Below are 57,671 nucleotides of genomic sequence, written 5' to 3'. Positions count from 1 at the left end.
CGTGGCCTTGTCCGGGCGTGGTGTGCACCAGCGATCGGACCGCATGCCGATCAGCAGCTTGGCTTATATCGTGAAATGAAGTGGTCAATCTTCCCAAAGCTGTCGAATCGGCTCACCGGGTCTGCGCCGCGTGTGGGGCTGGAGCCGTGTGCGACCCGTCCCAAGGAGGACGCGATGACGGACGTGGCGAGCAGCCGGGACGTGGGTGAGCGGCCTGCGGCCCCGGAGCGGGTCGTGACACTCACAGTGAACGGACGGTCGTACGCCCTGCGCATGGACACGCGGGTGACCTTGCTGGACGCCCTGCGTGACCGGCTGGGCCTGGTGGGCACGAAGAAGGGTTGTGACCAGGGCGCCTGCGGCGCATGCACCGTCCATCTGGACGGCCGGAGGGTGCTGGCCTGCCTGACCCTGGCGGCGCAGGCGGAGGGCCGGGCGATCACCACCATCGAGGGCATCGCCGACGCCGACGGTCCGCACCCGGTGCAGCAGGCGTTCATGGAGCACGACGCCTTCCAGTGCGGCTTCTGTACGCCGGGGCAGATCATGTCCGCGGTGGCGCTCATGGCCGAAGGCCGGGCCGGCTCGGACGAGGAGATCCGGGAGTTCATGAGCGGAAATCTGTGCCGGTGCGGCGCCTATCCCAACATCGTGGCGGCGGTACGCGACGCGGCCTCCCGAGGAGGTCACGATGCGCGCCTTTGACTACGTCCGGGCCACCGACACCCGCGAGGCGGTGCGGTTGCTGGCGGAGGACCCGGAGGCGTCCTGCCTCGCGGGCGGCACGACACAGCTCGACCTGATGAAGGACGGGGTTCTGGAGCCGCCGCGGCTGATCGACATCACCCGGCTCCCGCTGCACGGCATCGAACGACGCGGCGAGGCCCTCCACGTGGGGGCCCTGGCCACCATGGAGGAACTGGCCGCCGACGCCACGGTGACCGAGCGCCTGCCCATGGTGCGCGAGGCCCTCCTGCTGGGCGCGTCGGTGCAGCTGCGCAACATGGCCACGATCGGCGGCAACCTGCTGCAGCGCACTCGCTGCCGCTACTTCCGGGACCCCACGGTCGGCGCGTGCAACAAACGCACGCCGGGTTCCGGCTGCGCCGCCGTGCAGGGCGCGGCACGTATGCACGCCGTGCTCGGCGCGAGCGAGCGGTGTATCGCGCTGCACGCCTCCGACCTGGCCGTCACCCTGGTGGCGCTCGACGCGGTGGTGCACATCCAGGGGCTGTCTCAGGCCCGTGCCGTGCCGCTGACCGAGTTCTACCTGACGGCCGACGACAGCCCCCAGCGCGAGAACGTCCTGGAGCACGCCGAACTGATCACCGAGGTCGAGATCCCGCTCCCGCCGCCGGCTGCCCGGTCGGGCTACCTCAAGGTCCGCGACCGGGCATCGTACGAGTTCGCCCTCGCCTCCGCCGCCGTGCTGCTCGTCGTGGAGGACGGCACGATCCACCAGGCCCGGGTCGGCCTGGGCGGCGTGGGGACGAAACCCTGGCGCGCCTACGAGGCCGAGCACGTGCTGACCGGCGCGTCCGCCACGACGGCCACGTTCCAGGACGCGGCCGAGGCGACCATGCGTGACTCCTGGACCGTCCCCGGAACGGCGTTCAAGGTGCCGCTCGCCCGGCGCACTCTGGTGCGCGCGCTGCAGACCGTCTCAGGAGTGACCGCATGAGCACCGTCGAAAGCAGGCCGCGGGTCGGTGCCGGCGTCAACCGGGTCGACGGCCCGCGCAAGGTCACCGGCACCGCCCCGTACCCGATGGACTTCAGCGTCCCCGGCCAGGCCTACGGTGCCCTGGTGCAGAGCACCGTCGCCGCGGGTCGGATCGTCCGTATGCACACCGACACGGCCGAAGGCGCTCCCGGTGTGATCACCGTCCTCACCCACGAGAACGCCCCGAAGGTCGGGAAGGGTCCCACGACGGTCCTCGGGGCGTCGCCTCCCGCACCGCTGCGCAACAACCGGATCCTCCACCACGGGCAGCACATCGCCTTCGTGGTGGCCGAGACCCCGGAGCAGGCCACGGCCGCGGCGCGGCTGGTGCGGGCCGACTACGAGACCGCGGAGCCGCTGCTGGACCTCCATGACCCGCGGGCCGAACAGCTCGTCGACCCCTGGGGAACGGACACCTCGCGCGGCGACACCGCGCGAGCGCTGGCAGCCGCCGAGGTGACCCTCCGGGCCACCTACACCACGGCGGACAACACCAACAACCCGCTCGGCCTGTTCGCCACCCTGGCCGCGTGGGAGGGCGACACCCTCACCGTCCACGACACCAGCCAGTGGCCTTCGATGGTGCGCACCACCCTCGCCATGGTCTTCGGTATCCCCGAGAGCTCGGTACGGGTCCTGGTGCCCTACGTCGGCGGAGGCTTCGGCGCCGGGCTGCGCGCGTGGCCGCACGTGGTGCTCACCGCCATGGCCGCCCGGATGATCAAGCGACCCGTCAAGCTGGTGCTGACCCGGCCGCAGATGTTCACCTCCATCGGGCACCGGCCCAGCGGGGTGCAGTGGCTGAGTGTCGGTGCCACCCGCGACGGCGAACTGGTCGCCCTGGACCACCGCAGCCTCAGCTCCCTGAGCATGGAGGAGTCGGACTACGAGCCGTTCGCGTCGGGAACCGCCTTCGCCTACCGGTGCCCCAACGTGATCACGCAGGACCGCCAGGCCCGTCTCAACATCGCCGTGCCGACATCGATGCGCGCCCCGGCCGAGGCGCAGGGCAACTTCGCGCTGGAGTCCGCGCTCGACGAGCTGGCCGGTGAACTGCGCATGGACCCGCTGGAGTTGCGGCTGCGCAACCACACCGACGTCGACCCCCGCAACGGGCTGCCCTGGTCCGGCAAGGCGCTCCTGGAGTGCTACGAGGTCGGCGCGCGACGCTTCGGCTGGTCCGACCGGAATCCCGAGCCGCGCTCCATGCGTGACGGCAACTGGCTCGTCGGCTACGGCATGGCGAGCGCGTGGTTCCCCTATTTCGCACAGCCCTGCGCGGCGCAGGCCACCGTCAACAGGGACGGCAGCGCGCTGGTGCGCAGCGCGGCGACCGACATCGGAACCGGAACCTACACCGTCATGGCCCAACTGGCCGCCGAGGAGCTCGGCCTGCCCCTGGACCGGGTCCGCTTCGACCTGGGCGACTCCGACATGCCCAACTCGATGATGGCGGGCGGCTCGGGCCTCACCGGCGCGCTGGGCAACGCGGTGCACGACGCCTGCCGGCGACTGGTGCGCACGTTCGCCGAACTCGCGCGCGGCGACAGCGACTCGCCCCTGCTGGGCATCTCCCCGGACGACGTGGAGTGCACCGACGGGAGGGTTCACCCCGCGGGCCGCCCGGGCCTCGGGGAGTCGTACGCCGACATTCTCGCCCGGCACGGGCTTTCCGAGCTCACGGCGAACGGCAACAGCACGCCGCCGGTCCCCACCGAGCTGGGCATGTCCCTCGCCGGCGCGTACGGCGCGAAGTTCGTGGAAGTCCGGGTCGACGCGGACCTCGGCCTCATCCGGGTCGTGCGGGTGGTGTCCGTGATCGACGGTGGCCGCATCCTCAATGAGAAGACGGCGAGGAGCCAGATCATCGGAGGCACGGTCGGCGGCATAGGCATGGCCTTGTTCGAGGACACGGTCACCGACCCGCGCACCGGGCGGATCGCCAACGGCACGTTCGCCGACTACCTGGTCGCGGTCAACGCCGATGTCCCGGAACTGGACGTGGTCTTCATCGGTGAGCCCGATCGCGGGACGGCCACCGGCACCAAGGGCGTCGGCGAGGTCGGCCTGGTCGGCATCGCGCCCGCGATCGCCAACGCCGTGTACCACGCCACCGGCAAGCGCATCCGCGAGCTGCCGATCACACTGGACGCTGTCCTCTGAGCGGCATCGTGACCGTGGTCGTGGCGTGTGCACTGATCGAACTCATGGTGCGCCGGTTCACAGACCACGATCCGCAGCGTCCGGCGGTGACATTCACCGAACAGATCGAAGCGCTGGGCGGATTACCGGAGTTGGGGCGCCCGGTCGATGGGTTGGCGCGCCGGGAGGCCGAACCGCTGGACACCTGGCTGAGCGGCCACCGCGAAGCGGTGGAGACGACACGTCGGCGCCCAACACGAGTGCATCCGTAAGGCGTTCACGACGGCCCCAATCGGCCGCCAGCCGGGGGGGACCACTCGACCGTACGGCGCGTCGCCCACCCATGACCCGTCGATGAACACGCCAAGACAACCACGCCTGACCGGCGGTCCGCGCCGTCGCGGCGGCGCGGACCCCCTACGGATGCGGACCGGCGCGATACCTCAGCGGGCTTCAGCGCCCTGCGGCCGCGGGTGCTGGTCGGCGGACGGCACAGTGAGTCGCTGCCCTGGGTAGATCACATCCGGGTCGGGGCCGATGACCTTCCGGTTGGCGTCGTACAGCCGCTGCCAGCCGCCGAAGACGGCGGCCTGCCGCGCGACGCTGGACAGGGTGTCGCCGACGTGCACCGTGTACGACGTGCCGGGGCGTCGGTCGGTGCCGCCGTGCGGGCGGGACTCGGGCACGGTGTGTCGTGGACCGGCGGGACGCGCCACTGGCTCGCTCTGCCCGCCGCCCCGCCCGAGGTGCGCCCGCACAGAGCAGACCGGCCATGCTCCCGGCCCCTGCCGGGCGAGGACCGCTTCGGCCACGGTGATCTGCTCGGCTCGGCTCGCCAGATCGGCTCGCGGAGCGTACGCGGTGCCGCCGTACGCCACCCACGTCGGCTGAGTGAACTGCAGCCCGCCGTAGTTGCCGTTGCCGGTGTTGCTGCTCCAGTTGGCACCGCTCTCGCAGTCGGCGACCCGGTCCCAGGTGGTGCCGGATGCCGCTTCGCCGGCGCCCGGGGCGAGTAGTGGCAGGACGACACCGAAGCTGCCGACGGCGAGAGCGGTGCGGAGCGACGACAGGAGCCGTGGGGACATGGTGCGGCGGTGCCGCGGCCGTGCGGTCATGGCCTTCCTCTCCACTGCGGATCCCGCCCACCGGTGGGCCCGGTGGGCTGAAGGCAGTACGGCAGTCCCGCCCGACCGCTCACAAGGCGTGAGGGGTTCACGGATGGTCATGCGCTGCTGTGCGCCACCTTGAGCGCCGATGACGATCCGTCAGTTCGCTGGGGGTGCCGGCACGCAAGTGGGCATGGGCGCACGGAAGTTCAACCGGTGTGGCTCGGGACGGCGTTGCACTTCGACGAGAAGCGGCAGGCGCAGCGCACATCCGTGGCCTGGATGGGAGCGCATCGTTCTCGTGCTGCGGTCGCGACAGCGCCGTGCCGTACCCGGCACCGCGCCAGTGGGCCAGGAGGCGCACACGACCGCCCGCCGCGCGATGATCCGCGTCTTGGGCAGGACCAGGGGTTGGGCTAGAGGGGGCCGATCCGCCGGAAAGGCGTCCGCCCCGCACCTCGGCCGGATGCCTTCCCCGGGCCGTGGCTACGGCCACCGCAGGCAACGGCGCGTGGCCCGGCGGGACGTGGGCACGCTGCGGAGGCGGCGGAGGTCTTCGTGGCGCACATGTCGGACGAGCGTCTATGCGTCCGATGTCTCTGTATCGCCGGGTCGGCTGCTGGGCGGCCTTCCGCACACCGCCGTACGACGGTCTCCGGCAGGCGCCCGCGGAAAAATCCCTGCCCGGCCCTGGCGCATGACGTACGCTGGGTACACCGACGCGGGGTGGAGCAGCTCGGTAGCTCGCTGGGCTCATAACCCAGAGGTCGCGTGGTTCAAATCCCGCCCCCGCTACGAACATCCGGCCCCCTCCCCTCTCAGTGGAGGGGGCCGGAGCGGTGTGCGGCGCCGGCCGGTGAACCGCTGGAGCGACCGCCACTGCTTGAGCTCGACGGTTGCGTGCTCGGCGCGGATCCGCGTCGAGGGCTGACGGCCCCGCTGCTCGCACCGTGCGTGGTGCTCGCCCACGCGGCGTCCGCCTTGGCTTCTTCGGCCGGGCGTTCACCCGCCCGGGGAACTCGTTGGCCAGGCCTCGGTAGCCCTCATCGGTCTCTGCCCTCACCTTGGGGTGCCGGCGGAACTGCTCGGCGATGCCCTGCGCGGGGTCGGCGGACCTGCACCTCGGTGCCGTCGAGCCGCAACCTGACGCCCCGGCGCCGAGCGTAGGCGCACCGGTCCTCCAGCGTGCGCAGCCTCAGTCCGGGGCGGGCGGGCACCGCGAAGCCGCGGAGCGGCCGGCAGCGGTCGGACTTCGCGGGTCGTCCCGCAGACGGTGGAGCACGGCCACCGCGTACAGCTGGGCCGGCGCCGCGTGCGGCAGGCAAAGCCGCAAGTGCACCAACGTGACCAGCAGCCGGTCGGTGAACACCACGCCGGTGCAGCCCCGGACCCGGGCGGACCGGACGGCCTACTTCCGCATGCCTGCCGGTCGCGAAGACACCAAAGTGGGACACAACAGGCCTGTTGGAAGGGAGCGTCCGCCCGTGGGGATCCCGAGCCCGTTTCGCTTCCTGAGGACAGGCGCAGACACGGGGCAGTGCCGGCCGAGGCGCCCCCGACTGCGTACCACCGCGGTCACGGTCGCGCTCGTGGCGGCAGCGGCCGGCTGTCCCGCCTCCCGCCCATCGGACCGCACCGGGAGTCCCCAGGTGACGGGGGACCGGCACCTGGCATCTGCTGTGACCAGGGTGAACCACGCCTACCAAATACCGGATCCGCTGCCGGCCGCGGAACCGGGCACACTGATTGCGGCTACCGACCATGGCCCTGATGCGCGGCTGGAGAACGCGCGGCGCTGGACGGTGCTGTACCACTCGACCAACGCACGCGGCGCGAACGTCGCCGTCAGCGGCACCGTACTGCTTCCGTCGGGCAGTGCTCCGCAGGGAGGCCGGCCGGTGGTGTCCTGGGCACATGGAACGACCGGCGTGGCCGACGCCTGTGCACCCTCGCAGTCTGCGAACCTGGGCTCGGAGGCCTTCGCTCAGGAGCTGCGCGCGTTCCTCCGCGCCGGGTACGCGGTCACTGCCTCGGACTACCCCGGACTGGGCACCCCGGGCCCGCACACCTATCTGGTCGGCGCGGACGAGGGCAACGCCGTGGCCGACATCGTCACCGCGGCTCGCCGGCTGGTGCCCAGCCTGGCGCCGGTGTGGTTCGCAGTCGGGCACTCACAAGGGGGCCAGGCCGCGCTGTTCGCCACCCACACCCAGCGCCGCACGGGCGGCCAGCGCCTCGGCGCGGCGGTGGCCGTCGCCCCAGCCAGCCACCTGGAGGCGATGCTCGCGGGGGTGAAAGCCTCCCATGTGCCCAGTGAGCTGTCCTTCGCCTTCTACTCGCTCGTCGGCCTGTCCGCCACCGAGCCCGGCGGCCCTGCGGCGGATCTGCGTTCGCTGCTGGGGCCTTCGGCAGCGGCTACGGCCTCCCGGGTCATCGCCGACTGCGTGACGCACAGCCATCCCGTGCTCAAGGGGGTGAACACCGAGCTGATGCTGCCGCTGAACGGGGATCAGCTGCGGCGCATGGGCGAGCGGATGGGCGCCTACGGCGATCCGGACCGCTCCGCCATCACCGTACCCACACTGGTCATCCAGGGTGGCGCCGACGAGGATGTGCCGCCTGCCTGGACCGACGAGGTCGTGGCGCGCCTGCGTCGCCTGGGCTCCCCCTCACTGGTCTACCGCGCCTACCCCGGCGCGGGCCACGATCAGGTCCTCGGCCAGTCCGTCTGCGATCTGCTGGCCTTCCTCCATGCCCACGGCGGAACCCGCCCCGGTGCCTGCACACCGCCCCCGAGCACCGACGGTTGAACCGGTCGGGCAGGCCCGCGGCCCCGTCTCGAGTGCGAGGACGCGCTCCGACCACGCTCGCGTCACCCTGCGCCGTGAAGGCGCGCTCATGGACCTCCAGCGGGGGTGGGCGGGCCGCCGCGATGTCGTTCACCGACGACGTCAGGGCTGGTCAGGGGGCTGCCACGGCAGTTCGCCGAGACGCGGCTCGGGTACGGCAGCCGCCGTCCCGGTCCGCGGTGATCAGCATTCGGGTGGCGTACAGGCCGCCGTGCGACCCGCCGCCTGCCACCGGCGGCGGAGCGATGCCATGGCGAAGGCTGTCGTGCCGTGCTCGCACGCCACGTCGACCGGCCGGTATGCGCGGCGAGGTCGCGGATCGCGAGGGTGGTCCTCCGGCGCGGCCCGGGTTGCGCCACCGGGGTCGGTCTGACGCCCCTCTGGCAGCAGCGGGGACATGTGTCAGAGTGGAGGCATCGGAACGACGCGGTCAGCGCGCGGACGAGACAGGAGAGAGGGCGCCTGTCATGTCCACATATTTCCGTCCTCGCAGCGCGGCGACGGCACACTCGATCTCCGTCGACCGGCGGAGCGAGGAGTACGCGGACCTGTTCGGGCAGGCCCCGGTGATCTTTGCTGCGCTCAATGGCCCGAAGCATCTCCTCGAAGCCGCGAACTCGGCATTCTTCGAGACCCTCGGGTGCGACCACGAGCGCCTCGGCGAGCCGGTCGGAGAGGTGATTCCGGAACTGGCTCCGCAGGGCGTCCTCGACCGGCTCGATGCGGTCTATCGCACCGGCGTGGCATACAGGGCCAGGGACGGGCGGCTTCTGCTGGGCAGGCCGGGCATACAGCGGGAAGGATTCTTCGACTTCACCTACGAGCCCCGCCGGGACGTCGCCGGCCGGATCGACGGGGTCGTGGTGATCGCGGTCGAGACCACCCCGTACCACCACGCGCATCTCCTGGCCGCCGAGCAGCGCGCGCTGCTGGAGCAGATCGCGCGTGACGCCCCGCTGGACAAGATCCTCCGTGGGATGGCCACGGCGATCGAGGAGCTCTCCCCGGACATGCTCGTCTCGGTACTGCTCGTCGATCCCGACGGACAGCGTCTGCGGCACGGCACCGGCCCGCGCCTGCCCGACTTCTACAACGAGGCGGTCGACGGGGCACCGATCGCGGAGGGCATCGGCTCGTGCGGCACGACCGCTTTCCGGCGGGAACCGGTGATCGTCACGGACATCGCCACCGATCCCCTGTGGAAGGACTACCGCGACCTGGCACTGCGGGCCGGGGTCGCGGCGTGCTGGTCCACACCCATCCAGGACGCGGACGGCCGACTGCTGGGCACGTTCGCGATGTACCACCGCGCGCCCAAGGCTCCGACGGACAAGGACGTGGCGCTCAGTGCCTCCTTCGCCCGCATAGCCGCGCTGGCCATCGAACGCCACACGGCGGTGGAGGCGAGCCGCGCCGCCAAGGAACGCGAGAAGGCCGCCCGGGAGGATCTGGCGTTCCTTCTGGAGGCCAGCACCGCCATCACCGGCGAGACACACTATTCGGACAGCCTCCAGCGCATGGCCCGGCTGACCGTTCCGGCCCTGGCGCCGCTGTGTGCCGTCCACGTATCCGAGTGCGGCCAGACCCAGCGCATCGCCATCGCCGCGTCGACCCGGGAGGGGGAGAAGCTCCTCTCCTCCCCCGCGCTGTGTGACGAGGTGAACGCCGCTGTCGCCCGCGTGCTTGCCTCCGGCGCCACCGAGTCCGCCCACGCGAGCGGCCTGCGCGCGCAGCTCGGCGTCAAGGACTACGTGTGCGTGCCGCTGGCCACGAGGGGCCGTACCTTCGGAGCGCTGACCCTCCTGGCCACCGGCCTGCCCCTGGACGAACACAAGGTCGCCCTGGCCCAGGAACTCGCCCGCCGGGCCGCTTCGAGTGCCGACAACGCCCATCAGTTCACTGACCGCGTCCGGCTCTCCCACGATCTTCAGGCAGGACTGTTGCCACCCGAGTTGCCCAGCATTCCCGGCGCCACCCTGGCGGCCTCGTACCATCCGGCGGGTGAGGGCCTTGAGGTCGGGGGCGACTTCTACGACGTCTTCCGGCTGCCCGCCGACCGCTGGGCACTCATGATCGGCGACGTCTCCGGACGCGGCGCGCTGGCAGCCACCACCACCGGCATGGTGCGCCACACCGCACGCGCCGCCGCCCGCCTCCTCGACGACCCTGCGGCCGTGGTCACCGCGATCAACGACGCGTTGACGGGCAACACCACCGATGACGACCAGTTCGTTTCGCTCGTCTACGGTGAGCTGCGGCACACCGCGTCACACCTCACGCTCGACCTGATCCGAGCGGGCCACGTACCGCCGCTCGTCCGCCGCGCCGACGGCACGGTCGTGGAGCACACGCAACCGGGCCTGCTGTTGGGTATCGGTCCTGATCCCGACTTCTGCCCGTGCCGCATCGACCTGCACCCCGGCGACAGCCTCGTCCTGGTCACCGACGGCATCACCGAGGCCCGTTCCCCCGACGGCGAGTTCTTCGGCGAGGAGCGCTTGTCCGACGCGCTCGTCGCCGTCCGGACCACGACGCCCACAGCCACGGCCGTCGTCGAGTCCATCACCACCGCGGTCACCGCGTTCGCGGGCCATGCCACCCTCGACGACCAGGCCGTACTGGTGATCACCGCCATCTGACGGTCCCGATGGCGCGGCATCCGTTCCGCCGCCCTCGCCCACCGCCGACAGTGGCCGCCCCAGCGGCACGGCACCATCCTCCCGCGCACGATCAGTGCGGCGATCTTGACCGCGCTGTTCACCAGCGGACCCGACAGGGCGAGTCACCCGGAAGGACCAACAAGCGTCACAACACTCGTACGGCGGACCTGGCGTGCCGTCGGTTGACGCTTCCGGAAGCCTAGGATCCGGCACCGGACGAAGGGGTGTCGTCCGCCCTGCCAGGCACGGGCGGGCTCACTTCACAACCGGAGGAGACGGGATCTTGCACCACGCCGGCAGAACCTGCTGGAGGCGCTTCGCCGCCGTCCTGATCCCCGGCATCGTGGCCTCCGCAGCCCTCGCCATCGCCATGGCACAGGGAGCCCTGGCCGCGTCCTTCTTCATCTCCGGCCAGCGATTCCAGGTGACCGTGGACACGCTCACCATGCGCGGCTTCAGCCTCTACAGCATGGTGGACGTGCCCAAGAAAGGCACCCCCGTGCCGGTCATGGTCATCGGCGCGCGACACGCCACGGCCAGCGGACTGTGCCAGTCCGTGGTGGTCGACCTCCCGGTACTGGGCCCACAGACATTGCGACTCACCGGCGGCAACGGACGACCGGCCGAGGCGACGGACCTGTTCATCGACGCGACATCCGAGTCCGCCGGACAGGCGAATTTCCGAGGGGTCGACACCGGTGTCGCGCAGGGGGCGATCACCAAGGGACCGATCAACCCGGGCGACAGGGACTCCCGGTTCTTCGACCCCAACGGTGTCGGGCAGCAGGCCACGTCGGTCACGCTGACCAACGTGCGCGTGACGGCGGTCGCGGTCTCGGCCGGCACGTTCAACGTTCCCGGCCTCGACGAACAGGTCAAGCAGGGCCGCCACGAATGCTTCTGACCCCGTTCGGAATGTTCTCGCCCATCCTGATCAGGACAGGACACGTGTTCCTCGACTTCCTCCGCAGCCCCGCGAAACTGCGCGTCACGGCCGCCGATGCCCGGCGCAGGTTCAGAACCTGGCGCGGTGAGCGTCCCTTCTGGGCCGGGATGTTCACCTTCAACGCAAGCCTGCCCATCCTGTATCTGCCATACGCTCACCTTGATCTCGGCGGAATGCCGCTGGCCTTGTCGACCACCTCGGGCGCCGGATCCCTGATCATCGGCGTTCTGCTCATGGCCCTGGGGCTCAGTCTCTGGTACCAGCAGCACCTTCGCGTATTCGCCGGCATCGCCACCCTGCTGCTCGCCCTCGCCTCCTTCCCCGTCGCGAACTTCGGCGGCTTCCTGCTCGGACTGATCTCCGCGCTGATCGGCGGCTCCCTGGCCTGCGCCTGGATCCCGCCCACCGCCGCCGAGCCGACGGCAACTGCGGGAACGACCGCGACTACGACGAACAACGACTCCTCTGCCGTTCCGGCGGCGGGAGAGCCGACGTGACCAGTGGCAACCGCTCCGGACAGGCCGCGGACGCACCGGTTCCCGAGCCCCGCCACCCGAGCCGCGCGGAGCCGCGCACCAGTCGCGTGAAAGGCCGAGTACAGCGCCCCATCGCCTGCACACTGGCCGCGGCAGCCGTCCCCCTGGCCCTGTGCCTCGCCACCCCCATGGCGACGAACACGCACCTCACCCCTGCCGACACGGCCGGATCCGAGACCCCGTCGAGCTTCGCGCCGACACCCACGGACGCCGGACCGACACACACGAGCGACACGCCGACACCCACGGACGCCGGACCGACACACACGAGCGACACGCCGACACCCACGGACGCCGGACCGACACAGACGAGCGACACGCCGACGCCGTCGAGCTCCGCGCGGGCATCCGTGAGCACCGCACGAGCAACCACGAGCGCGTCGCCGGCTCTCTCCGAGGCTCCACTGGATCGGCCGCCCGTCCGCCCCGCGAGCCCCGCCTGGGTACTGCGAACCGACAGTCTCGTACTCCGCGGCGCCGGCTTCGAAGGTGTGGTGACCGTACGCACCGCGGCGGGGCCCGTGCGGGTGCTGAAGTTCACGGCCAGATCGGTGACCGCCGTCGACCTCGACGTGACCGCGGGCCGTGGCCGCGCCGCGATGCGGCTGCGAGCCGGACCCAGGACCACGGCCACACTCAAACGTCAAGGCAGCAGAGGTGTGGTGACCCTCTATGTGCGCAAGGTGTCCGGCACGGTCACCGGCCTCGGCGGCGCCCCGCTCCCGGCCGACCGAACCGTCACCATCACCCCCGATGCCGTACCGAGCTGGCTGTCCCACCCGGCCGTTCCCGTTCGCACGTTCTCCTTCAACGACGCGACCGTTGCACAGATCGCCCAGTTCGGGGGCGACCTGTCCATCACTGGGGCGGGGTATCAAGCCACGGCCGGGTGACCGCCGACGAACAGCACAGGCCAGAAGTCCGCCGTCCGGCGGGCTGCAGCGGCACGACCCTCGTCGGCCGAGGGTCGTGCCGTTCCCATGACCGGGGCGTCCTGAGGAGGCAGAAGGAGCGTCAGGAGTGCCGGACCTCGGCAGCCCCCTTGGATCGAGAGCACCAAGCGCTCCGAGCCACGGTGTGCTCCGGCGCCTGCCGAAGCGGTCAGCCTCCGCGGGTGCCAGCACCGCAAGTCCGCCGCGTCGCGCGAGGCGGCGGACTTGATGCTGTTTCACCGCCGCAGGCAGGACATGCGTGAAGCCTGCCGCAGGGTCAGTTCCAGATGCCGGTGATGTCGGAGGCGTTGGCCGCGGCCCCGGCGTGGGTGGTCAGGCCGGCCAGGTCCTCGAGGGTGCGCAGCGTGTCGTAGTGGTTGTAGTGCGTCGAGGTCGAGCTGCCCGGTGCGACGTGCGCGCCGTAGAAGACGGTGGCGATGTGGTTGCTGTGCGAGCTGTCGTCCTCGTCGAAGGTGACGGCCAGGATGCTGTTGTGCGTCTGGGCCCAGGTGGCATACGAGCTGAGGTTGTTCTTCAGCCAGTTGTCGCCGGTCGCGATGGAGCAGTCGTGCATGTCGTTGCACAGGTTCGGAACGACGAACGAGACCTTGGGCAGGGTGGTGTAGTCCGTCGGGAACTGCGTGAAGGTGTGCGCGGTGTTCAGCGGGACGTTGCTGAAGGCGAACCACGGATTGTGCTTCCGGGCGTACTTGGTGGCGGAGTTGGTGCACACCGTGGAGCCCGCCGAGGGCAGGCCCTCGTTGTAGCTGCCCCAGGTCTTGCCTGCGGCGATGAGCTCGGAGCCGAGGTTCGCGGCGCTGCTGAACTGCGGGGTGTAGCAGTTGTCGTTGGTGATGCCCTGGTTGTTCCCGGAGAACAGGTCCAGGTAGTTCGGCTGGCTGGGGTGGGTGATGGCGAACGAGTTGGTGAGGTTGCCGCCGCCGGCCTTCAGCGTGTTGTTCAGGTACGGGGCGCTCGTGCTGCCGATGACCTGCTCGTAGGAGTGATTCTCGAACACCACCACGACCACGTGGTCGGGGGTGGGCAGCGCGGCGGCCTGCGCGGCCGGGCCAGCGGCCCAGACCCCGACCAGGGCGGCGGGGAGGGCGGCGACGAGGGAGAGAGCGCGGCGCGAGCGCTTGACGCGGGAGAGCATGGACACGGTGGACCTCCTTGGTGAGCGGTGAGGCGGGGGAGGTTCTCCACTGATCAGGCCCTTTCTGATCAGGCGGTACGAGCGTAGGGGCGCGTGTCGGGGCTTTCAGGCGACCGGTAGTGAAGACCCGTCAAACAGCCGCTGCCTGCCAATGGCCGTTGCACTCCTCGTATTCATCTGCCCGAGGGTTGCCTCCACGTCGGGCCTGGCCGGGACGCGTCCCGGAGTGGGAGAAGGAATCAGGCAAAGCATCGACCGCGTGCGGTCTCGGGGGGCCTTGTCCGGCCCGAGGCCGTCGTCCGACCGGCCGCAGGCAGTCGCCCGGAGTGCTCCCGCGTCCGGCTCGCGGGGCGAGGCGTGCGTGCCTGCGCTGCTCTTCGACCACCCTCGGGGCGGACCAGAGCGTGCCACCCGTGCGCGGCGGCACCGGCGTGGCCGGGGCACGAGGCGGGCCGCCAACAGCTCGGCCCGGGCGGGCCGTGGCCTCCGTGCCCTCTCAGCCGGCGTGGAGGATGCGAAAGCGATCGGGTTCCGCCGGATCTCGATCGACGACTTGGGTCGGCGCCCAAGCCCATTGCCAAACACTGATGCCCGCCGTGCGGGAGAACTGGATCTGCCCGCGGGTGCCTTCGACTGCAACACTCGACCAGGATTCGGCGGTGCGTGCCCGGTCCACACCGTGAGAACGCAGCACATCGGCGAGGACGGCGACCGTGTCGTAGCCCTCGAAGGCGACGAAGGAGGGCGGTTCGGCCAGCCGCTCGCGCAGGGCCGTCTCGACTCGGGCACCGAGTGGGCTGAGGTGCTCGGGCAGGTAGCGCAAGAACGGGATCGCGGCCCCGTCGTCGCCCAGCGACGTCGCCCATTCGGCGAACTCCGGTTGCCCGGCCGGAGCACCGATCATGATCTCGTCGAGGCGCCTGTCGCGGCGGACGGACTTGACGATCGACACCGCCGGCTCCGGGTGGCCGACCAGAAGAAGGAGGACTGTCGCGCGACTGCCGACGAGTTCGTCGCACACGGCTGTGGGGGCGAGCGCGCGCATGTCGAGTTCGATGACGGTGCCGCCGCGTGGAGCGAGGTAGTCCCGCAGAACGCGGGCCCCGGATGCCCAGTAGACACTCGGCTCGGTTGCCACGGCGATTCGGTTGTGGCCCGCCCCGAGGAGGAAGTCCGCGTAGATCTGCCAGCCGTGAGACTGGGCCGGGGCGAGGCGGGCGACCCATTCGGTCGGCTGTTCGGTGAGCGCGTCGAGAACCGCGGACGAGCAGAGGAACGGCAGGCCGAGCGCGTCGGCCCTGGCGGCAGCGGCGCGAGCGACGACGCTGTGATACTCGCCCGCCAAGGCAGCCACGCCCAGGCGAGCCAATTCGGCTACGGCCGCCGCGGCCCTCTGTGGGTCAGCCCCGGTGTCTCGGACCACCAGCTCGAGCGGCCTTCCGGCGATGCCGCCGACGTCATTGACGTCGCGAACGGCCAGCTCCAGTCCAGCGAGCAGGTGTCGGCCCGCGTCGACCCAGCCAGGCCGCGTCAAGGGAGCGAGAGCGCCGATCCGGACGGATGATCCGTCAGTCCGTTCCGGTCCGGGTGGAGATGGTGGCGTGTTCATGCGTTCTCGTCTCGCCTTGGCGGGGGCACCTGGGTGACCATGCCGGACATTGCATCCACCACCATCGCCGACAGGCAACCGATTATCTGTTCACTGAGCTGCCAGGCTTCACGCGGAGCCGGGCCTGCCGAGCGCCCATGCCGTCAGCCCATGGCTCGGCCGGCTGACCGCAGCCGTCTTCCTGACGAACGTGTGCTTTTCCTCTCCCTGACAGCCGGGCTCTGTGCCCGACGTGCCGGGCCCGGCCTCGGGCTCAGCGGCTCGGGTGCCGCTGGGCGAGGAGGGCGGCGATGTCGTCGTCGAGTTCACCGCCGCTGTAGTCGATCAGGTCGCGGTGGAGGTGGTGGAGGATCTGGTGGGGTGACTCGCCGCTCCACGAGCGGATGCGTTCGGCAAGGGGGTAGAAGGCGCCCGAGCGGTCGCGGGTCTCGGTGACCCCGTCGGTGTACAGCAGGAGCTTGTCCCCGGGGTGGAACGGGGCGAGATCGACGTGGTAGCCGTCGCCCATCAGCATGCCCAGGTTGAGCGGCGGCGAGGGAGCAGTGAGCTGCAGCTCCCGGACCTCGCCTTGGTGCAGCAGCAGCGGGGGCGGGTGGCCGCAGGTGACGATCCGGACCACCGGTTCATCGTCCGGGATCTCGGCAAGGAGAGCGGTGATGAAACGTTCAGCGACCTCCGAGCCCGGGACCCCCGGGAAGTGGGCAGCGTAGCGGCTCATGCTCGTCTCCAGGCGGCACGCGAGTTGGGGCAGGTCGGGCGCGTCGTGGGCGGCCTCGCGGAAGGCGCTGAGCAGCGTCGCGGCGGTCTGGATCGCGAGCAGTCCCTTGCCGCGTACGTCGCCGATGAGCAGCCGTACGCCGTGCGGGGTGTGGATCGCCTCGTACAGGTCGCCACCGATGCGGGCCTCCGCCGCGGCGGCCAGGTACAGGCTCTCGAGCGTGACGTGCCCTAGGTGTCGCGGTACCGGATGGAGCACCGCCAGCTGGGCGGTCTCGGCCACTGAGCGGACCTGGACCAGCTGATGGGCGCGTCGGCCGAGCAGGCGGTTGAAGAAGACGGCGAATGCCGCAATCGCTGCGAGCGTGGCCAGCTCGGAGTAGGCGGTCGCGTCCCGCAGCCCGTTGAAGTCCACCATCAAGCCGAGAAAGGTGGCGCACGCGCCCACTCCGATGAGCACCGTCCCCCACAGGGGCAGCAGCGCGGCGGCAGAAACCATGGCCGAGGCGAGGAAGGCGTCCGGCCTGACGTCGCGGGGTGTGGCGAGGCCGACGACCAGGCCGATGAACAGCAGCAGAGCAGGCAGGACGGGCAGCAGCCTGCCCCGCACACCAGCACTGTGCGTGACTCCGCGTTCCTCAGGAGACCTCGCCACTGTGCCGCTCCCCAAGGTCGTACAGGTCGAGCGGCAGCCCAGGTCCGGAAGCCGGGGCACCGATTCGGGTCATTTTATCGCTGTTCGCCTGTGACCTGGTAACACCGTGGTGACCGATGGTGACGCGCAGGTGCCGGGACGTCACCGTGCCGCTTGACGGCAAGATCGCGGGCTGGCGGCCTGGCGTTCCGGGCAGCTCAGGTCGTCGAAACCCGCCCAGGTCGCCCGCCCGCGGCTGCGGCTACTCCTGGGTCTCTGCCCGGCGTTCCTCCCCCGCGGGAAGGCCCTCCGGACGTCGGCCCGGCGGCTGCTGCGGCTCGGGGCGGGCGGGCGTGGGAGGCAACGGGCGGTCCACCGGGGCGTCGACGGTCACGGTCATCGGCTCGCCGTGATGCAGCAACGTCATCGGTTCGCCTTCCAGCAGGCGGTAGCGCGCATGGGACGGGCCGATGTCCACCTTCAGTCTGCGGCCGCACACCAGCACCGTGAAGGCCACCCGGGACAGCGCTTCGGGCAGGCGCGGTGCGAACGACAGCAGATCCGGCTTGCCCTCGTCGTCCAAGTACCGGCGCATGCCCCCGAAACCCGTGACCAGGGCGATCCACGTGCCAGCGAGGGAGGCGATGTGCAGCCCGTCACGGGTGTTGTGCTCCAGGTCGTCCAGGTCCATCAGCGCGGCCTCGCTCAGGTAGGCGTAGGCCAGCCGCAGATGTCCGGTCTCGACCGCGAGCACCGCCTGGCAGCACGCCGACAGGGAGGAGTCCCGGACGGTCAGCGGTTCGTAGTAGGCGAAGTTGCGCGCCTTCTGCTCGTCGGAGAAGAGGTGCGGGCACTCCATCATCGCCATGACGAGGTCGGCCTGCTTCAGCACCTGTCTGCGATACAGGTCGAAGTAGGGGTAGTGCAGCAGCAGAGGGTAGTTCTCGGGTGGGGTCGCCTCGAAGTCCCAGTGCTGGAACGTGGTGAAACCGGCCGACTGCTCGTGCACGCCCAGGGACTCGTTGTACGGCACCGCCATGCGGGCCGCGGCGTCCCGCCACCCCGCGGTCTCCTCCTCGTCGACACCGAGCTCCTCGGCACGGTCCGGATGGCGCGTGGCCACGTTCGCGGCGGCGAGCATGTTCTGACGGGCCATCAGGTTGGTGTACAGATTGTCGCGGGCGATGGCGCTGTACTCGTCGGGGCCGGTGACCCCGTCGATGTGGAAGACGCCCTCCGTGTCGTGGTGTCCGAGGGACCGCCACAGACGGGCGGTGTCCACGAGGAGGTCGAGTCCCTCGCCGCGCTCGAAGTCCTCGTCCCCGGTCGCCATGACGTACCGTACGGCGGCCAGGGCGATGTCGGCGTTGACGTGGAAGGCGGCGGTCCCGGCCGGCCAGTAGGCGGAGCACTCGGCGCCGTCGATCGTCCGCCAGGGAAACGCCGCTCCGGCGAGCCCCAGCTGACGGGCGCGTTCGCGCGCCGCCGGCAGCATCCGGTGGCGCGACCTCAGTGCCGATGCCACGGCCTCCGGCGCGGTGTAGGACAGGACGGGCAGTACGTAGGACTCGGTGTCCCAGAAGCAGTGCCCGTCGTAACCGGTTCCGGTCAGGCCCTTCGCGGGAATCGCCCGGTTCTCGCCGCGGGCCGCCGCCTGGAGCACATGGAAGAGGGCGAACCGCACCGCCTGCTGGATCTGCGCATCGCCCTCCACCTCGACGTCCGCGCCGGCCCAGAAGCGGTCCAGGTACGCCCGCTGCGCGGCGACGAGCCCTTCCCAGCCGGTGCTGACCGCGGCCGCCACCGCTCCGTCCACCTGATCGTGCACGGCCGGCAGCGAACGCTCTCCCGACCAGCCGTACGCCACGAACTTCACCAGCCGCAACGGCTGTCCGGGCACGAGGTCCGCCGTCACCGTCAGCCGGCTGACATCGGGCTCGCTCTGCGCCGTCCAGCTCGTGCTCTCCGGTCCGTCGACGAGATGGTCGGCTGCCGCCGCCACCCGCAGTGCGCTGCCCCCGGTGCAGTGCACGAGCCGCAGCCGGGTCTCCTGCGCGAAGTGCTCCTCGGGCACCAGCGGCGACTCGGTCGCCGCGGCGACACGTGGGTCGCCCTCGAAGCGGGGCAGTTGTTCGTTGGCGACGAGCTCGGACTGTACGGCCACCGTGGTGGGCCCGTCGATCGGCTCCACCTCGTACACGATCGCGGCCACCGCTCGCTGGGTGAAGGACACCAGGCGGCGTGAGGTGATCCGGACCGTGCGGCCGCCGGGCGAGGTCCACTGGGCGCTGCGGCTGAGCACACCGGACCGGAAGTCCAGCACCCGTTCGTGCGCGCGCAGCCTGCCGTAGCGCAGATCGCACGGGTGGTCGTCGACGAGCAGCCGGATGACCTTGCCGTCGGTGACGTTGATCATCGTCTGGCCGGACTCGGGATATCCGTAGCCGGCTTCCGCGTACGGCAGCGGATGCTGCTCGTAGACGCCATTGAGGTACGCGCCGGGCAGTCCGTGCGGTTCTCCCTCGTCGAGGTTGCCGCGCCATCCGATGTGCCCGTTGGACAGGGCGAACACCGACTCGCTCTGGGCGAGCACGTCCAGGTTCAGCTCGGTCTCGCGCAGGCACCACGGCTCGACCGTGAAGCTCGGATGGGTGATCACGGCGCCTCCAGGAGTTCGCCCAGGTCGCGGACCACCACGTCGGCGCCGTGCGCCCGCAGCTGCTCCGCCTGGCCCACCCTGTCGACCCCCACGACGACACCGAACCGGCCCGCTCGGCCCGCCTCGACGCCGGCCAGGGCGTCCTCGAACACCGCTGCCTCGTACGGATCCGTCGCCAGGCCTCGGGCCGCCTCCAGGTAGGTGTCCGGAGCCGGCTTGCCCCTTAGCCGGCGCTCACGCGCCACCACTGCGTCGATCCGCTCGTCGAACAGGTCCTCGATGCCGGCCGCCACCAGGACGTCCCGGCAGTTCGCGCTGGACGACACCACCGCGCAGCGCAGACCGGCCGCCCGGACGGCGTGCAGGAACCGGACCGAGCCCTCGTACGGCTCCACGCCGTCCTCGCGGATCCTCCGCAGCACCAGCTCGTTCTTCCGGTTGCCCAGCCCGTTCACGGTCTCGGCCCCCGGCGGGTCCTGCGGCGATCCCTCGGGCAGCTCGATCCCGCGTGCGGCGAGGAACGTGCGCACACCGTCCGCACGGGGGCGCCCGTCCACGTACTCGTCGTAGTCACCGACCGCGTCGAACGGCACGAACGCGGCCCCCTCACGCGTCGCACGCTCGCGGAGGTAGCCGTCGAACATCTCCTTCCACGCCGCCGCGTGCACTTTCGCGGTCTGCGTGAGCACCCCGTCGAGGTCGAAGAGGCAGGCACGGACATGAGCAGGAAGCCCCAGCATGTCGCCGAGGCTAAGAGCCGCCCGCGGATGCCCGGCACACGACAGCGTCAGGCACGCCGGAAGACACCCGCTCGGTCCAGGCCCCGAGGGGCACCGGCAGCGCTGTGGGCGGGGCGTCCCCGACGCCTTCCGGACCGGCCGGCGTCCCTCAGGTCACGGCGTGCGCGGAGGCACCAGGGCGCGTGTAGGCCTGTCGTGGGACGAGCGGCCCGTGCTCGCCCGAGCAGATGACGACGGCCTCCACCTGCTCGCCGCAGTCACGGTGGCGTACTTCCAGCGGCGGCCCCTCCGGGTCCGCGGTGTAGCGATCGCCCCACTGCTTCAGGGCGATCATCACGGGCCACAGGTCCCAGCCCTTCCGGGTGATCCGGTACTCGTGGCGAGTGCGGTGTCCCGGCTCGCGGTACGGGACGGTCTCCAGGATCCCCGCGGCCACCAGTTTGCGCAGCCGGTCCGCCAGCACCGCCTCCGACAGTCCCACGTGCCGACGGAAGTCGTCGAAACGACGTACGCCGTTCATGGCGTCACGCAACACCAGCAGCGACCACTTCTCGCCGATCAGGTCGAGGGTGCGCTGCACCGTGCAGTTCTCCGTACTGGTCTCCAGCCAGGTCATGGGGTCATCGTAGGCTGGCTTCGCCATTGACAGCCAGATGTCCGACTGGCTAGCTTCGGAGAGTGAAGCCAGCGGGGAGGAAGAGGCCGATGACGAGGTCACGTACGTACGACTGGGAGGATCCGAGCATCTCTGCGGCCGCCGTCGGCCAGGAGAGCGGTCTCGACTTCCTGCGCAGGGTGCTGTGCGGACGCCTGCCCGCCCCGCCCATCGCGGCGACCCTCGGATTCACGCTGGAACAGGTTGAGTTCGGCAGCGCCGTTTTCGCCCTGGAACCGGGCGAGGAGCACTACAACCCCATTGGCAGTGTCCATGGTGGGGTCTACGCCACTCTCCTCGACTCAGCGGCGGGCTGTGCCGTGCAGTCCGTGCTTCCGGCGGGCACGGGATACACCTCGCTCGACCTGAGTGTGAAGTTCCTGCGGCCGATCACGGTCGACACCGGCAAGGTCCGGGCCATCGGCACCGTCCTCAACCACGGCCGCCGCACCGCCCTGGCACAAGCCGACCTGGTGGATTCCGAGGACCGCCTGCTCGCCCATGCCACCAGCAGCTGCATGCTCTTCCCCGTCCCTCCGAGCCGGCCGGGGCGGCGGCCGGCTGCGCGGGAGCTGGGCTGAGGCGGTGGGCGTGCCGCAGCTTCGGTGATGCCGCCGAGCCGCATGCGGCCTGTGCGTGCCTGGTCATGATGACCTGGTGATGACCTGGTGACCGGCATTGGCCGGTCCATCGGTCACGTTGCGGGGGGAAACCTCAACCGGACCTGTGACAGGGCCGGTTGAGGTGTTCCGGGTCGGCCGGAGAGGTGCGGGCGCCCGGCTACGGAAGGGTCGCGCCCTCCGCGCTCAGTGCCGCCGGCACCGGCTGGAAGAAGGTCTCGCCACCGGAGGTGCAGTCACCGCTGCCACCCGAGGTCAGCCCGATGGCCGCGTCGCCGTCGAAGAGCGCGCCGCCGCTGTCGCCGGGTTCGGCGCACACATCGGTGTCGATGAGCCCGGAGACCGTGCCCTCCGCGTAGTTCACGGTGGCGTCCAGTGCGTTGACCGTCCCGCCGTGGACGCCCGAGGTGCTGCCGCTGCGCTGGACCGATTCGCCCACGTAGGCGTCGGCGGCGTGGGTGATCTGCTGGCTGCTGCCGTCGTAGAGGTCGACGGCGCTCGAGGGGGCGCTGTTCGCGTCGTCGTACTGGACCAGGGCGTAGTCGGTGCCGGGGAACTGGGAGTCGACGGTCTGGCCGACCTCCCCGCCGCCCTGCGAGTCGGACCAGGTCGAGGAAGCGTTGCCGCAGTGCCCGGCGGTCAGGAAGTACGGCGCGCCGTTCACTGTCACGTTGAAGCCGAGGGAGCAGCGGACACCGCTGCCCCAGATGGCGTCGCCGCCCGCGACGAAGGGCTTGAACGCGGAGGCGGCCCGACGTACGACCACCTTGTCGCCGAGCGAGTCGACCACGGTGTTCAGCCGGGTGCGCTTCGCTCCGGTGACCGTCGGGTCGACGGTCACGACCACCTTGTCCTGACGGGGGTCGATCGCCCAGGCGGTGCCCGCGATGCGGGCCCGCTGCTTCAAGGTGCCGAGCGCGCCACGGAGTTGGGCCGTGGAGTAGCGCACGGTTCTGGGCACGGCGCCGGCGTTGCGGACCTGGCCGGCCGCGGCCGGGTCGGTGATGCCGACGACGAACCGGCGGGCCGCGGCGTCGTAGTAGGAGCCGGCGGCACGGTCGCCCAGGCGGGCGACCAGGTTCGCGGCGGACGCGGCACGGGCCGCGGCCGGGGTGGCCGCGGCCGGAGCGGTGGCGGCCGTGGCCGAGCCGGGGAGCAGCGCGGCGCCGGCGGTGAGGACCACGGCGCTCGCTCCGGTGAGCGCGCGGGTGGTGAGAGCTGTGCGTCGTTGCGTCATGTGAGGCCTCCAGTGGGGGTTGCCCCGCTCACTCAGCGAGCCGGGGCCGGAGGGACGGAAGGCACGGGGACGCCGGCCCAAGGATCCGACGTGGCCATGCCAAACGCCGACGAGTATGGCGACGCACGCCCGCCACAACAAGGAGGGATTCCGGCCGGGCGTGCGCGGGGCTGACGACCCCCGGTCGCAGTCGTCTCGGCACGCCGGACCTGGCTGCCGGCGCGGGGCGTTCACGTACGGTGCGCGCCATCGGGTCCGCCGTGCACGCTCGGTTCGGCCACGGCTGGCCGGTACACGGCGCTCTCGTCCGGAAGTCGGAATACCCGTCCCTTATTTGCACGACTCTTGGCTCGCCGATGACCTGCCGCGGCGGCACCGGCATGGCGCGCTTGACGGTTCGTTCACCCGGATCTCACCGTGCCGTTCACCGGCGCCCCGAAAGAATCGACTCCCATGAACTCTCCTGACTCTGTTGTCCGTTCAGGCCCCAGCAGACGCGCGCTGCTGGCGGGCGCGTCCGGGGCAGGGCTGGCCGGTGCGCTGGGGCCGGTCGGTACCACGCCCGCCGCGGCGAGCCCGCTGCTGTGGGAGAAGCCGGGCGCCCTCGGAGCACCGCGGGTCGCCGGGCTGCATCTGCAGTTCGGGGCCGACGCCTCCCGTGAGGTCGTGGTCTCCTGGCACACCACCGCCTCCGTGTCCCGGCCCCGCGTGCTGCTCGGCACCCCGGCCGGCGGCCTCGGCCGTACCGTCGCCGCGCAGACCACGACGTACCGCGACGCCAAGTCGGGCACCGAGGTACAGGTGCACCACGCCCGGCTCCGTGGCCTCAGGCCGGACACCGACTATGTCTACGCCGCCGTGCACGAGGGTGCGCAGGCCGAGTTCGGCACCGTACGCACCGCCCCGCGCGGCCGGTCGGCGTTCACCTTCACCAGCTTCGGCGACCAGGGCACACCGACCCTCGGCCGGAGGAACGCCGACGGCATCTACGTCAGCGACAACCTCGGCTCCCCGGCCGCCGGCGACACCACCGCCGGCGTCGAGCGGATCGCTCCCCTGTTCCACCTGGTCAACGGGGACCTCTGCTACGCCAACCTGTCCACGGACCGGGTGCGCACCTGGTCCGACTGGTTCGAGAACAACTCCCGCTCGGCCCGCCACCGGCCCTGGATGCCGGCCGCCGGCAACCACGAGAACGAACTCGGCAACGGCCCCATCGGCTACGGCGCCTACCAGACCTACTTCAGCCTGCCCGACGCCGGCGCCGACGCGGAACTGCACGGCCTGTGGTACGCGTTCACCGCGGGGTCGGTACGGGTGATCAGCCTCAACAACGACGACGTCGCTCTGCAGGACGCCGGAAACTCCTACGTCCACGGCTACTCCGGCGGCGCCCAGAAGCGCTGGCTGGAGACCGAACTCGCCTCCTCCCGCGCGAACCCCGAGATCGACTGGGTCGTCGTGTGCATGCACCAGGTGGTGGTCTCGACCGCCGACAAGTTCAACGGCGCCGACCTCGGTATCCGGGAGGAGTGGGTGCCGCTGTTCGACCGCTACGGCGTCGACCTGGTCGTCTGCGGCCACGAGCACCACTACGAGCGCTCGCACCCCATCCGTGGCCAGCAGCCCAACGACACCCGCACCCCGATTCCGGCCGCCACCGACACGCACACCGTCGACACCACCAAGGGCACCGTGCACATGGTGATCGGCGGGGGTGGCACCTCGGCCCCCTCCAACCAGCTCCTCTTCCCCACCCCGCAGTGCCGGGTGATCACCGAGGTGGGCCCGGCCGACCCGGCGACCGGCAAACGGCCGCCCGTCTACGTCATCGAGGACGCCCCCTGGTCGGCGGTGCGCGACGCCGAGCACTCCTACGGCTTCGCCGCGTTCGACGTCGACCCCGGCCGTCCCGGCGGCACGACCTCGATCCACGTCACCTACTACACCGTCAGCGGACCGTACGGCGACCTCGTCCCCGTCGACCGCTTCACCCTCACCCGGCCGCGCGGCGACCGCTGACGCCGGCCCGCCCAGTGCGGGGGAACACGGTGCCGGGGGCCATCGCTCTTCCCTGGCCGAGCGATGGCCCCGGCGCCGTCTGCGCGCTCACGTCCGGATCCATGCAGCAGCCATCCTTTTCTCAACGCACGGCGACATCGACGCAACGAGCGGGCGTGGAACATCACGGCTTGGCCAAGCCCTTCCCGCGCGTTGGTCACATGTTCACGGCCCTTCCCTGATGCGCCCCGCCGTCACGAGCGAACCATGATGACGGCCCACTCATTCTCCGGGCCGGCCGTCACTCCGGAGCGCCTGTGCCGCTCAAGGAAGGGCCATCATGGCTGAGTTGACACGCCGTAGACTGCTGGGTGCCGCGGGTGCGCTGGGAGGCACCGCGGCTCTCTCCCTCCTCCCGCCGAGTGTCCAGAAGGCCGTCGCCTCCGGACCGCCCAGGCAGGGATCGCTGAACGACATCGAGCACGTGGTCATGCTGATGCAGGAGAACCGCTCGTTCGACCACTACTTCGGCACCCTGTCGGGTGTCCGGGGCTTCAACGACCCGAACGCCCTCAAGCTCGGCACCGGGCGCTCCGTCTTCTACCAGCCCGACGCCGTGAACCCCAAGGGCTATCTGCTGCCCTTCCACCTCGACACCCACACGTCGAGCGCCCAGGCCATCCCGTCCACCAGCCATGCCTGGGCCGTACAGCACCAGGCCTGGAACGGCGGCAGGATGGACCGGTGGCTGCCCGCCCACCGCAAGGCCGACGGCGCCAACGGCCCCTATGTGATGGGCTACTACACGCGCGAAGACATCCCGTTCCAGTTCGCCCTCGCCGAGGCCTTCACCGTCTGCGACAACTACTACTGCTCGGTGTTCGGCCCCACCTGGCCCAACCGCCTGATGTGGATGACCGGCACCATCGACCCGGGCGGCACCCACGGCGGCCCGATCATCAGCAACGTCGCGCCCACGCCGTACCGCTGGACGACGTATGCCGAACGGCTCCAGGCGGCCGGCCTGAGCTGGAAGGTGTACCAGCAGGACGACGACTACGGCTGCAACATGCTGGAGCAGTTCGCCGCCTTCAGGAACGCGCGGCCCGGGTCCGACCTGTACGAGCGAGGTGTACGCCCGCAGCCGGAGGGCACCTTCGAGGCGGACGCCCGCAACGACCGTCTCCCGGCCGTGAGCTGGATCATGCCGACGAGCTACCAGTCGGAGCACCCCGACTACCTCCCGGCGGCCGGCGCCGACTTCGTCGCCTCGAAGATCGAGGCGATCGCGTCCAACCCCCAGGTGTGGAGCAAGACCGCCTTCATCCTGAACTACGACGAGAACGACGGGCTCTTCGACCATGTGGCCCCGCCCACGCCACCCGCGGGCACGGCGAACGAGTACGTTCAGGGCCTGCCGATCGGTGGCGGCTTCCGCGTCCCGGCCATCATCATCTCGCCCTGGACCGTGGGCGGTTGGGTCGCATCGGAGGCCTTCGACCACACCTCGGCCCTGCAGTTCCTGGAACGGTTCACCGGGGTGAAGGAGCCGAACATCAGCGACTGGCGGCGCGCCACCTTCGGCGACCTCACGACCGCCTTCCGCTTCCGCGACGCCCGCCCCGGCCCGCCCCAGCTGCCCGACGACACCGCTGAGCAGTTGCAGAAGGCGAAGGAAGAGGTGGCGACTCTGCCGAAGCCGACGCTGCCCGGAGCGGACCAGACATTCCCGCACCAGGAAACCGGCAGCCGCCCGCACGTGTGACCCCGAGGGCCCGCGCCGCTCGCGGCCGGGCCCTTTCCGGGCCTGTGAAGGAGTCCCCCGACCGTGGGTGCGGCACGCCGAGGGCTGCGGCGCTGATGTCCCTCATGTGCTCGCGGCGGCCGAGGTGACGGGCAAGCACTCGCCGGCCGGCTCTTCAGGTGTGCGATGCCCGTGCCCGACGCGGAAGCGCCGTGATGACTGCGGTGTGACCACACGTCGCCGGACTGCGCGTCCATTCCCTCGACGCGCGGCCCCGTCGCGCCGGTGCCGGCCGCACCAACGGCCCCACCAGGTCGTTAGGCTGACGGCCGACCGACAGAATGGGGGCCGTGCGGATGCTGATCGCACAGTGGATGCCGCGCAACGGGGAGCACGTCGGACCCATCTCGACCGGACCTGCCGTGGCCCTGCTCGGGGCTGGTGGGGTCGTCGTCGTGGCAGCCGGCACGGCGGCCCTGCTGATGCGCCGGCAACACGATTCCGGTCGCCTGCTCGGCTGGTTGTTCGGGCTGGGCCTGACCATGTGTGTGGTCGGTGGGCTCGGGCTGCTGGTCCGTCACACCGAGGACCAGCAGGACGGCGACGGGCTCCACGCTGCCGGCCGTCGGATCATCGGCGAGGCGCTGGACTCCGCGCGGAACTGCGCCACCGCCGCCCCGGAACCCACGTTCGTGTACCCGAGTGAACTGACATCCGGCGGCACGGCCACGTACACTCCGCAGCCATGCAGCACGTCACCGCGCGAGGCACCGCTGGACTCGATGGTGGTGACCTCCCAGGGCGTGTATCGGGCCCAGGAGACGAATTCCTACGGCACGAGCGGACACGTGACCGTGACCGACTCGAACAGCGGGAAACAGGTCTGCGCGACCGTCCCGGACACCGCGGACGGCAGCGGCACTGTGGTCGACGGCCCCTGCGGGGGTTAGACATGTGCAGTTGAGGAAGCTGCCCGCGCCCATCGGATCACCCGGGCATCCAGGCCATCCGGGTCATCCGGGTCATCCGGATCTGCGCACGCCGCACCGTGCCGGCATGGGAGCCGGACCGTGAGTGACGGCGCCGCGTGGACGCCTGCCGGGCCGCGGCCTGAACGAGCTCAGCTGTTGGCGCCGAGGTTGGTGGCCGCCTTGGCTGTCCCGAGGGTGCGGGCCAGGGACACGGCGTGACCGACGGCCCAGAGGTGCAGGTAGAAGAGGCGGGGGCTGTCACTCAGAGCGTGATTGTGCAGCTCGACGACCTTGATGCCGCCGTGCCGCAGGGCCTTGATGACATGCTGTACCTCGCCGGCGGTCAGGACGAAGTCCCCGCTCACCGCGGCACGGCCGTTCCCCACTGAGTGGAAGGTGAAGGAGGTCGTCACGCCCATGGCGGGCGGCACCACGCGGTTGTCGTCACTGATGGTCTCCTTGCGGGCGAAGGAGAAGCGGTAGCCGTCCTCGCTCACGCCCTTCGCGCCGAGTGCGGCGTCGATCGCGGCGGTGTCGAGACCGGCCGGAGGGGTCCTGTCCGGGTCCCGGGGCCCGGGCGTGGCGGTGGCGTCCAGGCAGGCTCGCATGGCGAAGGCCAGGGCCACCGGGTCGGTGGAGACTCCCCGGACATGCGTCCACCACAGGGTGGGCCGGTGGGCGAGCAGATGTTTGTGGATCGCGGACTGCTCCAGACCGTGGCCCTGGACGGCGTCGGTGACCCACTGCAGCTCGGCCTCGGTGGCGACCACGTCCCCCATCAACATCGTGCTGCCGTCAGGGTAGCGGGCGAACGCAGCGTACGACGCCTCCACCAGGCCGCTGACCCCATACGAGGACAGGTTCAGGTCGTAGCGGGGAAACGTCGCGCGGTACACGATGCCGTCGGCGCCCAAATGCCCCGCGCCGTCCAGTTCCTCGGCCACGACCTGCCAATCCGCCGGGCGCGTCACCACGGGGTGCTGCAGCGCCCCAGGGACTTCGCCGCGCGTAGCCCGGGTGCGGGTCAGAGCCTGTGCCACGGCTCCGCCAGGGCGGAGGCCAGTGCGCTCCCCGTGAGGAGGAGGCCACGGCGCGATGTCTGAAGAGTGCTGCAGTCCGGCTTCATGTGCCGTCCCCTTGTTCTCCGGCTGACTGTTCGGACCAGACCGAGATAGCGGCTTTCGCCGCCCGAGTGTGGGCGACACGAGCGAGTTTCGCCTGGTCGTGGGAGACCGGGGTACGGCGTTCTGCCTTCGGCACCGCCGTGGGCCCCGTCGGCACACACCGGCCAAGCTGCATGCGGACAAGGGCTACGACTATGCCCACCCGCGGCGATGACAGTCGGCGCGAGGCATCCGACACCGGATCGCCCGCAAAGGGATCGACAAGTTCAGACAGGCTCGAAGATCGGTTCGGGCACGGCATCGGCCGCAGTGTAGGGCCGGAATCCGGGGTCGGTGAGGATCCGGTACAGGAACTCCGTGGCGGACATCTCGTAACGGTCCCACTCCTTGGCGGCCTCCATCTTGGCGAGAACCGGCCATGCGTCCACCGGGCCGTCCGACGGGGCGTCGTGGTCCAGCAGTACGCGCCACATCCTCAGCAGATCCACCACACGGGTCTCATCAGTGCACAGCACCGGCACCACCCGAGAGAACTCGCCGACGCCGAACGCCTGGCACAACTCTTCGTAGTCACGCGGTAGTTCGGTCCCCAGTTCCGCTTCGATCTCCGCCCAGGGCTGCGCGGAGTCCCGCGCGTCATGACCTGTGGCACGGAGAAGAAGGGCCACCCACATGAAAGAACCTCGCCTGCCTGTTCACGGACATGTCGGCCAGTACGAAGCCCGGGCCTGGACGCAGCCGCGGACCCTACCAGGCCGCACCTGCATCCGGTCAGTCGGGAACAAAGCGTCAAGGCCAGCGGCCTCGGCCAGGTCCTGTGCCCCTTCCGCCCCCGGACGCCGAGCTGAACGGCGTGCCGGGGAGGTGTCGGGACTGGTCTGCGGTGTCGGTCGGATATCGGGGGCTGTCGGTCCGACGTCGGTGGCTCGTCGGCGGGGGTCGGGATCGTTCCGGAGACGGCCGGCCGGAGCTCACCGGACGGCCCTGTCCCGAAGGAGCCACCATGCACACCCCTGTCACGATCGTCGGCGCCGGGCTCGGCGGCCTCACGCTGGCCCGTGTCCTGCACGTCCACGGGATCCCGGTCACGGTCTACGAGGCCGAGTCCTCCTCGTCCGCGCGCACGCAGGGCGGGATGCTCGACATCCACGACTACAACGGCCAACTCGCCCTCGAGGCGGCCGGTCTGATGGACGAGTTCCACGCCATCGTCCTGGAGGGCCGCCAGGCGATGCGGGTCCTCGACCGGGACGGGACCGTGCTGCTCGACGAAGCCGACGACGGCACGGGCGGACGCCCCGAGGTGATGCGCGGCGAGCTGCGGCGGATCCTGCTCGACTCGCTTCCAGCCGGTACCGTCCGGTGGGGGCACAAGGTCAGCAGCACCCGTGTCCTAGGTGAGGGGCGCCACGAGGTGACGTTCGCCGACGGCAGCACCGTCGTCACCAGCCTGCTGGTCGGCGCGGACGGCGCGTGGTCACGGGTCCGTCCGCTGCTCTCCAGCGCCACACCCGAGTACGTCGGCAAATCGGTTGTCGAGACCTACCTGTTCCACGCCGACACCCGGCATCCAGCCGTCGCAAGAGCGGTCGGCGGCGGGTCGATGATCGTGCCCACGCCGGGCCGGGAAATCTTCGCTCACCGAGAAAGGGACGACACCCTGCACGCTTACGTGGCGCTGTCCGAGCCGCAGGACTGGTTCGCCGCCGTCGATTTCACCGATGCCGACGCGGCCGTCGCGCGGATCGCGGCAGAGTTCGACGGCTGGGCGCCGGAGCTCACCGCGCTGATCACCGACAGCGACACCGCGCCGGTGCTGCGCCCCCTCCACGCCCTGCCGACCGGGCACCGCTGGGACCGGGTGCCGGGGGTGACGCTGCTCGGCGACGCCGCCCACCTCGCGGCACCGAACGGCGAAGGCGCCAACCTGGCCATGTACGACGGCGCCGAACTCGGCAAGGCCCTCGCCGCGCACCCCGACGACATCGAGGCCGCGCTCACCGCATACGAGCAGGCGATGTTCCCCCGCAGCGCCGCGGCCGCCGCCGAAGGCGACCACCTCCACGAGCTCCTGTGCGAAGACAGCGCGCCCCACAGCCTGGTCGACAGGCTCTCACAGCAGACACGATGAGCCGCTCAAGGTCCCATCGCCCTTGCTCGCGGCCGTGCTGGGTGTGCACGCGACCGGCGAGCTCCGAGGGGTCCCCCGGACGCGGTTTGGCAGGCTTGCCCCCATGAGCAGTGTTGGTGGGGGCGTGCGTGCGCCGAGGATTCTGGTGGTCGATGACGAGCCCGAGGTGCGGTACGCCGTGGAGGACGGCCTCGCCGTGGAGGGGTACGACGTGCACGGGGCGGAGGACGGGCAGGCCGCGCTGGCGGAGGTGGCGTCCTGGGAGCCCGACGCCCTGGTGCTCGATGTGATGCTGCCGGGTCTGGACGGGTTGGGGGTGTGCCGTCGGCTGCGGGCGCTGGGCGACCGTACTCCCGTGCTGGTGCTCACGGCGCTGAGCTCGGTGAGCGAGCGGGTGGACGGTCTGGACGCGGGCGCCGACGACTATCTGGTCAAGCCCTTCGCCCTGGACGAGCTGGTGGCTCGCATCCGGGCGCTGCTGCGCCGCAGCGCACCCGCCGAGCCGGCGGAGGCGGCGGAGCTCGCCTTCGCCGATCTGGTGGTCGACCCGCCCACCCGGACCGGGCGGCGCGGAGCACGCGCCATCGAGTTCAGCCGGACGGAGTTCGCACTGCTGGAACTGCTGCTGCGCAATCCTGGCCAGGTCCTGACGAGGGAGACGATCCAGGAGCGGGTGTGGGGTCGTGCCTTCGGGCCGGAGTCCAACTCGCTTGCCGTGTACGTCGGTTACCTGCGGCGCAAGTTGGAGGCCGGCGGCGAGCCACGGCTGGTGCACACCGTGCACGGCGTCGGCTACCGGCTGGACGTGGCGTGAGCGCCCCACGACGGCTCCGGTGGCGGGGCCAAGACCCACGCCCGGGGTGGCCTCGGCGGCCCCTGCGGACCCGGCTGACCCTGGCCGCCTCGCTCGCCGTGGCGGTCGTCGTGGTCGGGGTGTGCGCGGCCGCCTTCCTGGTGATCCGGTACCAGTTGCTGCGTCAGCTCGACCTGCACCTGACCCAGTCGGCGCGGCTGGCCGCCCAGCAGTACCGGCACGAACCGGCCGGCGTGGTGCAGGGAGAGTGCCGGTACCTCGCCGCCCCGGCCTGCGCCCAGCTGGTGCCCGCCCGGCCCGGCGACGACCCCGCGAAGCCCTATCTGCTGCCCGTCACCGGCACCACCCGCGCGGTCGCCGCCGGCGCCCACGGCGCCTACTACGGCGAACTGCGGCTCGCGGGCCACCGCGCCCGGATGTTCACCACCCGTCTGGACGACGGCCGGGCCCTGCAGGTCGCCGTGCGCGCCGACACCGTCGACCGGGGTGTGCGGCAGGCCGCGGAACTGCTCCTCGCCGTGGGGGCGGGCGGCGTCCTGCTGGCCGGTGGCCTCGGCTTCTGGGTCTCCCGTACGGGCCTCGCCCCGGTCGGCCGGCTGACCGCGACGGCCGAGCGCATCACCGCCACCCGCGACGCCCGGCACCGCATCGAGCTGCCGCCGGGCCGCGCGGGCCGCGAGGACGAGCTCACCCGGCTCGCGACGGCCTTCAACACCATGCTGGAGGAGCTGGAGAAGTCCGTCAGCGCCCAGCGCCGGCTGGTCGCCGACGCCTCGCACGAACTGCGCACTCCGCTGACCGCGCTGCGCACCAACGCCGAACTGCTCGCCCGGTCCGCGCGCCTCACCGACGCCCAGCGCGAGCGGGCCGCCGGGGCGCTCGGCCGCCAGCTGCGCGAGGTCACCGTACTCGTCAACGACCTGATCGAGCTGGCCCGGGACGAGGAGCCGGATCCCCTCGTCGAGGACGTGCGGCTGGCGGACGTCGTCGGCCACGCCGTGGACGCGGCCCGTGACCACTGGCCGGAGGTTGCCTTCCGGCTGTCCGTCACTCCGGGGGCGGCCACCGACACGGTCGCGGGCGTACCGGCCCGGCTCTCCCGGCTGCTGTCGTGTCTGCTCGACAACGCGGCGAAGTTCAGCCCGCCCGGCCGGCCCGTCGAGGTGACGCTCACCGGCCAGGGAGACCGGCTGGAGCTCTCCGTCCGCGATCACGGTCCCGGCATCGCCGACGAGGACCTGCCGTACGTCTTCGACCGCTTCTACCGTGCCCGCACGGCCCGCGCCCTGCCCGGCTCCGGGCTCGGCCTGGCCATGGCCCGCCAGATCGCCCACGCCCACCACGCCGGCCTCACCGCCGAACACGCACCCGGCGGGGGCGCGCTGTTCCGGCTCCGCCTCCCGGCCCGGCAGCGCGAGCTCTCACAAAGTTCTTAGGCCGCCCCGTGACAGTGGCGCACCATGAAGGCGAGGAAGATCAAGAAGACCAAGAAGAAGATCGTCGCGCTGAGTGCCGCCCTCACGGTGATCGGGGTGGTCGGCACGGCCACCGCGTTCGGCACGGGCGCCCGGGACGGCCGGCAGGTCGAGGCGCACGGCAACCGGGTCACCGTACCCGTCGCCGGTGGGACCGCCGTCGTGGACACCGCCTCCCTGGCCGTGCGCGGCCAGGCGGACGACGGACACGCCTGGCAGCTGTCCGCTCCGGCGGCCGACGCCCTCGGACCCGCCGGGCAGGTCTCGGTGCACGGGGACAGGGCCACCTGGGGGTATCCGGCGACGGGGCTCTGGGTCACGGCGGCCGCGCGCGACGGACGGCTGGCGGTGACCGTGCACTCCACCCGGAAGGGCACGCTGAAGTGGCCGGTGACCGCCGCCGACCAGGACACGAGCGAACTGCAGATCCCGCGCGGCGAGGGCCTGTCTGTGCCGGTCGCCGACCGCTGGTGGAACTCCGCCGGGGCCGGGCTCGCGGGCTCGGAGGCGGGCATGTCCGACGGTCTGACCATGCCGTTCTGGGGCACCAGCCTGCGCGGCGGGCACGGCGCGAGCTACATCGCCGAGTCCGACATCGGCACCACGCTGAAGTTCGTCTCCGCCGGCGGCCGGCTGCGCACCGAGGCCGAGCACGCGTTCTCCCCGTCGCAGGACACGCTCGACTACACGCTGACCTTCGCACTCACCGACGGCTCGCCGGTGGCCGCCGCCCGCGACTACCGGGCCTGGCTGCAGGCCCACGGCGGCATCACCACCCTGCGCCAGAAGATCGCCCGCAATCCCGAGGTCGGCAAGCTGGTGGGCGCCTTCCACGCGTACACCTGGGGCCAGGCCCGCACCGCCCAAGGCGTGAAGCGCTTTCGGGAGCTGGGCATCGACAGGATGTGGCTCGGTTACGACGCCGACGGCTCCCCCATGGACCGCTCGGCCGTGAGCCTGGCCGAACGGTCCGGCTACCTCGTGGGACCGTACGACTCGTGGGCCAACGCCCAGGACCCCGCCTCGGCCGACACCTCGGTGTCCAAGTGGCCCGCGCCCGTGTGGCAGGACGCGTGCGTGCGGGGAGCCGACGGCAGGATCGTCACCGGTTTCGGCGGACGCGGCTGCTACGTCAGCTCCGAGGCGTTGCGGCGCGCCGAGCCGACCCGGCACTATCTGGCCGACCGCACCCGCGAGATGACCGCGAACGGCGCGAACAGCTACTTCCTCGACGTGGACGCCGCCGGAGAGCTGTTCACCGACCACTCCCCCGCGCACCCGATGACCCAGGCGCAGGACCGGGAGAACCGGCTGCGGCGGATGGCCTGGCTGTCCGGCGACCGCGAGCTGGTGCTCGGCTCGGAGAGCGCCGGTTCCTGGGCGAACCGTGAACTCGCCTTCAGCCACGGCTCGGGGACCCCGGTCCCCGACCGGCTGTGGGCGCTGGAGCGGGACCGCGCCACCTGGGGCGGCTACGCGCCGGCCGGTGCGCCCGGGATCTTCTTCAAGCCCGTCCGGTTGCCGGCCGACGTCGCCAAGGCGATGTACGACCCCAGGTACCGGGTGCCGCTGTACCAGACCGTGCTGCACGACTCGGTGATCAGCACCGAACGCTGGGAGCTGTCCTGGTCGAAGCTGCCCTTCCAGAGCCGCACCCGCGCACTGCTGGCCATGCTGTACAACGTCCCGCTGAACCTCGTCCTCGACAAGGCGGAACTGGACGAGCACGGCCAGCAGATCGCCCAGCTGCAGCGGTACTTCGAGCCTTTGCACAAGGCCGCGGCGACCCAGCCCATGACCGGCTTCCGGCGGCTGACGCCCGACCGGCTGGTGCAGCGCACGACGTTCGGCGACGGCGTTCTGACGGTCACGGCCAACTTCTCGACCCGCACCCACGACGGTCTGCCCGCAGGCTGTGCCGACGCGGCGGTCAAGGGTGGCAAGGCCCAGCGGTTGTGCCCGGCCGGTCTGTGACGCCAACGGGCGTGCCCGGCCCCTGATATGAACGGATCCGTGCGCGAGGACCTGGCTCGGCGGTACGCCCTACAACTCTCAGCCAGGGGCGGCAACGACGCTCGCCGTGGCGCTCGTCGCACGCGGCTCGCCGCAGACCCCGGCCGGGGCGGCCCACCAGAGTCGGCCGCCCCGGCACCGGGGCGAAGAAGTGCCCTCCTCCCCCGTGCTGCCCGCAGTCCCGTCACATCCCCCGTGGGAAACGTGCGGGGCAGCAAGGAGGGCGGCATCACTATGTCTCGCGGAAAGGGCGAACGCAACTCTCTAATTCACCTTCTCATGCAGCGAGAAGTTCAAGGTTGAACCTTCTCGGGAGGTGAGAAAAAGGCAGCTCTTTCTCGGCTGTTGAGAAATTTGTATGGCGCAAGCTTCCCAGGTCGGAGCGGGTGCGTGGATGCCCTAGCCTGTCGGCGTACGCACCCACCCCGGTCGACAGGAGTACCGTGCGCGCCATTGTCATGAGGGAATTCGGCGGCCCCGAGGTCCTGCGGCTCGAAGAGGTTCCCGACCCCGAGCCCGCGCGTGGACAAACCCCGCTCGACGTGAGGCTGGCGGGTGTCAATTACGCAGATGTCCACGTTCGTGGAAACACCTACCTCGCGCCGGTCGCACTGCCGTTCATCCCCGGCAACGAGGTTGTCGGCACCACGCCGGACGGCAAGCGCGTCGTGGCGCTGACGCAGGGCGGCGGGTACGCCGAGAAGGTCGCCGTGCACCGCAGGCTGCACTGGGAGATCCCGGACGGGATCACCGACGAACAGGCGGTGCCCCTGGCCCTGCAGGGGAACAGCGCATACCACCTCCTCTTCACGGTCGCCCGGATCGCCGAGGGGGAGACGGTCGTCATTCCGGCGGCGGCCGGGGGCGTGGGGTCGCTGGCCGTCCAGCTGGCGCGACGTGCGGGCGCCCGCGTCGTCGCTCTCGCCAGTACGGCGGAGAAGCGTCAGCTGGCCATGGAGCTCGGCGCGGTGGCGGCCGTCGACTCCTCCGACGAGGACGGCCTCGCGGAGCGGATCCTGGACGCGGCAGGAGGGCCGGTCCAGGCCGCGTTGGAGATGACCGGCGGCAAGACGCTGCACCAGACCCTCGAAGTGCTGGCTCCGCGCGGCCGACTCGCCGTGTACGGCTTCGCCGGCGGTGAGCTCGCCGACGTCTCCACGCGCACCCTGCTGCAGAAGTCCATCACCGCCGCGGGATTCTGGCTCCCGCACCTGTACACCGACCGGACGCTCCCGCTGGCGGCGTCCATGAGGGAGCTCTTCGACGCCGTCGGCAACGGCACGCTCAAGATCGTCAGCGGCGGTACCTACCCGCTGGCCGACGCGGCGAAGGCGCACAGCATGCTCAACAGCCGGGCCGGCATGGGCAAGTTCAGCCTCGATACAGTCACACATTAATCTTGGTGCCCGGAACGTACGCGGTGGCACCGGCACCGGTACGGCCGCGTTCCCGAAGAGGGGCGCGCGACCGGGACGAAGGGGGTACGGCTGATGGGTGGGCAGCGCGGAAGCGGGACCGGTTACGCCGAGCGTTTCATGCGAGTGCAGCAGGCGTTCATCACTCTGGGCCCCGGCGCCCACCGGCTGTCCGCCATCGCCAGGGCAGCCGATCTCGATGACTCCACCACCGGCCGGATGCTGACCGCCGGCACCTACAACAGCACCTTCGTCCGGGTCGACCGAGGCCTGTACGAGCTCGGCAGCACGGTCGCCGACCTGGGGCTCCATGCCCTCTCCGAGGACAGGTTCTCCGGTGGCGAGGCCTCCCGCGTCCTGCAGGGTCTGCGGGAGGCGACCGACAGCGGTCTGGTCTTCCTGTACATGAGGGCGCCGTTCGGCACGGCCGGCAGGCAGTGCCTGGACATGGCGGTCGGGGATTCCGACCTCGTCGAACTCGGGATGACGCCGCGCGATGTGCTCTCGGTCACGCGGTCGCTGCGCACCGGTGCCTCCGGCCGGACGATCCTCGCCTACCTGCCCGCCCAGATACAGCAACGTGTCGCCGCCGACCCGGTCCCGGAGGAAGCGGGCCCCGGCGCCATCCGGGACGGCGCCGAACTGCTCGCCTCACTCGCGGACATCCGTGACCAGGGTTACGCCCTGGGACGCCAGGAGTGCATGGCGAAGTGGAACTCCGTCGCCGCTCCCGTCATCTGGGACGGTGCGATCTGGGGGGCGGTCCTGCTGCTCAAGCCGATGGACGTCATGCCGGAAGCTCCCCAGCGCTACATCCATGCCACCATCACCGCGGCCGGCAGGCTCAGCCGGCTCGGCGGAGCCTCGTCGGTCGACTGACCGCCGGCCCCAGGCGTCGGCCGCTCCGTGGCCCGGACATCGCGGGCGGCGGCGCGGAGGGCCGCCGCCCGCAGACCTCGTGGCTAGCGCAGGTCGATGACCGTGCGCAGTTTGCCGCTGGTCGCCGTGCGCTCGAACTCGCCCCGCCGTACGGTCTCCACGGCGAGGGACAGCAGCCCCTCTGCCTCCGCCGAGGCGAGTTCCGCCACCTCGGCGGTGAGAGCTGCCCGGGCCGCCTCGGGGCCGGGAGCGTACTGCTCGTCGAGCCGGACCGTCAGCCGCTCCCGGCCTGCGCCCGGGGCCACCACCAGCTGTGCCTCGCCGTGATAGCCGAGCCGCTCTTCCAGCGCCCGTACGACGCGTCGGTAGTTGATGAAGTACGTGCCCACGCGGACGACGTCGCCGTAGCGTCCGAGCAGTTCCAGGCGGGGCACGTGGCTGCCGCAGGCGCACCTGCCCCGCACCTCCCGTCCCAGGTCGCCGATCTCGTAGCGGTCCAGTCGCTGGCCGGTCCGCGCCAGTGAGGTGAACACCAGCCTTCCGGGCTCGCCCGGCGCCACCGGCCGGTCCTCGTGCGGGTCGAGGATCTCCAGCGTGTGCAGGTCGGTCAGCACGTGATGGACGGAGCCGTCACAGGACGCGCACTGGTAGCCCAGCGGTCCGAGGTCGGTGCTCCCGTAGGCCGCGGAACGGATCACCTCCACCCCGAAGTCGTCGGTGAGGACCCTGCGTTGCTCCACGGTGAAGTGCTCGCCGCCGTAGAAGACCTTGCGGATGCCGCCGTAGGCACGCAGCCGGTCCGCTTCGGCGTGGAAGAGCTGCCACAGGTAGGACGGCATGCCGAAAACGGTGTCCGCCCGGTGGGTGACCAGTGCCTCGGCCACCGAGGCGTGGTCGGGGCCCGCGGCGATCGGCAGCTGGGTGGCGTTCAGCCGTTCCAGGATGGAGAAGAAGCTGATGAAGCTCCCGTACATCCCGCCGCAGTAGAACAGGTTGGCCGCCCGGTCGAGGGCCGGGTCGAAGCCGGCGGTGAGCAGTCCGTCCGCTGCGGCGCGCATCTGGTTGTCGTAGTCGTCGCAGGTGAACACCGACAGCGCCGGTGTGCCCGTGGAGCCTCCGCTGCGGAAGTACAGGTGGGCATGGCGTGGGTCCAGTGCGGCCAGCGCGCTCTGTACGCCTTCCTTGCCCAGCAGCGGTGTGGCCGGCGCGGGGGGCAGCACGGGCGGTGCCACCAGGTCGTCCAGGCAGGCCACCGTACGGAACTCCGGGTCCGCGGCGCGCACGCTCACCCGGCGGCTGTAGCGCTGCAACGCGTAGACGCCGTCGTGCGGTTCGCCCTCGTAGCTCTCCAGCATGGAGCCGACCGGGGTGACGCGGGTGACGCCCGCGGCGAACAGCGCGCGGGACAGCGTGGCCACGTCCGCGCGGTCGCCCCCGATCGCCGCGGTCTGCAGGTAGCGGCGCATGGGGCGCAGGGTCGCGGTGACCGCGTGCCGGGGCAGCGGCTTCACCCGGATACTGCGGTACAGCGGGGAGGCGTCCAGTGCGGGGCGCGCGTCGGCCAGCACCCGCCAGGAACCGTCCTCGGCGGTGAACACGCGGGTCAGGCCAAGGTGTTGTTCGAGCCGGGCGAGCTGCTGCACGGTGGTGATCTCCGCCTGCTCGGCCGTGCCGGGCACGGATGCCGGCCGCGTGTCGGACACCTTCGCCAGCCGCTCGGCGAACCGCCCTGCGAACGCGAAGAGTTCCTCGGTGCCGTTGGTGTCCTCGGTGTCGAGATAGACCACCTGCGGGCTGGCACACGCCTGCTGTTCGAGACGGCAGACGTCCTCGGCGAGCGCGTCGAGCACGGCGTCATCGCACGCCGCCTGCCGGGTCAGGTAGGCGAAGGAGATCCGGTGGCCCCACTCGACCACGCGGCAGCCGGGCGGCGCCAGTTCGCCCGCCGCGCGCACCGCGTCCTCGCCGCCCCACACCGCGATCGCGTCGGCCTGCCCGCACAGTGCCTCCAACCACTCGCGGCGCGAGGACGGGAAATGCAGGGCGATGACGCGTTCGGCGATCAGTCCGGACGGGTCGGCGGCACCGAGCGCGGCGAGCAGGTCGAGCGCGAGGGACGAGTCGGAGCTGCTGGTCTTCAGCACGTTGACATTGCCTGCCAGCAGTCCCTCGACGACGCTCAGCGGTGCCACGGCCGCGGCGTTGCCGGGCGCGATGTGCACCAGAAGGCCGACGGGCGCCCAGGCCTCGTACACCGTCTCCCGGGCGTCCGGGCGGGTCAGCCGTTGCGGGCGCAGGTCCCCCAGCTCCCGGCGCAGCTTGCGCTCCAGCGCTTCCCGGGTGAGCGCGGCGGCCAGTTCGGCCAGGACGACCGCGGCCTCGCCGGCGGGCAGATGCCCGGCCAGACGGCCGTAACAGGCGGAGGCGGGATCCGTCAGATCGCGGGCGACCGCGGCGCAGGCGCCCAGCACCACGTCGCTGGGCAGGGGACGGGTCAGGAGCCGCCCGGCCAGCTCGGGCAGCCCGGCGAGCCGCCGTCCGGCCTCGGCCTCGTCGATGAACTCGCCCTGCCACAGGTGGAGTACGGGGTGCTGTACGGAGGTGGTCACGACATTCCCTTCATCAGTTCGGCGGCGGCCACCGCACAGCTGCGGTTGCGGCTCACTCCGGCGCGGCCGTGCACGGTGAACCAGTCGGTGGACAGCGGGCAGGGGCATGCGTCGCCCGGGTGCAGCGACGCGAGGTCTCCCATCACCACGCTGTGCGCGGGCACGGAGGTGATGTAGGGGCTGACCAGGTGCAGAAAGCCTCGTTCGCCGTACGGCAGCGGGCGCAGCGTCCCCGTGTCGCGCACCGCCGCACGCGACCACACGGGCACGTGCAGCCGGTGCTGCGCGCACTCGACGTACGGCACACAGTGCTCGACCGAGCCGAAGGTGTCGCGCACACGGTCCCCCGGCACGCCGAGGAGGTCGGTGACCTCGGAGTAGAACGCCTCCTTGCCGATCTGCCGGTCGGCGTGGCCCTTCCAGCCACCGCCGAGCACCACCAGCGATCCCTCGGGCAGGGTGAGTGGCCCCAGCCCCATCGCCCGCATCCGCTCCAGGGTGAAGTACAGGAACGCCGGGAAGCCCAGGATGCGGACCGGTACGTCGTCCTCGGCGTAGCGCCGGAGCGCGGCGATGCAGCCGTGCACGTCGAACTCGTGGCCGGTGCCGGTGTGCCGCAGGGCGTGCGTGGTGTGCCGGGCCGGGGCGAAGTCGCACAGGTAGTTGTCGGTGAACGACGTGCCCAGCTTCAGCGAGGGCGCGGGCTCGTAGCTGTACAGCAGGTAGTTCACGGGCTGCTCGGGGGTGATCCAGCCATAGTGGTCGAAGATCCGTGCCACCATGCGTTGCGCCGAGCGGATGGTCCACTCGTCGAAGAACATCTGCGACTTCTGGCCCGTGGTGCCCGAGGAGGTCAGATGCAGGAACACCTCGTCGCGTGGGACGGAGAGCACCTCGTGACGCTTGAAGAAGGCCGCGGGCACCAGGGGGGTGCGCACCCCGTCGCCGACGGTGGGCGCGGGCGTCTCGGCCGGGTCCTGAAGCAGGGCGGCGAAGAAGGGGGAGCGGCGGGCGTGCCAGGCGTTGGTCTCCGCCATGGCGGCGGCGAACAGCTCGTCGGTGACGGGGCCGTCGGCGTACGGCTCCACCAGGTCGCAGAGCCGCTGTACATGGCCGAGCGCCGCCGGGTCGGGAACCTCGACGGGAGCGAGATGGGGTTTCATCGGGACACCTCGGGAAGGGGCAGATAGGTGGCGGTCCAGGCGCTCAGGTAGGCGCGGAGGTACGGCCGGAGCAGCGGGCTGACGGCGGTGGTGCGGAAGTCGATCTGACGGCTGGTCCGCGACAGCACCACGTAGTCGTGGAGCCGGTCGCCGATGCGGCGCATCGCCGGGTAGACGGCGCTCGGCACGAAGCCGGAGGCGAGGAACACCTCAAGGGCCTCGGCGTCGGCCAGCGGAAGCAGCGCCTCGGCGTAGTCCGCACCGGCCCGGGTGACCGCGGCCATCAGCGCTTCCAGGGCGCCGGCCACCGCGGCCGGACGTGGATGGACGGCGACGAGCGCACAGCTCCCCGCCACGGCGTCGAGGTCGGCGTACGCCTCGAAGCTGCCGTCGGCGGCGACCAGGACCGCGTTGGGGGTGTGCAGCGGGAAGAAGCGGCCGTCGGCCTCCGGGAAGAGCTCCAGGAAGCGCCGCCGTACGAACGCCGGGGCGGTGATCAGCTCGATCGGCTCGGCACCGGTGGCCGCGGCCACGGCGGGGCGGGAGGGGACATGCCGGGTGCCGGCGTAGTCGATGCCGACGCCGGTGGCTCCGGCGGACAGCAGCGGCGACAGCCGTTCGGGCACGCTCGTCACCGGTTCGCGCTGTTCCAGCACTCCGTCGGCGTAGCGGGCGAACAAGGCGAGCGTCTCGCACCCCTCGACCTCGACGGCGTTCGGCAGGAGGCCGAGCGGACGGAAGCCGTTGCGTACGACGACGTGCTGCGGCCCCTCGGTGACCAGGCGGACGGTGGCGTACACCGAGTCCAGGCCGCCCGTGGCGAAGGCCGCGGCGCAGACCGCCCCGGTCAGCCGGGAGGCGAGCCCGCCGCCGCGATGGCCGGGGTGTACGGCGAGGCCGACGAGCTTTCCGATGCGGCTGCCCGGTTCGGTCAGCACGACGGCGGAGCCGACCAGGGCGCCGCCGGTGCGGGCGGTGAGCCAGTGTGCGGTGCCGTCGGTGATCAGCCGGCGCATGACCACCGGATCGCTGCCGAGCGGCACCGGATAGCCGTGCCCGTACACCTCGAAGTACAGCTGCCTCAGTTCGGCGATGTCCTGGACGGACGCGGGGTGCAGGACGGCGTTCACGTCGCCGCTCCCGTCGACGGCTGTCCGACGGAGGCCCGCCGCGCCTCGGCCCGGCCGCCCAGCCACCACAGCGCCAGTGCCACCGGTACGAGACCCGCGCCCTGGACCAGGCAGAGCGTGCGGGCGGCCAGATGGTCGCCCAGCGCGCCGAAGACGAGCGAGGACACGGGGAAGGTGGCACCCAGCAGCGCCTGCATGACCGCGAAGAACCCGGGCTTGTCGGCGGCGGGCACCAGTCGCTGGAAGAGCGCCACGAACCGCACGCCGATCACACCGACGCACCAGCCGACGACGGCCATCGAGACGACCGCCGCCGCGTGCCCCGCGAGCAGTCCCGGAAGGCCGAGGGCGGTGGCCATCACCGCGAGGCACACGCTGCCGACGGCGACAGGGCGGCCCGGCAGGCGCCCGCCGCTGAAGGATCCGGTCAGGGTGCCCGCACCGAGGGCCGCCTCCAGCGAGGCCACGGTCGAGCCGGTGGCGTGCAGTACCTCCCGGGTGTACAGGGGCATCACGACGTAGACGGCGGTGGTGAAGACGTTGGCGGCGGCGAAACAGACCAGCACCCGCCGGATGAAGGGCAGCCCGGCCAGGACCTGGCGCAACGGCCGTCGCCTCGGAGGCGGCCCGTCCGCGTCTCCGTGCCCGGCCCCGGTCCGGGGGAAGCGGGTGGCGCCGACCAGCAGGGCGGCCAGCAGGTACCCGGCCGCGCACGCGGCGATGACGGCGGCCAGTGAGCCCGCGTCGACGACGAGCGGGCCCAGCAGTCCCCCGCACAGCCCGGCGACGGACTGGGTCGACAGTTCGAATCCGGTGGCCGACTCGATGTCGGCGTCCTCGACGAGTTCCGGCACCGAAGTGGTCAGGCACGGATCGAACACCGCCTGACAGGCGGCCAGCGCGAGCCCGAGCGCATAGGCGGCGGCACCGGGCAGCATTCCGGCGTACGCCAGGACGGCCGCCGTACCCGCCGACGCACCCGCCACGGCCGCCGCGCCGGACAGCACCGTCCGGTGTGCGCATCGGGCGACGATGCCCGCCACGACCGGAGCGAGCGCGACCGCGGGCAGTGTGCTCACCATGAGGAACAGGCCCGAGGCGAGGCCGCGGTGCTCGCCGCCCGCGCGGCCGACCAGCCACCAGACCGCACCGACCTGGAACATCCTGCTCGCCGCCTGGGTGAGGAGTTGAGCGGCCCAGACCCTGCCGAAGGACGGATTGCGCAGCACGAGGGGCAGACGACGCACACGCGCAGGTGCCGCGGTCACGAGTGCGGCCGTTCGTCGACGACGCGGACGAGCTTGCCCGAGCGGGTGTTGACCGTGAGGTCCCGGTGCCGCACCCACTCGACGCTCAGTGGGTTCACGTGCCCCGCCGCGGTCGCGGTCGCGTAGAAGGGACGCTGAGCGAGGAGCGCGGCTACGACGGACTCGCCCAGCCCGGCGTGTTCCCTGCCGGGATCGGCGATCGCGAGCCGCAGCACCAGGCCGTCGCGGCCGTCGTGTCGCCGCACGACGAGCTGCAGGCCGGTCACCTCTCCTGCTGCGTCGGCCCGTTTGACGACGTCATGGACGTCCTCGGTGTACAGGGAGACGGGACCGACCCGCACGCCCTCCTCGGCGCGGCCGAGGATGCGGAAGACACCGGCGTCCCGGTCGACCCACTCGGCCCGGTCGCCCGCCGGATAGCGGAGCACCGGCATGAGCCGCCTGCGCAGGTCGGTGACGACGAGCCGCCCCGGCACGCCGTTCGCCTCGACGGGACGGTCGGTGTCGTCACAGAGGATCTCGACCACCGTGTACGGGGTGAACGCGCGGTGGACGCGTGGGTCGTCGCCGGGCACGGCCTCGCCGAGGAGACCGGCGTCCACGCTCGCGTATCCGAGGGAGCGCGGCCGGGCGTTCGGGAACGCGGCACGGAGCAGCGGGAGTTGGTCGCCGAAGAGGCATTCCCCGCCGAAGAACAGCAGCTCCACCTCCGGAAGTGTCCGGCCGGCGCCGGTGAGGCGCTCCGCGAGCGAGCACAGCGTGGTCGGTGTGCCGGCGACCACCTGGACCCGGAACTCCTCCAGCGTCGCCGCGGTGGACTCCCAGGGCGCCGCACCGCCGATGGGCAGGCGGACGTTGGCCACGGGAGAGCGGTGCAGCGCATCGAGGACGAAGCTGAAGCTGGCGTACAGGTCACCCGCGTAGAAGAGATCCGCCACCCGGTGGCCTGGCCGCAGCCCCGCTCGGACGAGCCCGGCACCGAACGCGCTCGTGAACTCCCGCCACTCCGTGCGGGTGTAGTAGGAGAACTTCGGTGACCCGGTGGTCCCGCCGCTGCGGAAGACGACCCCTTCGTCCAGCGGAGCGGTGAGCAGGCGGTTGTCCTGTGGCGAGTTGGCGCGCCAGAAGTCGGCCTGCGGCACCACCGGAAGATCTGTGAGATGGGTGACCTGCTCGGGGAGCCCGGCATAGAGCTCGCGGTAGAAATCCGAGTTGGCGCGAGCGAAACGTACGAGTTCCGCGAATGGTTGAACTGGCATCAATTCCTGCTCGAAGGCGTGGAACGCCGGCACGTTGAAATGACCGGCGAAGCGCGACGTAGCCGGTCCACTATGGCGGGCGTGAACCGTGTCGCTGAAGGCGTGAAATGCGGCGCACCCATCACGAGCGGGGCGTCCGGTGCACCAGGATATCTCACTATGCGGGACGGATTTGCGCCAACTGGCCCCGCACACAGGCGGCTTGATGCCGCCTCGGACGTATTCCACGGCCATTCGGTTCCTGCGGGCGCGGAGACGGTGATCACATTCAACGGACCATGCATAACAACTCGTTGAACACAGCTGAAGGGTGCCTTATGGAAAGGGGCCGGCGAAGGCGCTCCGGGCTGTGGCTGGAACGGAACCGTGTCGATCAGGGAGCGCTATTGTCGCGCGGGCCGTGACCGCCGTCGGCGGTGTGATCCCGACCGCAGCCACCGTAAACCGGAACACCATGACGGCGTATTCGTCGTCGGGCCACACCAGCGGATCATGCTCCCGCCGGCACAGCATCGAATCCGTCAGCCCCCGCGGCCGTTCTCAGGCGGTGACTTCCGTTAGCGCGGTGCGGATCTCGGTCGCGGTGCGCTCAACGGTGCGATGTCGGCTCCGGCAGTGCAGCCGCCGAGTGCACCCCACCCGCCTGTCAGGAAGGGTCCAGCCGCCGAGAGCCTTCCAGCGGCTCCGGGCGCAACGGCGCCAGGAGCTCGTGCAGGTCACGGTGGAGCCGGTGGGCGTCGAGCTCGTACGCCCGGCCGCGGCCGCGCGCGAAGAACACGGTCAGCGCCCCGAGGAGGAAGATGCCGAGCGTTACCGGCGCCACGAAGCCGAAGAGCGGCGCAATCATGATCCCGTTCACGGTCTCCAGCATCACTCCGGAGACCACCAGTGCGCCGCCGTCCCCTTCTGAATCCGGCACCACGTGAAGCCGGCCACAGAACGTGGCGCACTGACTGCGACCGGGCGCGTTGAGCGCGATCGAGCCGCCCGAGCCGATACGGCAGGCCGGCCAGGCGCCGAACCGCAGTCGGTGCCGGTGACCGTGACCCCCCTGCGTGTCCAGCCCGAACACCCCATCCGTGTGACGCGCCCCGAAGCTACCGGCCGTCGGCGAACCCGCCCTGCCGGGCAGACACATGAGCCCCACCCCGACGACCGACGGGATGGGGCTCGCTGGAGCGCCGGGCAGGCCTTGCACCTGCATCTCCCCACAGGAAGCGGGGCGTCTTTCCTTGGACCACCAACGCGTGTCCGGCTGCCGGAAATTCCGGCGACCGCAACGTGATCAACTGTAGCGCACGTGATCAGTCCGCCGACCCACAGCAAACCAGGAGTGGGCCGCCGGGAACAGAACCCGGCCGCCCACTCCGTATGCTCCGCAGTCGCGACCGCGCATTACGGAGTGACCTGGAGGAATTCCTTGTCAGTAAGGTCCGTTGACGTTGTCGATGGAACCGTAGCGGTGGTAGGCGTAGTTGCAAGCGGCGGTGATGTTGGCGACGGGGTCGTAGATGCTCGACGACGTACCCGGCACGTGGTAGGCGGTGAAGGTGGACTGGATCACCTGGAGCAGGCCGATGGAGGGGTGTCCCGCGGCGGCGTTGGAGTCCCAGAGATTGATGGCATTGGGGTTGCCGGAGGATTCCCTCATCACATTGCGGTAGATCCCGTTGTAGGAGCCGGGGATGCCGTTCTGGGCCATGATCGCCAGGGAGTGCTTGATCCAGCCGTCCAGGTTGTTGGTGTAGGTCTGGCCGCTGACGGCGGTCGTGGTGTTCGCGGCCTTCGTAGTGACTGCCGGCTTCACGGCGGGGGCTGATCCGGCGGGCAGGGTCAGGACCTGTCCCGGCCGGACGGTGTAGGGGCTGGCGATGTGGTTGGCGGACGCGATGGCGGGCCAGCCGCCGGGCACATGCTGGGTGCGGGCTATGGAGGACAGGTGGTCGCCGGCCCGGACGGTGTAGGTGGTCGCGGCGGAGGCGGCCTGGGCCGTGCCCACTGCGGCAGTGGAGACCAGGGCGAGGGCGCCGACGGTGACGGCGCCGCGAACGACGAGTCGGGGGGCCCGGGAGGGGCTCTTGCGGGCGTGACGGGGCATGGATCGGTCCTCTTCCAGAATTTGCATGACCCGCAGTTGCCGGTCCCCCACGGCAAACTGCACCGCTTTCGTTTCGGTGCGCTGCGGCGCGCACATTCTTAAGCCGTCGGGAATAAATCGACAATTCCCTCTTTTACTAGCTTGCTTCGTTGCCCGGTCAGCTTCTCGCGCCGCGAGTGTTGGGAAAATGGGGAGTTGTCGGCGGTTTCGAGCACTAAGGTGCGTCGTAAGTGAATTAAGTCACCTGCCCCGTCTGGATCATTCCGGAGGCTTAAATGGCAATGTATCGATTCTTTATTTCCTAATCGGACCAAATGGGACACTCTGCCGTGAATCCCCGCGCGGCGTGCTGCGGCGCTGGGTGACGGCCGCCGAGCTGGTGACGCGGCCGCCGTGTGACTGGGCGGCCTGCAGGGCGCACACACCCCGTCCGCGCCCTCGATACCCTCGCCCTGATGGACGCCCTGAAGATCGGGAAGGCCTGGAGCCACAACTACCGCCGACGGCTGAGCCTCGCCGACGGCGAGCGCCGCTACGACGGACTCGAGGAGCGGCTCGCCACGCGGCCGGTCATCCGGGCGCCCTCCATCGCCCTCGGCCCCGAGCGGGATCCCTTCACCGCTCCGGGCAAGGGCGCCTCGTACCGGGACAGGTTCACCGGCGCGTACGAGCACCGAACCCTGACGGGAATCGGCCACAACCTGCCCCGGGAGGCACCCACCGCCTTCGCCCGAGCCGTCATCGACATGGACCACTTCTGACGCGCTGCCCCCCAGCCTTGGGTCACCGTCTAGACAGGTGAGCAAGAAGGCCACGGGCTCGTTCCATCCCGGACCGGAAGGAGTTCGACCATGGAACGCCGGCACACCACGGAGTTCGCCGCGGCGGCACGCCGAGCGACCCGACGCGGTACGCCCGCGCCCCTGAGGGATCATGGATGTACTTCTGCTGCCCCGCCACCGGCCTGGGGCTGTGAGTCAGCCTGATCGATCAGCCACCGCCGGCCGATGACGGATCTTGCCCGGCATGGCAGTAACCAGTCAGAATGGTGATGTGAACCTGGACCATGTCTTCGTGTGCGGAAACCCGGCGCTCGACTTCGCCGCGACGCTCCGAGCGCGCCGTTCGGTGCGCTTCGAGATGTTCGCGACGCCGGAGAGGCTGAACGCGTGGTACGTGGAGTCCGGCATCGTCGACGCGGTCTCCCCCAGCCAGGAGGCCGACGTCGAGCAGGCGACGACGGTACGGGAAGCCATCTACCGGTTGGTCACCGCACGTCGGCTCGGGGAGCAGTACGACCGGGCGGCCCTGACCGTGGTGAACAACGCGGCACGCAAGCCGCCCGCGGTGCCGCAGCTCACTCCGGCGGGGCGCTGGACACAGGCAACGCCGGAAGAAGCCCTCTCCATGGTGGCGCGCCTCGCCATCGAGCTCCTGAACGGGCCGGACTTGCCCTTGCTCAAGGAGTGCGGCAATCCGGAGTGCACCCGCACCTACATCGACCGCTCGCGGGGCATGCGCCGGCAGTGGTGCGGCATGGATTCCTGCGGCAACAAGATCAAGGCAGCCGCGTACCGCGCCCGCAAGAAGAACGCGCCCGCGGCGGCCCGCTGACCCGACCCTCATCGCCGGCCATGGCAGCGGCGCGCTGTAAGCCGAGGTGGCGGGGGCGCAGGTGATCGTGGCACCACGGGACGGCGCAGGGCTCGCCCGGGCAGCCGGAGGCCGACAACGTCACGCTGGGCATGATCCGCCTCGGCATCAAGGGTTGCAAAGACTCCTTGCAAAGGCTCTTTGCAACTCGTAGTCTTCCGGCATGCCCGGCCAACCGCCTGCCCAAGAGATCACCGATGTCGAGGCGCTGCGTGCCTTCGCGCACCCGATGCGCCAGAAGATCGAGCAATGCCTGCGCCGGGGACCGGCCAATTCCGCAGCGCTCGCACGGGAGTTGGGCGAGAGCACGGGGCTGGTCAGCTACCACCTGCGGCAGCTGGCCAAGCACGGCTTCGTCGAGGAGGTCCCGGAGCTGGCGAAGGGGCGGGAGCGGTGGTGGCGGGCAGTACCGGGTGACCGGCGGTTCCCGCCGTACAGCCGGCAGACGCCGCAGATGCGCGAGGCACTGACCGAGATGCACCGGCTGAACCTCGCCGAACTGGTCGACTCCGCCCGGCGGTTCGAGGAGGCACGCGACACGCTGGGGCCCTGGGCCGACGCGGCGCTCTTCTCGCGCGCCACGCTCCGGGTCGACCCCGACCAACTCCGCGCGTTCTTCGAGGAGTACATCGCGCTCCTGTACCGGTACTCGGCCCCGGAGGAAGAAGGGGACGTGCCCGAGGCACGGACCGTGCTCGTCCGGCTGCTCGCCGTTCCCGAGACCGACTGACCGCGCGGCCCGACCGACAACGAAAGGGGACGCACGCCGTGCCGTTCTCGGCTACGTCCACATCACTGATACGGGCCGTACTGGCCGTCCTGTCCGGCGCGCTGGCCGGCGCCCTCCTTCTGCCGGCGGCGCCGGTGGCGTACGCCGGCGAGGACGGGCTGGTCCGCCAGGAGGTCACCTTCCGGGGCGGCGGCGGGCTCCTCCTGCACGGCACCGTCCTCAGCAAGGACGGGGCACCCGGCCCGCGACCTGGCATCGTACTCGTCGGCGGCTCGGGCTCCGGGCCCCGGGAGGAGTACCGGCAGGAGGCCGAGGCGTTCGCCCGGGCCGGGATCACCACGCTCGTCTACGACAAGCGGACCGCAGGCTATTCCCTGCTCCATCGAGACTTCGGTCTGCTGGCCGACGACGCACTCGCCGGAGTGCGGTTGTTGCAGTCCAGGAGCGGGGTGAACCCACGTCAGGTCGGGCTGTGGGGGTTCAGCGAGGGGGGCTGGGTGGCGCCGCTGGCCGCGTCGCGCTCGGCCGACGTCGCGTTCGTCGTCACCATCGGCGGATCCGGCTACGACCCGCTGCGTACCCAGGCCTGGGACCTGACCACACATCTGCGCCACCAGGGGGTGGGCGGACCGTTCCGTCGCACCGTGGCCGGTCCCACCGCCCAGTTCTTGGGCGACACCGGACTGTTCCCCGCGGCAGGCCACGACCCCGTGCCGGTGCTCGAGCGGCTCCACCGGACGCCGGTGCTGGCGCTGTGGGGCGATCACGACACGCAGGTGCCGCCCCGGGAGAGCGCACGGATCTTCCGCCGGGCCCTGGCCCGGGCAGGCAACCGGCACGCCGTCATCGGCTTCGTCGCCGGTGGTGCGCACAACGGGCACCGCACGTCGGACGGGTTCGACCGGATCGGCGGCCCCCTCTTCCACGGCAAGAAGCTGGGCGAGCTGGCCCCGGGCTATGCGCGGACCATGACCTCATGGGTGCGGGACGTCGCCGCCGGCCACCCGCCGGCCTCAAGCGCCGCCCCCGCACCCCGACAGGCGCTCGCCACCACCCCCGTACCGGGCCACGCCTGGTACGCCTGGCTCACCCCGGCGTTGCTGCTCCTCGGCTTCGCCGCCTATCCGGTGAGCGCCCTCCTGCGTCGGGGCCCCGTCCTGCGCCCGGTGCGATGGTTGGCCGGGCTCGGTCTGCTGGCGGTCGTGACGGCGGTGGCCTGCCCGCTCGCCGTCTTCGTGGCGGGGAACGGTGCGGCGGCTCCCGTGGTGTGGGGCCGTCCGGCGATGTGGCTGGTCGTGCAGGGGCTCGCCGTCGCCGTGGCGGTGTCCGCCTGTGTCTCGGCAGCCGCACTCCGGCGCCGACGGCCGACCCCGAGCTGGGCGCTCTGGCTCCGACTGGCCCCGGTGGGGCTGGCCGCGGTCGGGTTCGTGCCGTGGGCGGTGTGGTGGGGCGTTGCCGCGTGAGGACGGGGCGGCGGCAGGGCGAAGACGCCGCACGACGCCGACACGTGCCGGTGACGCTCGCACAGCTCCGGCACGTGCCGTGACGATGGGCGCCGGCACAGCGCGACGAGCACGCCCGCGATCAGGCTCGTCCGCAACCGCGGACCGTCCATCCCTGCTCTGCCCGTCGGTGGGCGGCGGAACGCAGCGCGGTTCCCGCGGGACAGCCGCTCCCGCCGAGATCTCCCACGTCCGCTCGCCGTAGCCCACGGCCATGTGAACCAGCAGCGGTGTGCTGTCGCGTGATCATCGTGTCGTTCCAGGCAGCAGCGACGACCCTGCCGGCGTGGCGTTGAAGGCCACGGTGTACCGAGCTCCGTCTCCTGCTGTCGCCCGGATGTCGCTCTGCGACCGCCGGGCGTCCAGGCCCGCACGCCGGTGCGGCGAGCTCGGCCAGGTGGCGCAGCCAGTCGATGAGATGCTCGGGGCCGAACGGCGGGAACCGGATGCCGCGCTCGCGGATGAAACGCGGCACCGCCGACCAGTCGTAGGTGAGCGTGACCTCAGTCTCGGACCCACGTCGGTCAGCGGCGCACGGCCGAGTGGGCGGAACCCGCGCCCGTACCCAGCGGCGCACCGGGGGCAGCACACTTCATGGTCTTCGACGTGGCCCGCTCGGGTGCCGACCTGGCATCCTGGGTGGCCAGGTAATCGATTCATGCCGGGAACCCACGCTGGCTACGCTTCCCGGCATGAATCCCGTGATCGACGTCCTGCCCGCGTCCGAGGTCGACTGCCTGGAGCGCCTCTGGGGTCAGCTCCTGGTCCACCACGCGCAGCAGGCGCCACACCTGACGGCACTCGGCGCGCTTCGCTCGCCCGAGGACTCATGGCGACTGCGACGGGGACAGTATCTTGACTGGCTGCAGGAGCCGCTCACCGCGGTACTGGTCGCTCGGGGCGGCCGTCGGTTGCTCGGCTATGCCGTCGTACGCGTCCTCGACGCTCCCGGGTCATGGCAGTGGGGGGATCGAGCCGGCGTGCTGGAAACCCTCGTGGTCGATGACCAGGCCCGGGGTGCCGGAGTCGGGCAGGCCCTTGTCAGGGCCGCTCGGGAGCGTCTTGCCGAATCGGGTGTCCAGGTCATGAAGATCTCCGTCATCGCGGGCAACGATGACGCCCTGCGCTTCTACGAGCGAGCAGGCGCCGTCGACTTCGTGAAGACGGTGGTCATGCCCGTCTCGGGGTGACGGCGCAGATCAGATTGATCGCTTGGTCGGTGTCCCGCGTTGGGCGTTGCGCGGCTCTCGGAACACAGGGGCGGCTCAGGCGGGCTTGCCCGTTGAGCTGTCACGCACGCGCACGGCGAGGGCTGCAACGTCGTCGTTGAGTCCACCGCCGCTGTGCCGGAGGAGATCCCGGTGGAGCGTGTCGAGCAGGGCCCTGGGCCCGGCGGAGGTCTGGCGACTCATCCAGTCCTGCAGGTCAAAGAACTCACCCTCTGCGTTACGGCTCTCGATGACGCCGTCGGTGTAGAAGAGCAACTGGTCGCCGGGGGCACACACGATCGTGTCGGTGGTGTAGTCGGCGCCGATGAGTGCCGCGAGGTTGAGCATCGGCGAGGCGGTGGTGGGGTCGAGGACCTGGAGCTTGCCTTGATGCAGGAGCAGTGGCGGAGGATGCCCGCAGTTCACGAGCCTGATGCGGTCGCCCTGGTGCGGGAACTCGGCGAGCACCACGGTGGTGAACTGCTCCAGCAGGTCCCCGGTGGGAAACGTACAGCTGTGCCGGGTGCTACTGACATCGAGGCGGCGGACGATGCCCTCCAGGGTGGGCTCGTCGTACGCGGCCTCCCGGAAGCAGCTGACCACCGCCGCAGCCGCTCCCACCGCGGGCAGGCCCTTGCCCCGCACATCGCCGATGATCAGCCGGACGCCGTACGGCGTGGCGACGGCTTCGTAGAAATCTCCGCCGATGCGGGCCTGCGCGGCGGCTGCGACGTACATCGACTCGATCTCGATGCAACCGACCCGGCCGGGCAGCGGACGCAAGAGCACTTTCTGTGCCGCGTCGGCGACGAGGCGGAGCTGGAAGAACGCCTGTTCCCGCTGGATGCGGACACGGCACGCGTACGCGGCGGCCACGGTGACCGCGGCAATGGCACCCACGGTGAACCAGGTGCCCAGGTCGGGGTAGACAAGGCTGAGCCCGACCATGATCGCGACGCAGACCGCTCCCAGCAGAACGGTGGGCAGCACGGGCCAGACAGACGCCGCGAGGGCAGGTACTGCAGTCAGGAGGCGGCTGAAAGCGATCTTTCGTGGAGTGGAAAACGCCAGGCTCGCGATAACCACAGTCAAGATCACTGGTGAGAGCCCGACGAGACTCCACCGCCTACGGAGCAGACGACGAGAGCACATCCACCCAGTCCACGGCACGAAAGACAGCATAACGGCATATGCCGGACCCAGTGACTCAGGGCGCGAGTACAGCTTTCACCCGGTCGGAGCAAAACCCTGAATCGGTCGAGGGCGCACAATGGGTGCATGGCTGGTCGCTGGCAGTTCTGGATCGACCGTGGCGGCACATTCACCGATGTCGTGGCCGTGACGCCGGATTCCGAGGTGCTCAGCCGCAAGCTGCTGTCGGAGCAGCCGGAGGCGTACCAGGATGCGGCGGTCGCCGGGATCCGTCAGATGCTGGGCCTGGAGGAGGACGAGCCGATCCCGGGCGACCGGATCGAGGTGGTGAAGATGGGCACCACCGTCGCCACCAACGCGCTGCTGACACACACCGGCGAGCCGACCGTCCTGGTGGTCACCCGGGGCTTCAGGGACGCCCTGCGCATCGCCTACCAGAACCGCCCCCGCATCTTCGACCGGCGCATCCTGCTCCCGGAGGCCCTGTACGACCGGGTGATCGAGGTGGAGGAACGGGTGGGCGCGCACGGCGAAGTCGTGCGTCCGCTGGACCTCGACGCCGCGCGCGAGGCGCTGGCCGCGGCATACGCGGACGGGTTCCGCAGCGCCGCGGTCGTCTTCCTGCACGGCTACCGCCATTCCGCGCACGAGGCCGCCGTCGCCGAGGCCGCCCGCGCCGTCGGCTTTCGGCAGGTCAGCTGCTCGCACGAGGTCAGCCCGCTGATCAAGCTGGTACCGCGCGGCGACACGACCGTGGTCGACGCCTACCTCTCCCCCATCCTGCGCCGCTATGTGGACCAGGTGGCCGCTGAGCTGCACGGTGTGCGGCTGATGTTCATGCAGTCCGGGGGCGGCCTGCGCGAGGCGGGCCACTTCCGGGGCAAGGACGCCGTGCTGTCCGGCCCGGCGGGTGGGGTCGTGGGCATGGCGCGCGCCGCCGCCGGCGCGGACCATGACAGGGCGATCGGCTTCGACATGGGCGGCACCTCGACCGACGTGTCCCACTACGCGGGCGAGATCGAACGGGTCCTGGGCACGCAGGTGGCCGGAGTGCGGATGCGGGCACCGATGACCGACATCCACACCGTCGCCGCGGGCGGTGGCTCGATCCTGCACTTCGACGGGATGCGCTACCGCGTCGGCCCGGACTCGGCCGGCGCCGATCCCGGACCGGTCTGCTACCGGCGCGGCGGTCCGCTGACCGTCACCGATGCCAACGTCATGGTCGGCCGCATCCACGCCGCCTTCTTCCCCCGGGTGTTCGGTAAGGACGGCGACCAGCCGCTGGACGAGGGCGCGGTCCGTGCCCGGTTCACCGAGCTGGCCGAGCAGACCGCCGCCGCGACCGGCAGGCGTCGCAGCCCGGAGGAGGTCGCGGCGGGATTCCTCGACATCGCCGTGCTCAACATCGCGAACGCGGTGAAGAAGATCTCCGTACAGCGCGGCCGCGACATCACCCGCTACGCGCTGGTCGCCTTCGGTGGCGCGGGCGGCCAGCACGCCTGCGCGGTCGCCGACCGGCTCGGCATCGACACCGTCCTGATCCCGCCGCTCGCCGGGGTGCTGTCCGCGTACGGCATCGGGGTGGCGGACGCGGTCGCGCTGCGCGAACGCTCCGTCGAGGCCGCCCTCGACCGGCAGGAGACGGCAGCCCGCGTCGAGTCCGTCCGCGCCGAGCTGGAGGAACGGGCACGCGCGCAGCTGCGCGAGGACGGCGTGCCGGACGCCACCGTCCGCACGGCCGCCCGCGCCCTGCTGCGCTACGAGGGCACCGACTTCTCGCTGCCCGTGCCGCTGGGCCCGGCCGACGCCATGCGGGCCCACTTCGAACACGACCACCGCGACCGCTACGGCTTCACCATGAGCAAGCCGCTGGTCGTCGAGGCCATCGAGCTCGAGGCCACCGGCTCCTCCGGCCCGAGCACCGCCGCGACGACCGTCCTGCCGCCGCAGACCAGCGCACTGCGACCGGCCGACACCGTACGGATGTTCACCGAGGACCGCTGGCAGCCGACCCGGCTGTACCGACGGCAGGACTTGCGCCTCGGTGACAGCGTCGAGGGCCCGGCGATCATCGCCGAGGCGGATGCGACCACGGTCGTCGACCCCGGCTGGCGGGCCGCGGCCGATGAGCACGGCGACCTCGTCCTCACCCGATCCCGCCCCCGCCCGTCCCGTACGGCGGTCGGCACCACCGTCGACCCGGTGATGCTGGAGGTCTTCAACAACCTGTTCATGTCCATCGCCGAGCAGATGGGTGTACGCCTGGAGAGCACCGCCCACTCGGTCAACATCAAGGAACGCCTCGACTTCTCCTGCGCGCTCTTCGCGCCCGACGGCAGCCTCATCGCCAACGCGCCCCACATCCCCGTACACCTGGGCTCCATGGGCGAGTCCATCAAGGAGGTCCTGCGCCGCAACCGGGGCTCGATCCGGCCCGGCGACGTCTACGCCATCAACGACCCGTACCACGGCGGCACCCACCTGCCCGACATCACCGTCGTCACCCCGGTCTTCGACGAGGCGGGCGAGCGGCTCCTCTTCCTGGTCGCCTCGCGCGGCCACCACGCCGAGATCGGCGGCATCAGCCCCGGATCCATGCCCGCGTTCAGCACCGTCATCGACGAGGAGGGTGTGCTCTTCGACAACTGGCTGCTGGTGCGTGACGGACACTTCCGCGAGGACGAGACCCGGCAGCTGCTCACCAGCGCCCGCTACCCCTCACGTGACCCGGACACCAACCTCGCCGACCTGCGCGCCCAGATCGCCGCCAACGAGAAGGGAATCCACGAACTGCGCCGCGTCATCGAGCAGTTCGGCCTCGATGTCGTCCACGCCTACATGCGTCACGTCCAGGACAACGCCGAGGAATGCGTACGCCGCATCATCGCCACCCTCGACGACGGCGAGCACCGCTACGAGACCGACAACGGCGCCGTCATCCAGGTCGCCCTGCACATCGACCGCGAACGGCGCAGCGCCGTACTGGACTTCACCGGCACCTCACCCCAGCAGCCCGGCAATCTGAACGCCCCCACCTCCGTCGTCATGGCAGCCGTGCTGTACGTCTTCCGCACCCTCGTCGCCGACGACATCCCGCTCAACAGCGGCTGTCTGAAGCCCCTCGACGTGCGCATCCCCGCCGGCTCCATGCTCTCCCCCGCCTATCCGGCCGCCACGGTCGCCGGGAACGTCGAGACCTCCCAGGCCGTCACCGGCGCCCTGTACGCCGTCCTGGGCGCCCAGGCCGAGGGCTCCGGCACGATGAACAACGTCTCCTTCGGCAACGACCGCTTCCAGTACTACGAGACCGTGGCCTCCGGCGCGGGCGCGGGCGAGGGCTTCGACGGCGCGGATGCCGTGCAGACCCACATGACCAACTCCCGCCTGACCGACCCCGAGATCCTGGAGTGGCGCTATCCGGTGCGTGTGGAGGAGTTCCGCATCCGTGAGGGCAGCGGCGGCGACGGCCGCTGGCACGGCGGGTGCGGAGTGGAGCGCCGGATCCGGTTCGCCGAGCCGATGACGGTCGCAGTAGTCTCCGGTCACCGCCGCATCCCGCCCTACGGCATGGCCGGCGGCGAACCCGGCGCCCTCGGCGAGAACCTGATCGAACGCGCCGACGGCAGCACCGATCGGCTGCGCGGCTGCGACACGGCGGACGTCACGAAGGGCGACCTCCTGGTGATCCGCACCCCCGGCGGGGGCGGATATGGACCCGCCGAAGGCATCCCGCCCGCTCGGTGACGAGGCGCACGACGAAATGGGTCCCCCAAGATCCTCGCCCGAGTCACAGACCGCTGTGCGTACCGGTTTCCGTCAATCCCCCGGGGGCCGGTTCGCCCAGGCGCTCGGCCAACTGGAGCAGGGCGGGCAGTGCCTCCTCGACAGCCACCCGGGCATGGTCGTCGAGCGCGGCGAGGGCCGCGTCGATGCGGCGTTCATGGGCCGCGGTCCAGACGGCGAGCCTCTCCCGTCCCGCATGGGTGAGGGCGACGACGGAGACACGGTGGTCGGCCGGGTCCACGTCACGCGTGACCAACCCGGCGGCGATCATCCGGCCGATCAGCCCGCTGACCGTACTCTGCGCCAGGCACAGCCGGGCGCCCATGTCGCTGACCCGTGCCGGCGAGTAGGCGCTGAGCACCTGCAGGAGCTCGACCTGCGCCATGGGCAACCTCGCGGGCCCCGACACCGGCAGCGGCGTCGGCGTCCGAAGTCACCGCGGGCGCTTGAGCACATCGCGCTCCTGGAGTGGGACGAGGAGCAGTGGCGGCTTGACCCTCCACGCCCCATCCCCGCGGCCCCGTGGATCAGTGGAGGTGCGGGGCGTGACTCAGTAGGCGGAGTTGACGTTGTCGATGGAGCCGTAGCGGTGGGCGGCGTAGTTGGCCGCGGCGGTGATGTTGGCG

The 57,671-nt window shown here is 71.0% G+C and carries 43 protein-coding genes, 2 tRNA genes and 2 pseudogenes; 26 read left to right on the top strand and 21 right to left on the bottom strand.

What is annotated here, in order from left to right:
• The first annotated feature begins 174 nt into the window (after nucleotides 1-174).
• The 4 genes from ACWDEN_RS37940 to ACWDEN_RS37925 are packed head-to-tail and all read left to right on the top strand — an operon-like array spanning nucleotide 175 to nucleotide 4,136.
• Nucleotides 175-705 (top strand): (2Fe-2S)-binding protein, encoded by a 531-nt coding sequence (locus tag ACWDEN_RS37940; RefSeq protein ID WP_351610810.1) that lies wholly within the window; start codon nucleotides 175-177, stop codon nucleotides 703-705.
• The gene (locus ACWDEN_RS37935; protein ID WP_351610807.1) at nucleotides 692-1,681 is read left to right on the top strand and encodes an FAD binding domain-containing protein; all 990 of its coding nucleotides are present in this window, start codon (nucleotides 692-694) and stop codon (nucleotides 1,679-1,681) included. The genes ACWDEN_RS37940 and ACWDEN_RS37935 overlap by 14 nt, the downstream gene beginning before the upstream one ends.
• A complete protein-coding gene (locus ACWDEN_RS37930) occupies nucleotides 1,678-3,885 on the top strand; it encodes a xanthine dehydrogenase family protein molybdopterin-binding subunit (protein WP_351610805.1) in 2,208 nt (735 codons plus the stop codon). The genes ACWDEN_RS37935 and ACWDEN_RS37930 overlap by 4 nt, the downstream gene beginning before the upstream one ends.
• Nucleotides 3,886-3,893: 8 nt before the next feature.
• A complete protein-coding gene (locus ACWDEN_RS37925) occupies nucleotides 3,894-4,136 on the top strand; it encodes a hypothetical protein (protein WP_351610804.1) in 243 nt (80 codons plus the stop codon).
• 171 nt (nucleotides 4,137-4,307) lie between these two features.
• Here ACWDEN_RS37925 and ACWDEN_RS37920 read toward each other — a convergent pair whose 3' ends face one another.
• Nucleotides 4,308-4,979: a transglycosylase family protein gene (locus ACWDEN_RS37920; RefSeq protein ID WP_351610800.1), complete on the bottom strand. Its 672-nt coding sequence runs from the start codon at nucleotides 4,977-4,979 to the stop codon at nucleotides 4,308-4,310.
• A 711-nt stretch (nucleotides 4,980-5,690) separates the two neighbouring features.
• Here ACWDEN_RS37920 and ACWDEN_RS37915 point away from each other — a divergent pair.
• The 6 genes from ACWDEN_RS37915 (at nucleotide 5,691) to ACWDEN_RS37890 (ending at nucleotide 12,854) form a co-directional block, all read left to right on the top strand.
• Nucleotides 5,691-5,765 (top strand) — tRNA-Met (locus ACWDEN_RS37915).
• 893 nt (nucleotides 5,766-6,658) lie between these two features.
• On the top strand, nucleotides 6,659-7,780 hold the full coding sequence (locus ACWDEN_RS37910; RefSeq protein WP_351610793.1) for an alpha/beta hydrolase family protein: 1,122 nt from the start codon (nucleotides 6,659-6,661) through the stop codon (nucleotides 7,778-7,780).
• Between the two features lie 506 nt (nucleotides 7,781-8,286).
• A complete protein-coding gene (locus tag ACWDEN_RS37905) occupies nucleotides 8,287-10,458 on the top strand; it encodes a SpoIIE family protein phosphatase (protein WP_351610790.1) in 2,172 nt (723 codons plus the stop codon).
• 304 nt (nucleotides 10,459-10,762) lie between these two features.
• The gene (locus ACWDEN_RS37900) at nucleotides 10,763-11,383 is read left to right on the top strand and encodes a DUF6230 family protein (protein WP_351610787.1); all 621 of its coding nucleotides are present in this window, start codon (nucleotides 10,763-10,765) and stop codon (nucleotides 11,381-11,383) included.
• An 11-nt stretch (nucleotides 11,384-11,394) separates the two neighbouring features.
• The gene (locus ACWDEN_RS37895; protein ID WP_351610784.1) at nucleotides 11,395-11,922 is read left to right on the top strand and encodes a DUF6114 domain-containing protein; all 528 of its coding nucleotides are present in this window, start codon (nucleotides 11,395-11,397) and stop codon (nucleotides 11,920-11,922) included.
• A gap of 533 nt (nucleotides 11,923-12,455) precedes the next feature.
• The gene (locus tag ACWDEN_RS37890; protein WP_351610782.1) at nucleotides 12,456-12,854 is read left to right on the top strand and encodes a hypothetical protein; all 399 of its coding nucleotides are present in this window, start codon (nucleotides 12,456-12,458) and stop codon (nucleotides 12,852-12,854) included.
• 316 nt (nucleotides 12,855-13,170) lie between these two features.
• Here ACWDEN_RS37890 and ACWDEN_RS37885 read toward each other — a convergent pair whose 3' ends face one another.
• The 6 genes from ACWDEN_RS37885 to ACWDEN_RS37860 all read right to left on the bottom strand — a co-directional run bounded on the left by ACWDEN_RS37885 (nucleotide 13,171) and on the right by ACWDEN_RS37860 (nucleotide 21,024).
• A complete protein-coding gene (locus ACWDEN_RS37885; protein WP_450862502.1) occupies nucleotides 13,171-14,049 on the bottom strand; it encodes an alkaline phosphatase family protein in 879 nt (292 codons plus the stop codon).
• A gap of 496 nt (nucleotides 14,050-14,545) precedes the next feature.
• Nucleotides 14,546-15,658, bottom strand: coding sequence for an ABC transporter substrate-binding protein (locus ACWDEN_RS37880; RefSeq protein WP_450862468.1), 1,113 nt, complete (start codon nucleotides 15,656-15,658; stop codon nucleotides 14,546-14,548).
• Nucleotides 15,659-15,911: 253 nt separating this feature from the next.
• Nucleotides 15,912-16,985 (bottom strand): PP2C family protein-serine/threonine phosphatase, encoded by a 1,074-nt coding sequence (locus ACWDEN_RS37875; RefSeq protein ID WP_450862467.1) that lies wholly within the window; start codon nucleotides 16,983-16,985, stop codon nucleotides 15,912-15,914.
• Between the two features lie 286 nt (nucleotides 16,986-17,271).
• On the bottom strand, nucleotides 17,272-19,668 hold the full coding sequence (locus ACWDEN_RS37870) for a glycoside hydrolase family 65 protein (RefSeq protein ID WP_450862465.1): 2,397 nt from the start codon (nucleotides 19,666-19,668) through the stop codon (nucleotides 17,272-17,274).
• Nucleotides 19,665-20,408, bottom strand: a complete 744-nt coding sequence (locus ACWDEN_RS37865) for a beta-phosphoglucomutase family hydrolase (RefSeq protein ID WP_351610771.1) — start codon at nucleotides 20,406-20,408, stop codon at nucleotides 19,665-19,667. The genes ACWDEN_RS37870 and ACWDEN_RS37865 overlap by 4 nt, the downstream gene beginning before the upstream one ends.
• Nucleotides 20,409-20,556: 148 nt before the next feature.
• Nucleotides 20,557-21,024, bottom strand: coding sequence for a winged helix-turn-helix transcriptional regulator (locus ACWDEN_RS37860; RefSeq protein WP_450862462.1), 468 nt, complete (start codon nucleotides 21,022-21,024; stop codon nucleotides 20,557-20,559).
• 89 nt (nucleotides 21,025-21,113) lie between these two features.
• Between ACWDEN_RS37860 and ACWDEN_RS37855 the strand changes: the two genes are divergently transcribed.
• Nucleotides 21,114-21,644 carry a PaaI family thioesterase gene (locus ACWDEN_RS37855; protein WP_450862460.1) on the top strand — a complete coding sequence of 177 codons (531 nt, stop codon included), beginning with the start codon at nucleotides 21,114-21,116 and terminating at the stop codon, nucleotides 21,642-21,644.
• Nucleotides 21,645-21,843: 199 nt separating this feature from the next.
• Here the strand turns inward: ACWDEN_RS37855 and ACWDEN_RS37850 are convergent, their stop codons facing one another.
• Nucleotides 21,844-22,920 (bottom strand): S1 family peptidase, encoded by a 1,077-nt coding sequence (locus tag ACWDEN_RS37850; RefSeq protein ID WP_450862458.1) that lies wholly within the window; start codon nucleotides 22,918-22,920, stop codon nucleotides 21,844-21,846.
• A 453-nt stretch (nucleotides 22,921-23,373) separates the two neighbouring features.
• Between ACWDEN_RS37850 and ACWDEN_RS37845 the strand changes: the two genes are divergently transcribed.
• The 3 genes from ACWDEN_RS37845 (at nucleotide 23,374) to ACWDEN_RS37835 (ending at nucleotide 27,615) form a co-directional block, all read left to right on the top strand.
• Nucleotides 23,374-24,942, top strand: coding sequence for a purple acid phosphatase family protein (locus ACWDEN_RS37845; protein ID WP_450862456.1), 1,569 nt, complete (start codon nucleotides 23,374-23,376; stop codon nucleotides 24,940-24,942).
• Between the two features lie 319 nt (nucleotides 24,943-25,261).
• Nucleotides 25,262-26,686 (top strand): alkaline phosphatase family protein, encoded by a 1,425-nt coding sequence (locus ACWDEN_RS37840; RefSeq protein ID WP_450862454.1) that lies wholly within the window; start codon nucleotides 25,262-25,264, stop codon nucleotides 26,684-26,686.
• A gap of 329 nt (nucleotides 26,687-27,015) precedes the next feature.
• Nucleotides 27,016-27,615: a hypothetical protein gene (locus tag ACWDEN_RS37835; protein ID WP_450862453.1), complete on the top strand. Its 600-nt coding sequence runs from the start codon at nucleotides 27,016-27,018 to the stop codon at nucleotides 27,613-27,615.
• Nucleotides 27,616-27,785: 170 nt separating this feature from the next.
• Here ACWDEN_RS37835 and ACWDEN_RS37830 read toward each other — a convergent pair whose 3' ends face one another.
• Nucleotides 27,786-28,676, bottom strand: coding sequence for a DUF1259 domain-containing protein (locus ACWDEN_RS37830; RefSeq protein ID WP_450862451.1), 891 nt, complete (start codon nucleotides 28,674-28,676; stop codon nucleotides 27,786-27,788).
• 350 nt (nucleotides 28,677-29,026) lie between these two features.
• Entirely contained in the window at nucleotides 29,027-29,428 is a 402-nt protein-coding gene (locus tag ACWDEN_RS37825; protein ID WP_450862449.1) for a hypothetical protein, read from the bottom strand.
• Nucleotides 29,429-29,763: 335 nt separating this feature from the next.
• Here ACWDEN_RS37825 and ACWDEN_RS37820 point away from each other — a divergent pair, with 335 nt between their 5' ends.
• From ACWDEN_RS37820 to ACWDEN_RS37795, 6 genes are all read left to right on the top strand, one after another.
• Complete coding sequence (locus tag ACWDEN_RS37820) at nucleotides 29,764-30,891, top strand: FAD-dependent oxidoreductase (RefSeq protein WP_450862448.1); 1,128 nt, start codon at nucleotides 29,764-29,766, stop codon at nucleotides 30,889-30,891.
• 103 nt (nucleotides 30,892-30,994) lie between these two features.
• Nucleotides 30,995-31,705, top strand: a complete 711-nt coding sequence (locus ACWDEN_RS37815) for a response regulator transcription factor (protein ID WP_450862446.1) — start codon at nucleotides 30,995-30,997, stop codon at nucleotides 31,703-31,705.
• Nucleotides 31,702-33,141: a sensor histidine kinase gene (locus tag ACWDEN_RS37810; RefSeq protein WP_450862444.1), complete on the top strand. Its 1,440-nt coding sequence runs from the start codon at nucleotides 31,702-31,704 to the stop codon at nucleotides 33,139-33,141. The genes ACWDEN_RS37815 and ACWDEN_RS37810 overlap by 4 nt, the downstream gene beginning before the upstream one ends.
• Before the next feature lie 24 nt (nucleotides 33,142-33,165).
• Nucleotides 33,166-35,154, top strand: a complete 1,989-nt coding sequence (locus ACWDEN_RS37805; protein ID WP_351617380.1) for a glycoside hydrolase — start codon at nucleotides 33,166-33,168, stop codon at nucleotides 35,152-35,154.
• 482 nt (nucleotides 35,155-35,636) lie between these two features.
• Complete coding sequence (locus ACWDEN_RS37800) at nucleotides 35,637-36,590, top strand: quinone oxidoreductase family protein (protein ID WP_351617383.1); 954 nt, start codon at nucleotides 35,637-35,639, stop codon at nucleotides 36,588-36,590.
• A 93-nt stretch (nucleotides 36,591-36,683) separates the two neighbouring features.
• On the top strand, nucleotides 36,684-37,487 hold the full coding sequence (locus ACWDEN_RS37795) for an IclR family transcriptional regulator domain-containing protein (RefSeq protein WP_351617385.1): 804 nt from the start codon (nucleotides 36,684-36,686) through the stop codon (nucleotides 37,485-37,487).
• An 83-nt stretch (nucleotides 37,488-37,570) separates the two neighbouring features.
• Here ACWDEN_RS37795 and ACWDEN_RS37790 read toward each other — a convergent pair whose 3' ends face one another.
• The 8 genes from ACWDEN_RS37790 to ACWDEN_RS37755 all read right to left on the bottom strand — a co-directional run bounded on the left by ACWDEN_RS37790 (nucleotide 37,571) and on the right by ACWDEN_RS37755 (nucleotide 47,014).
• A complete protein-coding gene (locus ACWDEN_RS37790; protein WP_450862441.1) occupies nucleotides 37,571-40,096 on the bottom strand; it encodes an acyl-CoA reductase in 2,526 nt (841 codons plus the stop codon).
• Nucleotides 40,093-41,259 (bottom strand): LuxE/PaaK family acyltransferase, encoded by a 1,167-nt coding sequence (locus ACWDEN_RS37785; RefSeq protein WP_450862439.1) that lies wholly within the window; start codon nucleotides 41,257-41,259, stop codon nucleotides 40,093-40,095. Before ACWDEN_RS37785 ends, ACWDEN_RS37790 begins: the two co-directional genes overlap by 4 nt.
• A complete protein-coding gene (locus ACWDEN_RS37780; RefSeq protein ID WP_351617393.1) occupies nucleotides 41,256-42,389 on the bottom strand; it encodes a GNAT family N-acetyltransferase in 1,134 nt (377 codons plus the stop codon). Before ACWDEN_RS37780 ends, ACWDEN_RS37785 begins: the two co-directional genes overlap by 4 nt.
• A complete protein-coding gene (locus ACWDEN_RS37775) occupies nucleotides 42,386-43,636 on the bottom strand; it encodes an MFS transporter (protein ID WP_351617395.1) in 1,251 nt (416 codons plus the stop codon). Before ACWDEN_RS37775 ends, ACWDEN_RS37780 begins: the two co-directional genes overlap by 4 nt.
• A gap of 17 nt (nucleotides 43,637-43,653) precedes the next feature.
• Nucleotides 43,654-44,916 carry a phenylacetate--CoA ligase family protein gene (locus ACWDEN_RS37770; protein ID WP_450862436.1) on the bottom strand — a complete coding sequence of 421 codons (1,263 nt, stop codon included), beginning with the start codon at nucleotides 44,914-44,916 and terminating at the stop codon, nucleotides 43,654-43,656.
• 646 nt (nucleotides 44,917-45,562) lie between these two features.
• A complete protein-coding gene (locus tag ACWDEN_RS37765) occupies nucleotides 45,563-45,988 on the bottom strand; it encodes a hypothetical protein (RefSeq protein ID WP_450862434.1) in 426 nt (141 codons plus the stop codon).
• A gap of 102 nt (nucleotides 45,989-46,090) precedes the next feature.
• Nucleotides 46,091-46,163, bottom strand: a tRNA-Arg gene (locus ACWDEN_RS37760).
• Nucleotides 46,164-46,339: 176 nt separating this feature from the next.
• Entirely contained in the window at nucleotides 46,340-47,014 is a 675-nt protein-coding gene (locus ACWDEN_RS37755) for a LysM peptidoglycan-binding domain-containing protein (protein WP_450862432.1), read from the bottom strand.
• 488 nt (nucleotides 47,015-47,502) lie between these two features.
• Between ACWDEN_RS37755 and ACWDEN_RS37750 the strand changes: the two are divergent.
• From ACWDEN_RS37750 to ACWDEN_RS37730, 5 genes and pseudogenes are all read left to right on the top strand, one after another.
• A pseudogene (locus tag ACWDEN_RS37750) lies at nucleotides 47,503-47,775 on the top strand (alpha/beta fold hydrolase); the annotation flags it as partial.
• 292 nt (nucleotides 47,776-48,067) lie between these two features.
• A complete protein-coding gene (locus ACWDEN_RS37745) occupies nucleotides 48,068-48,628 on the top strand; it encodes a CGNR zinc finger domain-containing protein (protein ID WP_450862500.1) in 561 nt (186 codons plus the stop codon).
• 202 nt (nucleotides 48,629-48,830) lie between these two features.
• Entirely contained in the window at nucleotides 48,831-49,397 is a 567-nt protein-coding gene (locus tag ACWDEN_RS37740) for a helix-turn-helix domain-containing protein (RefSeq protein WP_351617404.1), read from the top strand.
• A gap of 38 nt (nucleotides 49,398-49,435) precedes the next feature.
• On the top strand, nucleotides 49,436-50,860 hold the full coding sequence (locus ACWDEN_RS37735; protein ID WP_351617407.1) for an alpha/beta hydrolase family protein: 1,425 nt from the start codon (nucleotides 49,436-49,438) through the stop codon (nucleotides 50,858-50,860).
• 731 nt (nucleotides 50,861-51,591) lie between these two features.
• Entirely contained in the window at nucleotides 51,592-52,089 is a 498-nt protein-coding gene (locus tag ACWDEN_RS37730; protein WP_351617410.1) for a GNAT family N-acetyltransferase, read from the top strand.
• A gap of 75 nt (nucleotides 52,090-52,164) precedes the next feature.
• On the opposite strand, the gene ACWDEN_RS37725 is transcribed toward ACWDEN_RS37730, so the two are convergent.
• The gene (locus tag ACWDEN_RS37725) at nucleotides 52,165-53,259 is read right to left on the bottom strand and encodes a PP2C family protein-serine/threonine phosphatase (protein ID WP_450862429.1); all 1,095 of its coding nucleotides are present in this window, start codon (nucleotides 53,257-53,259) and stop codon (nucleotides 52,165-52,167) included.
• A gap of 126 nt (nucleotides 53,260-53,385) precedes the next feature.
• Between ACWDEN_RS37725 and ACWDEN_RS37720 the strand changes: the two genes are divergently transcribed.
• Nucleotides 53,386-57,006 (top strand): hydantoinase B/oxoprolinase family protein, encoded by a 3,621-nt coding sequence (locus tag ACWDEN_RS37720; protein WP_450862427.1) that lies wholly within the window; start codon nucleotides 53,386-53,388, stop codon nucleotides 57,004-57,006.
• A 43-nt stretch (nucleotides 57,007-57,049) separates the two neighbouring features.
• Here ACWDEN_RS37720 and ACWDEN_RS37715 read toward each other — a convergent pair whose 3' ends face one another.
• Together ACWDEN_RS37715 and ACWDEN_RS37710 are read right to left on the bottom strand one after the other, a co-directional pair.
• Nucleotides 57,050-57,430 carry a MarR family winged helix-turn-helix transcriptional regulator gene (locus ACWDEN_RS37715; RefSeq protein ID WP_450862425.1) on the bottom strand — a complete coding sequence of 127 codons (381 nt, stop codon included), beginning with the start codon at nucleotides 57,428-57,430 and terminating at the stop codon, nucleotides 57,050-57,052.
• 165 nt (nucleotides 57,431-57,595) lie between these two features.
• A pseudogene (locus tag ACWDEN_RS37710) lies at nucleotides 57,596-57,671 on the bottom strand (transglycosylase SLT domain-containing protein); the annotation flags it as partial.

The sequence above is a fragment of the Streptomyces sp. NPDC001153 genome, from assembly GCF_053598315.1.
This window is presented reverse-complemented; position numbering and strand designations above follow the sequence as displayed.

What these genes read in the sequence shown, in the direction of transcription:
- ACWDEN_RS37940 (WP_351610810.1), top strand. Translation starts at nt 175, where the DNA reads ATGACGGACGTGGCGAGCAGCCGGGACGTGGGTGAGCGGCCTGCGGCC.
- ACWDEN_RS37935 (WP_351610807.1), top strand. Translation starts at nt 692, where the DNA reads ATGCGCGCCTTTGACTACGTCCGGGCCACCGACACCCGCGAGGCGGTG.
- ACWDEN_RS37930 (WP_351610805.1), top strand. Translation starts at nt 1,678, where the DNA reads ATGAGCACCGTCGAAAGCAGGCCGCGGGTCGGTGCCGGCGTCAACCGG.
- ACWDEN_RS37920 (WP_351610800.1), bottom strand. Translation starts at nt 4,979, where the DNA reads ATGACCGCACGGCCGCGGCACCGCCGCACCATGTCCCCACGGCTCCTG.
- ACWDEN_RS37905 (WP_351610790.1), top strand. Translation starts at nt 8,287, where the DNA reads ATGTCCACATATTTCCGTCCTCGCAGCGCGGCGACGGCACACTCGATC.
- ACWDEN_RS37895 (WP_351610784.1), top strand. Translation starts at nt 11,395, where the DNA reads ATGTTCTCGCCCATCCTGATCAGGACAGGACACGTGTTCCTCGACTTC.
- ACWDEN_RS37885 (WP_450862502.1), bottom strand. Translation starts at nt 14,049, where the DNA reads ATGCTCTCCCGCGTCAAGCGCTCGCGCCGCGCTCTCTCCCTCGTCGCC.
- ACWDEN_RS37880 (WP_450862468.1), bottom strand. Translation starts at nt 15,658, where the DNA reads ATGAACACGCCACCATCTCCACCCGGACCGGAACGGACTGACGGATCA.
- ACWDEN_RS37865 (WP_351610771.1), bottom strand. Translation starts at nt 20,408, where the DNA reads ATGCTGGGGCTTCCTGCTCATGTCCGTGCCTGCCTCTTCGACCTCGAC.
- ACWDEN_RS37860 (WP_450862462.1), bottom strand. Translation starts at nt 21,024, where the DNA reads ATGACCTGGCTGGAGACCAGTACGGAGAACTGCACGGTGCAGCGCACC.
- ACWDEN_RS37855 (WP_450862460.1), top strand. Translation starts at nt 21,114, where the DNA reads ATGACGAGGTCACGTACGTACGACTGGGAGGATCCGAGCATCTCTGCG.
- ACWDEN_RS37850 (WP_450862458.1), bottom strand. Translation starts at nt 22,920, where the DNA reads ATGACGCAACGACGCACAGCTCTCACCACCCGCGCGCTCACCGGAGCG.
- ACWDEN_RS37845 (WP_450862456.1), top strand. Translation starts at nt 23,374, where the DNA reads ATGAACTCTCCTGACTCTGTTGTCCGTTCAGGCCCCAGCAGACGCGCG.
- ACWDEN_RS37840 (WP_450862454.1), top strand. Translation starts at nt 25,262, where the DNA reads ATGGCTGAGTTGACACGCCGTAGACTGCTGGGTGCCGCGGGTGCGCTG.
- ACWDEN_RS37820 (WP_450862448.1), top strand. Translation starts at nt 29,764, where the DNA reads ATGCACACCCCTGTCACGATCGTCGGCGCCGGGCTCGGCGGCCTCACG.
- ACWDEN_RS37815 (WP_450862446.1), top strand. Translation starts at nt 30,995, where the DNA reads ATGAGCAGTGTTGGTGGGGGCGTGCGTGCGCCGAGGATTCTGGTGGTC.
- ACWDEN_RS37805 (WP_351617380.1), top strand. Translation starts at nt 33,166, where the DNA reads ATGAAGGCGAGGAAGATCAAGAAGACCAAGAAGAAGATCGTCGCGCTG.
- ACWDEN_RS37795 (WP_351617385.1), top strand. Translation starts at nt 36,684, where the DNA reads ATGGGTGGGCAGCGCGGAAGCGGGACCGGTTACGCCGAGCGTTTCATG.
- ACWDEN_RS37785 (WP_450862439.1), bottom strand. Translation starts at nt 41,259, where the DNA reads ATGAAACCCCATCTCGCTCCCGTCGAGGTTCCCGACCCGGCGGCGCTC.
- ACWDEN_RS37770 (WP_450862436.1), bottom strand. Translation starts at nt 44,916, where the DNA reads ATGCCAGTTCAACCATTCGCGGAACTCGTACGTTTCGCTCGCGCCAAC.
- ACWDEN_RS37755 (WP_450862432.1), bottom strand. Translation starts at nt 47,014, where the DNA reads ATGCCCCGTCACGCCCGCAAGAGCCCCTCCCGGGCCCCCCGACTCGTC.
- ACWDEN_RS37740 (WP_351617404.1), top strand. Translation starts at nt 48,831, where the DNA reads ATGCCCGGCCAACCGCCTGCCCAAGAGATCACCGATGTCGAGGCGCTG.
- ACWDEN_RS37730 (WP_351617410.1), top strand. Translation starts at nt 51,592, where the DNA reads ATGAATCCCGTGATCGACGTCCTGCCCGCGTCCGAGGTCGACTGCCTG.
- ACWDEN_RS37725 (WP_450862429.1), bottom strand. Translation starts at nt 53,259, where the DNA reads ATGTGCTCTCGTCGTCTGCTCCGTAGGCGGTGGAGTCTCGTCGGGCTC.
- ACWDEN_RS37720 (WP_450862427.1), top strand. Translation starts at nt 53,386, where the DNA reads ATGGCTGGTCGCTGGCAGTTCTGGATCGACCGTGGCGGCACATTCACC.
- ACWDEN_RS37715 (WP_450862425.1), bottom strand. Translation starts at nt 57,430, where the DNA reads ATGGCGCAGGTCGAGCTCCTGCAGGTGCTCAGCGCCTACTCGCCGGCA.